This window comes from Flavobacterium sufflavum (assembly GCF_004016525.1).
In the GTDB taxonomy this organism is placed as follows: Bacteria; Bacteroidota; Bacteroidia; order Flavobacteriales; family Flavobacteriaceae; genus Flavobacterium; species Flavobacterium sufflavum.
The window spans coordinates 230,686-288,356 of record NZ_SACJ01000001.1 but is presented as its reverse complement, the minus strand read 5'-3'; the positions used below and the strand labels follow the sequence as shown (position 1 = coordinate 288,356).

53 protein-coding genes and 1 tRNA gene (2 of these 54 only partly in view) are annotated in these 57,671 nt (G+C 35.0%); 18 read left to right on the top strand and 36 right to left on the bottom strand.

What is annotated here, in order from left to right:
- Both EOD40_RS01040 and EOD40_RS01035 read left to right on the top strand, forming a co-directional pair.
- A protein-coding gene (locus tag EOD40_RS01040) for a sialate O-acetylesterase (protein WP_128193044.1) crosses the window boundary here: on the top strand, positions 1-583 show its end. The gene continues 1,367 nt to the left of window position 1, outside the view; the window shows 583 of its 1,950 coding nt (coding positions 1,368-1,950); the start codon falls outside the window, past its left edge; it ends in the stop codon at positions 581-583.
- A 114-nt stretch (positions 584-697) separates the two neighbouring features.
- The gene (locus EOD40_RS01035) at positions 698-2,200 is read left to right on the top strand and encodes a family 43 glycosylhydrolase (RefSeq protein ID WP_231129552.1); all 1,503 of its coding nucleotides are present in this window, start codon (positions 698-700) and stop codon (positions 2,198-2,200) included.
- A 74-nt stretch (positions 2,201-2,274) separates the two neighbouring features.
- Here EOD40_RS01035 and EOD40_RS01030 read toward each other — a convergent pair whose 3' ends face one another.
- The gene (locus EOD40_RS01030) at positions 2,275-3,144 is read right to left on the bottom strand and encodes an AraC family transcriptional regulator (protein WP_128193043.1); all 870 of its coding nucleotides are present in this window, start codon (positions 3,142-3,144) and stop codon (positions 2,275-2,277) included.
- Between the two features lie 187 nt (positions 3,145-3,331).
- Between EOD40_RS01030 and EOD40_RS01025 the strand changes: the two genes are divergently transcribed.
- Positions 3,332-3,703 (top strand): hypothetical protein, encoded by a 372-nt coding sequence (locus EOD40_RS01025; protein ID WP_128193042.1) that lies wholly within the window; start codon positions 3,332-3,334, stop codon positions 3,701-3,703.
- A gap of 169 nt (positions 3,704-3,872) precedes the next feature.
- Here the strand turns inward: EOD40_RS01025 and EOD40_RS01020 are convergent, their stop codons facing one another.
- From EOD40_RS01020 to aspS, 18 genes are all read right to left on the bottom strand, one after another.
- Positions 3,873-4,865, bottom strand: coding sequence for a Gfo/Idh/MocA family protein (locus tag EOD40_RS01020; RefSeq protein WP_128193041.1), 993 nt, complete (start codon positions 4,863-4,865; stop codon positions 3,873-3,875).
- Positions 4,866-4,876: 11 nt separating this feature from the next.
- Positions 4,877-5,593, bottom strand: coding sequence for a DsbA family oxidoreductase (locus tag EOD40_RS01015; protein WP_128193040.1), 717 nt, complete (start codon positions 5,591-5,593; stop codon positions 4,877-4,879).
- Positions 5,594-5,770: 177 nt separating this feature from the next.
- The gene (locus tag EOD40_RS01010) at positions 5,771-7,141 is read right to left on the bottom strand and encodes an NADH-quinone oxidoreductase subunit N (protein WP_128193039.1); all 1,371 of its coding nucleotides are present in this window, start codon (positions 7,139-7,141) and stop codon (positions 5,771-5,773) included.
- Positions 7,142-7,200: 59 nt separating this feature from the next.
- Positions 7,201-8,643 carry a complex I subunit 4 family protein gene (locus EOD40_RS01005; RefSeq protein WP_128193038.1) on the bottom strand — a complete coding sequence of 481 codons (1,443 nt, stop codon included), beginning with the start codon at positions 8,641-8,643 and terminating at the stop codon, positions 7,201-7,203.
- A gap of 9 nt (positions 8,644-8,652) precedes the next feature.
- Entirely contained in the window at positions 8,653-10,536 is a 1,884-nt protein-coding gene (nuoL, locus tag EOD40_RS01000) for an NADH-quinone oxidoreductase subunit L (protein ID WP_128193037.1), read from the bottom strand.
- Between the two features lie 6 nt (positions 10,537-10,542).
- The gene (gene nuoK, locus EOD40_RS00995) at positions 10,543-10,863 is read right to left on the bottom strand and encodes an NADH-quinone oxidoreductase subunit NuoK (protein WP_128193036.1); all 321 of its coding nucleotides are present in this window, start codon (positions 10,861-10,863) and stop codon (positions 10,543-10,545) included.
- A 1-nt stretch (position 10,864) separates the two neighbouring features.
- Positions 10,865-11,404 carry an NADH-quinone oxidoreductase subunit J family protein gene (locus EOD40_RS00990; RefSeq protein ID WP_128193035.1) on the bottom strand — a complete coding sequence of 180 codons (540 nt, stop codon included), beginning with the start codon at positions 11,402-11,404 and terminating at the stop codon, positions 10,865-10,867.
- The gene (locus tag EOD40_RS00985; RefSeq protein WP_164905430.1) at positions 11,405-11,950 is read right to left on the bottom strand and encodes a NuoI/complex I 23 kDa subunit family protein; all 546 of its coding nucleotides are present in this window, start codon (positions 11,948-11,950) and stop codon (positions 11,405-11,407) included. It lies immediately after the preceding gene.
- A gap of 119 nt (positions 11,951-12,069) precedes the next feature.
- Positions 12,070-13,122 (bottom strand): NADH-quinone oxidoreductase subunit NuoH, encoded by a 1,053-nt coding sequence (gene nuoH, locus EOD40_RS00980; RefSeq protein ID WP_128193033.1) that lies wholly within the window; start codon positions 13,120-13,122, stop codon positions 12,070-12,072.
- 3 nt (positions 13,123-13,125) lie between these two features.
- Positions 13,126-14,175: a 2Fe-2S iron-sulfur cluster-binding protein gene (locus EOD40_RS00975; protein ID WP_128193032.1), complete on the bottom strand. Its 1,050-nt coding sequence runs from the start codon at positions 14,173-14,175 to the stop codon at positions 13,126-13,128.
- A gap of 68 nt (positions 14,176-14,243) precedes the next feature.
- Complete coding sequence (gene nuoF, locus EOD40_RS00970) at positions 14,244-15,611, bottom strand: NADH-quinone oxidoreductase subunit NuoF (protein ID WP_128193031.1); 1,368 nt, start codon at positions 15,609-15,611, stop codon at positions 14,244-14,246.
- A 1-nt stretch (position 15,612) separates the two neighbouring features.
- Positions 15,613-16,143, bottom strand: a complete 531-nt coding sequence (locus EOD40_RS00965; RefSeq protein ID WP_128193030.1) for a complex I 24 kDa subunit family protein — start codon at positions 16,141-16,143, stop codon at positions 15,613-15,615.
- A 3-nt stretch (positions 16,144-16,146) separates the two neighbouring features.
- The gene (locus EOD40_RS00960; RefSeq protein WP_128193029.1) at positions 16,147-17,385 is read right to left on the bottom strand and encodes an NADH-quinone oxidoreductase subunit D; all 1,239 of its coding nucleotides are present in this window, start codon (positions 17,383-17,385) and stop codon (positions 16,147-16,149) included.
- A 32-nt stretch (positions 17,386-17,417) separates the two neighbouring features.
- Positions 17,418-17,939 carry an NADH-quinone oxidoreductase subunit C gene (locus EOD40_RS00955; RefSeq protein ID WP_128193028.1) on the bottom strand — a complete coding sequence of 174 codons (522 nt, stop codon included), beginning with the start codon at positions 17,937-17,939 and terminating at the stop codon, positions 17,418-17,420.
- Position 17,940: 1 nt separating this feature from the next.
- Positions 17,941-18,489 (bottom strand): NADH-quinone oxidoreductase subunit B, encoded by a 549-nt coding sequence (locus EOD40_RS00950; RefSeq protein WP_128193027.1) that lies wholly within the window; start codon positions 18,487-18,489, stop codon positions 17,941-17,943.
- 124 nt (positions 18,490-18,613) lie between these two features.
- Complete coding sequence (locus EOD40_RS00945) at positions 18,614-18,979, bottom strand: NADH-quinone oxidoreductase subunit A (RefSeq protein WP_128193026.1); 366 nt, start codon at positions 18,977-18,979, stop codon at positions 18,614-18,616.
- A gap of 238 nt (positions 18,980-19,217) precedes the next feature.
- Entirely contained in the window at positions 19,218-19,412 is a 195-nt protein-coding gene (locus EOD40_RS00940) for a cold-shock protein (protein ID WP_035634121.1), read from the bottom strand.
- A gap of 128 nt (positions 19,413-19,540) precedes the next feature.
- Positions 19,541-21,289 carry an aspartate--tRNA ligase gene (aspS, locus tag EOD40_RS00935; protein WP_128193025.1) on the bottom strand — a complete coding sequence of 583 codons (1,749 nt, stop codon included), beginning with the start codon at positions 21,287-21,289 and terminating at the stop codon, positions 19,541-19,543.
- Positions 21,290-21,586: 297 nt separating this feature from the next.
- On the opposite strand from aspS, the gene EOD40_RS00930 reads away from it, so the two are divergent.
- A complete protein-coding gene (locus EOD40_RS00930; RefSeq protein WP_128193024.1) occupies positions 21,587-21,955 on the top strand; it encodes a toxin-antitoxin system YwqK family antitoxin in 369 nt (122 codons plus the stop codon).
- 59 nt (positions 21,956-22,014) lie between these two features.
- Here the strand turns inward: EOD40_RS00930 and EOD40_RS00925 are convergent, their stop codons facing one another.
- The 10 genes from EOD40_RS00925 to EOD40_RS00880 all read right to left on the bottom strand — a co-directional run bounded on the left by EOD40_RS00925 (position 22,015) and on the right by EOD40_RS00880 (position 34,832).
- Positions 22,015-23,562, bottom strand: coding sequence for a PepSY-associated TM helix domain-containing protein (locus EOD40_RS00925; protein ID WP_128193023.1), 1,548 nt, complete (start codon positions 23,560-23,562; stop codon positions 22,015-22,017).
- A 3-nt stretch (positions 23,563-23,565) separates the two neighbouring features.
- Entirely contained in the window at positions 23,566-23,868 is a 303-nt protein-coding gene (locus EOD40_RS00920) for a hypothetical protein (protein WP_128193022.1), read from the bottom strand.
- A 7-nt stretch (positions 23,869-23,875) separates the two neighbouring features.
- Entirely contained in the window at positions 23,876-24,205 is a 330-nt protein-coding gene (locus EOD40_RS00915; protein ID WP_128193021.1) for a hypothetical protein, read from the bottom strand.
- Between the two features lie 59 nt (positions 24,206-24,264).
- Positions 24,265-26,700, bottom strand: a complete 2,436-nt coding sequence (locus tag EOD40_RS00910; RefSeq protein ID WP_128193020.1) for a TonB-dependent receptor — start codon at positions 26,698-26,700, stop codon at positions 24,265-24,267.
- A gap of 302 nt (positions 26,701-27,002) precedes the next feature.
- On the bottom strand, positions 27,003-27,812 hold the full coding sequence (locus EOD40_RS00905; protein WP_164905429.1) for a GIY-YIG nuclease family protein: 810 nt from the start codon (positions 27,810-27,812) through the stop codon (positions 27,003-27,005).
- Between the two features lie 187 nt (positions 27,813-27,999).
- Positions 28,000-31,176 (bottom strand): efflux RND transporter permease subunit, encoded by a 3,177-nt coding sequence (locus tag EOD40_RS00900; RefSeq protein ID WP_128193018.1) that lies wholly within the window; start codon positions 31,174-31,176, stop codon positions 28,000-28,002.
- Positions 31,177-31,275: 99 nt separating this feature from the next.
- Positions 31,276-32,343 carry an efflux RND transporter periplasmic adaptor subunit gene (locus EOD40_RS00895; protein WP_128193017.1) on the bottom strand — a complete coding sequence of 356 codons (1,068 nt, stop codon included), beginning with the start codon at positions 32,341-32,343 and terminating at the stop codon, positions 31,276-31,278.
- Position 32,344: 1 nt separating this feature from the next.
- Positions 32,345-33,685 carry a TolC family protein gene (locus EOD40_RS00890; RefSeq protein ID WP_128193016.1) on the bottom strand — a complete coding sequence of 447 codons (1,341 nt, stop codon included), beginning with the start codon at positions 33,683-33,685 and terminating at the stop codon, positions 32,345-32,347.
- Positions 33,685-34,281, bottom strand: a complete 597-nt coding sequence (locus tag EOD40_RS00885) for a TetR/AcrR family transcriptional regulator (RefSeq protein ID WP_128193015.1) — start codon at positions 34,279-34,281, stop codon at positions 33,685-33,687. Before EOD40_RS00885 ends, EOD40_RS00890 begins: the two co-directional genes overlap by 1 nt.
- A 29-nt stretch (positions 34,282-34,310) precedes the next feature.
- Positions 34,311-34,832 (bottom strand): YceI family protein, encoded by a 522-nt coding sequence (locus EOD40_RS00880; RefSeq protein ID WP_128193014.1) that lies wholly within the window; start codon positions 34,830-34,832, stop codon positions 34,311-34,313.
- 215 nt (positions 34,833-35,047) lie between these two features.
- Here EOD40_RS00880 and EOD40_RS00875 point away from each other — a divergent pair, with 215 nt between their 5' ends.
- Both EOD40_RS00875 and EOD40_RS00870 read left to right on the top strand, forming a co-directional pair.
- Positions 35,048-36,022 (top strand): polyprenyl synthetase family protein, encoded by a 975-nt coding sequence (locus EOD40_RS00875; RefSeq protein WP_128193013.1) that lies wholly within the window; start codon positions 35,048-35,050, stop codon positions 36,020-36,022.
- A gap of 148 nt (positions 36,023-36,170) precedes the next feature.
- The gene (locus EOD40_RS00870) at positions 36,171-36,524 is read left to right on the top strand and encodes a hypothetical protein (protein ID WP_128193397.1); all 354 of its coding nucleotides are present in this window, start codon (positions 36,171-36,173) and stop codon (positions 36,522-36,524) included.
- Positions 36,525-36,629: 105 nt separating this feature from the next.
- Here the strand turns inward: EOD40_RS00870 and EOD40_RS00865 are convergent, their stop codons facing one another.
- Both EOD40_RS00865 and EOD40_RS00860 read right to left on the bottom strand, forming a co-directional pair.
- The gene (locus EOD40_RS00865; protein WP_128193012.1) at positions 36,630-37,109 is read right to left on the bottom strand and encodes a hypothetical protein; all 480 of its coding nucleotides are present in this window, start codon (positions 37,107-37,109) and stop codon (positions 36,630-36,632) included.
- A 54-nt stretch (positions 37,110-37,163) separates the two neighbouring features.
- On the bottom strand, positions 37,164-37,709 hold the full coding sequence (locus EOD40_RS00860; RefSeq protein ID WP_128193011.1) for a hypothetical protein: 546 nt from the start codon (positions 37,707-37,709) through the stop codon (positions 37,164-37,166).
- A 116-nt stretch (positions 37,710-37,825) separates the two neighbouring features.
- Here EOD40_RS00860 and EOD40_RS00855 point away from each other — a divergent pair, with 116 nt between their 5' ends.
- The 4 genes from EOD40_RS00855 to EOD40_RS00840 all read left to right on the top strand — a co-directional run bounded on the left by EOD40_RS00855 (position 37,826) and on the right by EOD40_RS00840 (position 43,541).
- A complete protein-coding gene (locus EOD40_RS00855; protein ID WP_128193010.1) occupies positions 37,826-40,621 on the top strand; it encodes a 2-oxoglutarate dehydrogenase E1 component in 2,796 nt (931 codons plus the stop codon).
- Positions 40,622-40,774: 153 nt separating this feature from the next.
- Positions 40,775-42,004, top strand: a complete 1,230-nt coding sequence (odhB, locus tag EOD40_RS00850; protein WP_128193009.1) for a 2-oxoglutarate dehydrogenase complex dihydrolipoyllysine-residue succinyltransferase — start codon at positions 40,775-40,777, stop codon at positions 42,002-42,004.
- Positions 42,005-42,305: 301 nt separating this feature from the next.
- The gene (locus EOD40_RS00845; protein WP_128193008.1) at positions 42,306-42,722 is read left to right on the top strand and encodes a DUF559 domain-containing protein; all 417 of its coding nucleotides are present in this window, start codon (positions 42,306-42,308) and stop codon (positions 42,720-42,722) included.
- Between the two features lie 30 nt (positions 42,723-42,752).
- Complete coding sequence (locus tag EOD40_RS00840; protein WP_128193007.1) at positions 42,753-43,541, top strand: ThuA domain-containing protein; 789 nt, start codon at positions 42,753-42,755, stop codon at positions 43,539-43,541.
- A gap of 39 nt (positions 43,542-43,580) precedes the next feature.
- Here the strand turns inward: EOD40_RS00840 and EOD40_RS00835 are convergent, their stop codons facing one another.
- The 5 genes from EOD40_RS00835 to EOD40_RS00815 all read right to left on the bottom strand — a co-directional run bounded on the left by EOD40_RS00835 (position 43,581) and on the right by EOD40_RS00815 (position 50,633).
- The gene (locus tag EOD40_RS00835; RefSeq protein ID WP_231129551.1) at positions 43,581-44,339 is read right to left on the bottom strand and encodes a hypothetical protein; all 759 of its coding nucleotides are present in this window, start codon (positions 44,337-44,339) and stop codon (positions 43,581-43,583) included.
- 21 nt (positions 44,340-44,360) lie between these two features.
- A complete protein-coding gene (locus EOD40_RS00830; RefSeq protein WP_128193006.1) occupies positions 44,361-44,798 on the bottom strand; it encodes a retropepsin-like aspartic protease in 438 nt (145 codons plus the stop codon).
- Positions 44,795-47,422, bottom strand: a complete 2,628-nt coding sequence (locus EOD40_RS00825) for a CHAT domain-containing protein (protein ID WP_128193005.1) — start codon at positions 47,420-47,422, stop codon at positions 44,795-44,797. Before EOD40_RS00825 ends, EOD40_RS00830 begins: the two co-directional genes overlap by 4 nt.
- Before the next feature lie 94 nt (positions 47,423-47,516).
- Positions 47,517-49,472 (bottom strand): PKD domain-containing protein, encoded by a 1,956-nt coding sequence (locus tag EOD40_RS00820; RefSeq protein WP_128193004.1) that lies wholly within the window; start codon positions 49,470-49,472, stop codon positions 47,517-47,519.
- 189 nt (positions 49,473-49,661) lie between these two features.
- Positions 49,662-50,633 (bottom strand): hypothetical protein, encoded by a 972-nt coding sequence (locus EOD40_RS00815; RefSeq protein WP_128193003.1) that lies wholly within the window; start codon positions 50,631-50,633, stop codon positions 49,662-49,664.
- A gap of 366 nt (positions 50,634-50,999) precedes the next feature.
- Here EOD40_RS00815 and EOD40_RS00810 point away from each other — a divergent pair, with 366 nt between their 5' ends.
- The 8 genes from EOD40_RS00810 to EOD40_RS00775 form a co-directional block, all read left to right on the top strand.
- Positions 51,000-51,581: an RNA polymerase sigma factor gene (locus tag EOD40_RS00810; protein ID WP_128193002.1), complete on the top strand. Its 582-nt coding sequence runs from the start codon at positions 51,000-51,002 to the stop codon at positions 51,579-51,581.
- Between the two features lie 6 nt (positions 51,582-51,587).
- Positions 51,588-52,313: a tetratricopeptide repeat protein gene (locus tag EOD40_RS00805; protein ID WP_128193001.1), complete on the top strand. Its 726-nt coding sequence runs from the start codon at positions 51,588-51,590 to the stop codon at positions 52,311-52,313.
- 165 nt (positions 52,314-52,478) lie between these two features.
- On the top strand, positions 52,479-53,258 hold the full coding sequence (locus tag EOD40_RS00800) for a TatD family hydrolase (protein ID WP_128193000.1): 780 nt from the start codon (positions 52,479-52,481) through the stop codon (positions 53,256-53,258).
- Positions 53,259-53,318: 60 nt separating this feature from the next.
- Entirely contained in the window at positions 53,319-54,461 is a 1,143-nt protein-coding gene (locus EOD40_RS00795; RefSeq protein WP_128192999.1) for a 1-acyl-sn-glycerol-3-phosphate acyltransferase, read from the top strand.
- Positions 54,445-55,473 (top strand): asparaginase, encoded by a 1,029-nt coding sequence (locus tag EOD40_RS00790; RefSeq protein WP_128192998.1) that lies wholly within the window; start codon positions 54,445-54,447, stop codon positions 55,471-55,473. The genes EOD40_RS00795 and EOD40_RS00790 overlap by 17 nt, the downstream gene beginning before the upstream one ends.
- A 57-nt stretch (positions 55,474-55,530) precedes the next feature.
- A tRNA-Ser gene (locus EOD40_RS00785) sits at positions 55,531-55,617 on the top strand.
- 249 nt (positions 55,618-55,866) lie between these two features.
- Positions 55,867-57,108, top strand: coding sequence for a site-specific integrase (locus EOD40_RS00780; protein WP_128192997.1), 1,242 nt, complete (start codon positions 55,867-55,869; stop codon positions 57,106-57,108).
- Between the two features lie 105 nt (positions 57,109-57,213).
- Positions 57,214-57,671 carry the 5' portion of an RteC domain-containing protein gene (locus EOD40_RS00775; RefSeq protein ID WP_128192996.1) on the top strand. 382 nt of this gene lie beyond the right edge of the window, so 458 of the gene's 840 nt are visible here — the first part of the coding sequence; the start codon lies at positions 57,214-57,216; its stop codon lies beyond the right edge, outside the window.

Genomic DNA, 57,671 nt, shown 5'->3' with positions numbered 1-57,671 from the left:
TTTTTATTTTGTGCAATTGTCAACCTATGATGAGTTTGGCGGAAACAGTACAAAAGGAAGTCGTTGGGCCGAGCTTCGCGAAGCACAAACCCAAACGCTGAAATTGCCAAACACCGGAATGGCAGTAACTACAGATATTGGGAATGCCAAAGACATTCACCCAACCAACAAACAGGATGTTGGGCTTCGTTTGGCAGCGATTGCTTTAAATAATGTTTATGGTAAAAAAAGAGTGTACAGCGGACCAACTTTTAAATCTCAGGAAGTGAAAGGAAACCAAATCATCCTGACTTTCGATAACACAGGTTCTGGATTGACAACATCTGATAATACAGAAAACATAAAAGGATTTGAAATAGCAGGTGCTGACAAAGTTTTTCATTCCGCAAAAGCGATCATCAAAAACAATAAAGTAATCGTTTCCAGCGAAAATGTGCAAAATCCGGTTGCTATTCATTACGGTTGGGCAGATGATGATACAGAAATCAATTTGTACAACAAAGAAAAATTTCCGGCATCTCCTTTCAGGACTGATGATTGGGAAATGATTACGGCCAATGAGAAATATAAGGTCAGTAAATAATTTTTTATGCAATTTTAATTATGAAATCGCCATTAAAGCAAGTTTGCGCAATCAAACACCTATGATTAAAAAGGCGATAACATATGTTACCTCTGAAAAATATAATTTAAACATATGAAAAAAACAATTTTCTTATTCCTGTTTTTTCTGTCGTTTGTAATCAACGCACAGCAACAAAACAGCCAGCAAAATAATGAATCTTATAAGAACCCAATATTTGCAGGAGATTATCCGGATCCATCAATAATCAGAGATGGGGAGGATTACTATATTGTGCATTCCTCGTTCAATTATTATCCTGGATTATTGATTTGGACTTCCAAAGATTTGGTAAACTGGAAAGCTGTTACCCATGCACTAAAAAAAAGTGTAGGTTCGGTATGGGCTCCGGATTTAGTTAAATACAATAACAAATTTTATATTTATTTTCCCGCCAATGAAACCAATTATGTGGTGTGGGCTGATGCTATAAATGGTCCCTGGAGTGATCCTATAGATTTAAAAATTGGTAATATAGACCCTGGACATTTTGTTGATGAAAAGGGGAATCGATTCCTTTATTTTAGCAATGGAGGTTATGTGCCATTGTCTAAAGATGGTTTGTCTGTGGTTGGTGATATAAAGCATAGCTATGATGGTTGGAAAATACCAAGCGAATGGTCTATTGAGTGTTTTTGTATGGAAGGGCCGAAAGTTTTAAAGCGAGGGGATTATTATTATTTAACCGTTGCAGAAGGTGGAACCGCTGGTCCGGCTACAAGTCACATGGTAATATCTGCAAGATCAAAGTCTCCTTTGGGCCCATGGGAAAACTCACCTTATAATCCAATTATCAGAACAAATGATAGCTCCGAAAAATGGTGGTCGAAAGGTCATGCAACTTTGATTGATGATAGTAAAGGCAATTGGCGGATGGTTTTTCATGGTTATGAAAACGGTTATTACAATATGGGACGTCAGACACTCTTGCAGCCTATAGAATGGACTGCTGAAGGTTGGTTTAAAATGAAAGCAGCTACTAAGACGGAAGATGTACTAAAGAAACCTGTAGTCCAATCTGTGAAAAGTAATTTTACTCTTTCGGATACTTTTACAACTGCGGAACTTCAACCTCAATGGCAGTTTTATAATCAGTATGAGGCAGATAGAATTCAATTTTCTAAAAATGGATTAAAAATTAAAGCTAAAGGAAACAATGTTGGTGATAGTTCTCCATTATTGTGTACTCCTTCCGATCATTCTTATACGGCTGAAGTTGAAGTAGAAATGGAAGGGAATGCATCTGCAGGACTTATCCTGTTTTATGACAACAAAACGTATACTGGTATTATAGCCGATAAGGAAAATATTTCAGCCATACTTAGAGCGTGGCAGTTTCCAACTCAAAAAGGAGTTAATAAAAATCATTTATTTCTTCGTTTAGAAAAGAAAGAGCAGCTCGTTAATATGTTTTACAGTCTTAATGGGAAAGATTGGTTGAAAATTGAAAATTCGGCTGAGGTTTCATCATTTAACCATAATGCATTAAGCGGTTTTATGAGTTTAAAATTGGGTCTTTCTGCTGTTGGGAGTGGTCAGGTTATTTTTAGGAATTTCAGATATAATACTTTACCATAATCAGGAACTCTTTTTTAGAAATTTGAATCAAACAGAAAACTCACTTAAGGAAAGAAATAGAATTTAATGGGATGTTACTCCAAAAACGATTTTAATTCATGTCTATATTCTGAGGCATTTTTGCCGGTGAATTCCTTGAATGATTTATTAAAATGGCTGAAATTATTAAATCCGCTTTCAAATGCTATTGCCGATATGCTGATGGGTTTTTCGGCTAATAATTTACACGCATGAACCAGTCTGTAATCGTTTACAAATTTGGTGAATGTTTTATGGGTTATTTTTTTGAAATAACGACAAAATGAAGGCACGGTCATGCTTACCTTTTCGGCAATTTCTTCTAGTCGAATAGGCTCTTTAAAATTATCCTTTACATGGTTGAAAATGTAATTGATTCTCTCGTTATCCTGAACGTGCATTTCCATTCGAAAACCCTGGGCATTTAATACCGTGGCATCTTCGGTGGCTAATTCTAATTCGTTGAAGATTTCGATAATACTCAGCAAACGCTCAAACGGAGTTTGGTCTTCCATTTTTCCAATTTTCTTCCCAATTTTCCTTTTGGTTTTTCCACCAAAAGTAATTCCTGATTTGGCCTGTTGCAATAGGTTTTTAATATTGACCATTTCGGGAATGTTAAAGAAATGTTCTCCCAGGAAATCGGGTTTCATTTGGATTACAATTTCATTTTTATTTCCTGTTAGTTCGTCTGTAAAACCACAGTGCGGTAAATTACTGCCTATTAAAGTCAAATCGCCATTATTGTAGTAGGAAATATGACTTCCTACCTGGCGTTTTCCTGCTCCACCATTAACAAATATCAATTCAATTTCAGGATGATAATGCCAAAAATGAGAGTTGTAATTAATATCGTATTTGGTCAATGTGAATGAGCTTCCAAAAGAAGGCTCTATGATTTTAAGTGTTGGTAAGTTTGATTTCATTTTCTTTTCAATTTGGTTTGGCTATACTAAATTAACAAAAAAATATGTAATATTAACAATGTTTAATGATAACGTTTTAGTAAAAGGTAAAATAACATATTAATTGGAAAATCTACTATTCTTTTTAGATTAAGGCTTCCCATAACTTTGCACTATTAAATGATTATAAATCTAAAAAACATGTATTATGAAAAAGATTTTAAAAATTAGTTTAGTAGTAGGAGTAGTTTTATTAGCTATGAATGTGTATGCAGTGGCGGTTAATTTTTCATCACACAATAAATTTCGACAAGAAAAAATGATCTCATTCGATTTGGAAGATAAAGATCAAATGAAAATAAGTATTTATGATGCTGATGATAAGTTAATCCATAGCGAGAAGCTTGCGGTGAATGGTAAGGTTGTTAGAAGTTATGACTTGAATAACTTTAGTGATGGTTTGTATTATTTAGTTGAAGAGTCTAAAACTAAAATTATAAAATATGAAGTTTTAGTTTTGAATGATTCAGCAACAATAATGTCTGTTCCTCTTTCAGAAGTTGAAAAACCAGCTTTGTAGTATTGAAAGAGCTATTTTTTAATAATTATTTTGAAGAAAAAAGTTCGAATTTAATTTTTGGCACGAATTATGATAATAGATTAGTGGTTAGAAATTTGCTATTAGTTAGTAATTAATTAGTTTGTGTAGTGAAAAAAGAAAGTCCCGAAAATTCGGGACTTTTTTTATTTTATATATTTCCCATTATTTTATCCATAATCCAGCTGGTATGTGTAGCTGTTGCCCCGTTAGAAGGATGAATTCCCTGGTCAAATAGATGTTCTCTCATTTGCTGTACATGATGGAGTTGTACGTTTTCAGGATGTTCTATTTCAAGGGGGATAATTCCGTTTTCATTTGTTAGGATTATTGGGTTTTCATCGAATATTGAAAATTCGATTGTTCCCTGACTTCCATAAATAACCACTTTGTCTTCTCTTGTAGCACAACCAAAATTCCAGCTGCCTGTTCCTGTAACACCACTTTCATGTTGCCAGCAGGCAACTAAGGCATCTTTAGCAGAATATAAATCCTGCTGATTCAGGCTCATTCCCGAAACTTCTTTAATGTCTCCTAACAGATAATTGAATAAATCCAAACCATGACTGGCTAAATCATCAAAATAGCCTCCTTTGGCAACTTTAGCATCGGTGCGCCAATTGTACAATCCCGATAAATCTTGAGCAGAAGCTGGTTTACTCAAATGCCAGTTGATATGTCTTATTTGTCCAATGCTATTGGCTTCGAGCCATTTTTTTATTTGCTTAAAGCGGGGTAAAGAACGTCTGTAATAAGCGGTAAAAAGCGGAATGTTTTTAGTTTTGAAGGCATCATAAATGGCCTTGCTGTCTTCATAGCTTGGAGCCAATGGTTTTTCGATGCAGCATATTTTTCCGGCTTCGGCCACTTTTAATCCGTATAATTTATGTGAATCAGGAGGAGTTGCTATGTAAACAGCGTCAATTTCGGGGTCATTAATCAATGCATCAGCATCCGAATAGTATTTTTTTATACCATGTCTTTTAGCATAATCGGCTGCTTTTTCAGCATCTCTTCGCATTACGGCTACAATTTCGAAGCCTTCTGTTTTTTGATAAGCCGGACCACTTTTCTTTTCTGTTACATCTCCGCAACCTATAATTCCCCAACGAATAATTCTATTTTCTTTATTTATAGCACTCATTATTATTTCAATTAATTACAACCATCAATACCACAGCTATTTTCTGAAGTAGCGTTCAAGATAGTAATTTTTGATTCGAAATCTCCTTCTTCCCAAACTTTTTCCAGCGTTTTTACAAAGGTTTCCACATGCTGTGCTCCCGAAATAGCATATTTATTATCGAATATAAAAAACGGTACTCCCTGAACTCCTATCTTTTGTGCCGCAAGCATGTCCTGTTGCACTTCATCGGCGTAACTATTAGAATTAAGTACTTCGTCTATTTTGTTAGGATCAAGACCAGCCTGAATGCCTATTTGTTTTAGAGTTTCTTTATTATTTACATCTTCTCCATTTGTAAAATAAGCTTTAAAGAGCAATTCTTTTAGTTGAGAACCTAAGTTTTGTTTTTTTGCCAAATGCAATAAGCGATGTGCATGAAAAGAGTTTGCCATAACGGATTTCTCAAAATGAAATTCCAGTCCTGAATTAGCTGCATTTTGGGTCATGTTCTCTAAGGTTTCTATAGCCCAATCTTTATCTTTTCTATATTTTTCGGCAAGATGTTCCACTAAATTGTCGTCTTCTGAAGCTATGAAATTAGGATCTAGTTGGAAACTTTTCCACTCGATTTCAATGGTGTCTTGATGACCAAATTGGGTAATAGCATTTTCCAGCCTTCTTTTTCCTATATAACAAAACGGACACATGATATCCGACCAGATTTGTATTTTGAGTTTGTTTTCCATCTTTAATTTTTAAAGTGAATAAATTCATTTGTATATACAAATGTAATGAAATGCTTTTGGAAAAGATTGATTTTTATGTTTTTATTAGGAAAAGGAGATTGAAGAGAAATATTTGAAAATTAAAATAGCCATCAAAATGACTCTTGATGGCTATTGTATAATTTGTAATAAAGTTTTTTATCCTAACAAATCTAAAACAAAGGAAGGGAATAATCCTAAAGCGATATTTAAAACAATTGAAATAACTGCTACAGCATAGATAACTGCAGGAGTTGGAATTTTAGCTTCGTTTGGTTCTTTGGTATACATTGCCAAAATCAATTTAAAGTAGTAACCCACACTTATAATCGAATTGATTACAGCAACTATAACTAAGGCAATAAATCCAGCCTGAATAGTTTGATTGAATAAGAACAACTTAGCGAAGAAACCACTGAATATTGGAATACCGGCCATAGAAAGTAATGAAGCAGTTAAGATAGCCGCCATTAATGGATTGTTTTTCCCTAAACCTTGGAAATTAGTGATGTCTTCATTTTCTTTGGTTTTACATACATATAAAATTACGCTGAAAGCTGCGATTCCTGCTAAGGCATAAGCCGAAGTATAGTATAATAAAGTTCCTGAAGATTTGACTGTGCTTAATAAAGTCATCAACATGAATCCGGCATGTGAAATACCTGAAAATGCCAACATACGTTTTACATTTACCTGGCGTAAAGCCATGATATTTCCAACCGTCATCGAAGCAATTGATATAATTACAATTATTAATTGGAATGAAGGAGAAATATCAGCATTCATGGTTTTAACTAATTTGTATAAGGTAGCAATGGCTACTACTTTTGCCAACGTACTCATTAAAGCCGTAGTCAATGCAGGGGAACCTTCGTATACATCAGGTGCCCAGAAATGGAAAGGTACAGCTGCAATTTTGAAAAGCATTCCAATAAAAACCAAAACAATTCCAATTGGGAACCAAATTGGCAACTCGGCTGAACGTGATAATTCGCTAATTTCAGTAACGTCAAAACTTCCCATAGCACCGTAAATTAAACAGATACCAAAAAGGATAATTCCAGAAGCAAATGAACCCATCAGGAAATATTTCAATCCGGCTTCATTACTTTTAATGCTCAATCGGTTGCTTGACGCCAAAACATATAAGGCAATAGATAAGACTTCGATACCTAAAAAGAACATCGCTAAATTTCCAAAAGAAACCATGGCAACTGCTCCCGCCAACAAGAATATTTTTATGGCAACAAAATCGGAGATTTTAGTTTGATGATTTTCATAAAACTTATGACCTAAACTCACTAAGAAAATAGTTAGTATGATAAATAATGCTGAAAATGCAGACGAAAATTTACCTACAATAATCATGTTGTTGTAGTAGGCGTTAGGGCTATTAAATTCAGTAATATCTAATCCCAGTACAGCCAACAATCCAATAACGACAATTGGAATGATTGCCTTTCTGGCATCAAAAATTTCTAATATAAGGCATAAAATACCTAATCCTATTATTGCTATTAATGTGTTCATATTTTATTTAGTGATTCAGGATTTAAGATCAAAGCACTTAAATCTTTAGTGTGAATTTATTACTGAATTTTATTTATTGTTCTTAAAATCTGATCCAAACAAGGAGTGATTAGCTCATTAATTGGTCTTGGGTACAATCCAAAAAAGAATAAAACTGCAATTATAATAACCAAAACTAAAGTTTCATGGAAAGTTACATCTGCAAATACTTTTGCATTAGTTTCTCCAAGCATTACTTGTTGGTACATTTTCAACATATAATAAGCGCCTAAGATAATGGTTGTTCCTCCTAAAAGGGCAAACCATAGATTGATTTGTGAAAGACTGTATAAAACCGTGAATTCTCCAACAAAGTTAAAAGTAGTAGGCAAGGCTACAGATGCCAAAACCAAAATCATAAACATCGAAGCAAATTTTGGTGCTTGAGTTCGAATACCACCCATGTCGGCAATTACTCTGGTTTCGTATCTTCTATAAACAATTTCGGCAGCAAAGAATAATCCCACTACAACAAAACCGTGGGCAATCATTTGTAAAACCGCTCCGCGTAAACTGTCAATTGTTAGAGTGTAAGCTCCTGCAGCAATTAAGCCAACGTGTGCCAATGAAGAATAAGCCAATAATTTTTTCAAATCTTTTTGTCTTAAAGCCACAATCGAACCGTAGATTACTCCCGCAATTCCAAAACCAATCAATATAGGTAAATAAGTTCTTGCTGCAATAGGAGTTAATGGTAATTGCCAACGCAAAACGCTATACAATCCCATTTTTAGCATAATACCTGATAAAAGCATGGTTCCCACTGTTGGTGCTTTTTGGTACACTTTTGCCTGCCAGGTATGGAAAGGGATGATTGGAATTTTGATAGCATAAGCCAGGAAGAATGCCCAGAAAATCCAGAATTGTTCCATTCGGCTTAATTCCAATTTGTATAAATCCTGAATAAGGAAACTACCTGCTTTTTGGTATAAATAGACAAAAGCAATTAGCATGAATAAAGAACCTGCAAGAGTATAGATAAAGAATTTAACTACTGCTTTTTTACGTTCTTCGGTATCTCCATTCCCCCAAATCAAGGCAATGAAATAAATAGGAATTAATGATAATTCCCAGAAAATATAATATAAAAGACCATCAGATGCTAAGAATGTCCCAGACATAGCAAATGCCATAAACAGGATTAGTGCATAAAATGATTTAGCATTTTTATATTCGTTTCCAAAAGAAGAATAGATGATTAAAGGTGTCAATGCTGTAGTTAATAATAGCATGATTAGCGATAATCCATCGGCTGTTAACGAATAAGAAATTGAAGGATTGTTAATCCAAAATTTAAAACAACTGATGTTTTCACCTGCATTATAAATATTCAATAAAGCAATTGAAGTTCCTAAAGCGAATAAGCTGAATAATAGAGCCACTTTTGAAGCTAGTTTGTCACCGGCAAAATAAGTAGCAAATGAGCCAACAAGAAGTATAATTAATAGTACTGATACGTTCATGATATAAAATTATTGAGCTAAAAATAAATAAGTTACTATGCTGCAAAGTCCTAGAACAAATACAAACAAGTAAAAACCAATACTTCCGGTTTGTAATTTTTTCCCTTGGTAACTTAATTCGTTGGTTACTTTTCCTAATCCAAATACTGCAGCTGATAAGGCAGTTTCTACATAATCTCTAAAGAATCTGGACAAGCCGTTTACTGAATTTACGAAGATAGCATCATAGATTTCATCTACATAATATTTATTGTAAAGCACTTTGGCAAAGCCTGTAATTTCGGCATCTTCGGCAGGAACCTGATTTTGTTTGATGTATTTTATAAAAGCGATTGTAATTCCGATTAATCCGCCAATTACAGCAATGGCCATTAAAGTATATTCTGTTGTTCCAAAATGGTGTGCTTCGTGAACTTCTTTCGAAAATAAAGGTGCTAAATAGCCACTCAACCAGCTATTCGTTGGTAAACTAATTAAACCACCGATAGTTGCCAAAATTGCCAATACAATAAGTGGGAAAGTAATTAATGCCGGACTTTCGTGTAAATGGCTTTTTTGATGTTCTGTTCCTCTGAATTCTTTGAAGAAAGTCAGGTACAACAAACGGAACATATAGAAAGCAGTCATTAACGAAGCCAGAGAAGCAATAACCCACAGCACTATGTTGTGCTCAAAAGCAGTCATTAAAATTTCGTCTTTCGAGAAAAATCCTGAAAAAGGAGGGATTCCTGAAATAGCTAATGATGAAAGTAAGAAAGTAATAAAAGTGATTCCCATTACTTTTTTCAATCCACCCATTCTGCGCATATCCTGTTCTCCGTGTAAAGCGTGAATTACCGATCCTGAACCTAAGAACAAACAAGCTTTAAAGAAGGCATGAGTAATTACATGAAAAACAGCAATTTCATAAGCACCAAAACCTAAGGCCAAAAACATTAATCCCAATTGGGAAACCGTAGAATAAGCCAATACTTTTTTGATGTCGGTTTGAACCAAAGCAATTGTTGCAGCAACTAAAGACGTTACAGCTCCTACAATGGCAATGATGTTTTGTACTTCCAGTGCTAAATCAAATACAAAATTCAATCTTGTTACCATGAAAATACCGGCGGTAACCATCGTTGCAGCGTGAATTAATGCCGAAACCGGTGTAGGTCCAGCCATCGCATCAGGCAACCAGGTGTACAAAGGAATTTGTGCCGATTTACCACAAGCTCCAATAAACAATGCAAAAGCAGCAAGAGAAATCATCGTAATATCTAAATTACCAGATGTAGCAATAGCTGTTTTTAAAGTAGAATAATCTAAAGTTGAGAATAAAGAACCGATGATGAATATACCAATCAACAATCCTAAATCTCCAATTCTATTCATGATGAAAGCTTTTTTAGCAGCATCATTGTATTCCTGGTTTTTATGCCAGAATCCGATAAGCAGGTAAGAACAAAGTCCAACACCTTCCCATCCGATGAATAGTACCAATAAGTTGCTTCCGATAACTAATGCAACCATGAAGAAGATAAACAAATTCAGATAAGCAAAGAACTTGTGCATATTCTCATCATCATGCATGTAGCTGATAGAGTAGAGGTGAATTAAAGAACCAATTCCTGTTACAAAAAGCAACCACAAAATCGATAATTGGTCTAACAGGAAACCAAAATTCACACGGAAATTACTAATTTGAATCCAATTGAATAATTCAATTTGGATGGCTTCTTTGGTCTCGTTAATTTGAAGGAAAAAAACAACAGTAGCAACAAATGAAACTACAACTGTTAGTGTCCCAATAATTCCTGAAGCCGATTTTCCAATCTTTTTCCCAAAGAAAATATTAAATAAAAATCCTAAAAAAGGAGCTAATAATAAGAGTAAAGCTAAATTCGTATTCATTATCGTTTATCCTTTTAAGTTTTTTAAATTATTAATATCAATCGAACCTAAATTTCTATAAATCGATACCAAAATTGCTAAACCTACTGCAACTTCGGCAGCAGCCACAGCCATAGAGAAAAACACAAATACCTGCCCTTGTGCATCCTGATGATAGGTTGAAAATGCAACGAATAAAAGGTTTACCGCATTCAACATAATTTCTATCGACATAAATACGATGATGGCATTTCGTCTGTATAAAACTCCAAATACTCCAATACAAAAAAGTATTACAGAAAGGAAGATATAGTTCTCTATGCCTATTTCATTTAAAATATTTGTCATTTTATTTCTCCGTTTTTTCTTTTTTAGACAATAATACAACTCCAATCATCGCAGTTAAAAGCAAGATAGAAGCAAATTCAAAAGGAACCATGTATTCGTTTAGCAAAACACGTCCTAAAACTTTAATCGATTGGTAATCCTCACCAGTTGCAATGTATTCTCCCGCTATGGGTTTTGAATTGATAAATACCAAAATCAAAACAATACAGATTAAACAAAAGGAAACTATAGCTCCTAATCGGGTTATACGGGGTTTATGAACTTCATTTTGCTTATTCAAATTCATCAACATGATCGTGAAAAGGAACAAAATCATAATCGCACCTGAGTACACTATAACGTGAACAATAGCTAAAAACTGAGAGTTCAATAGCAGGTAATGACCGGCTATAGAGAAAAAGCTAATAACCAGGTAAAGCGCACTATGAATAGGATTTCTACTAAAGATGGCTAAGAAAGCGGTAATTACAGTGATAAACGCTAAGAAACAAAATATAATTTGTACAGTTGATGCGTGTGCAAAATCAGGAATATGTATCATTTAGTTAGCCTTTTTAAGTTCAGTATTCTTGATAGCCATTTCTAAAGGCATCACTAATTTATCTTTTCCAAAAATAAAATCTTCTCTTTCATAACTCGAAGGAACCAATAGTTTTGAAGTAGTCAAATAAATCGCATCTTTTGGACAGGCCTCTTCGCACAATCCGCAAAAAATACAACGCAACATATTAATCTCATATATTTCGGCATATTTCTCCTCGCGATACAAATGCTTTTCGTTAGGCTTACGCTCGGCAGCTTTCATCGTGATGGCTTCGGCAGGACAAGACAAAGCACATAAACCGCAAGCAGTACAGTTTTCTCTACCTTGTTCGTCACGCTTCAACATGTGTTGCCCGCGATAGACAGGACTCATGGTACGCACTTGCTCCGGATACTGGATGGTAACCTTTCTTGAAAACAGGTGTTTTAGTGTAATGATTAATCCTTTTACAATCGCAACAAGATACAAACGCTCTAAAAAAGTCATCTCTTTATTAGAGACTTGTTTTTTTCTTCCCGATAAGGATATGGTTTCTATTGACATCTTTATTTTATTTTTTATTTGAAGCTAATCCTGCTATTCGTTTCAATCTTTTAAGTTTTTAAAGAAAAAACTTAAAAGGATTTCCACTGCTATCAGGGCTAGGGCTAATCTTTGCTAATTTAAAATCCCAGAAAAATTGCTATTTCGTGTCTCAAAATTACAATTCCTGTAATCATGATATTTACAATTGATAATGGGATTAATATTCTCCATCCTAAATTCATCAATTGATCGTATCTGAATCTTGGAATCGTCCATCTTACCCACATATAGAAAAAGATGAAGAAACATATTTTTGCAAATAAAACTCCAATTCCTATTACGTTTGCCAAATTTACCCCCACGTTTTCTACCATCCAACTCATTCCCGGATAATTATAACCACCAAAGAATAAAACCGCAATAATGGTAGAAGAGATAAACATATTAGCATATTCAGCAAATAAGTAGAATCCCATTTTCATAGAAGAATATTCGGTATGATAGCCACCAATTAATTCACTTTCGCATTCCGCTAAGTCAAAAGGCGTTCTGTTAGTTTCTGCAAATGCACAAATCAAGAAAATCAAAAATGAAAGTGGTTGGTAAAACACATTCCAGTGCATTCCTGATTGTTGCAAACTAATTTCTCTTAAGCTTAAAGTTCCTGTCATCATCAACAAAGCAATCATTGACAATCCCATGGCTACTTCATAAGAAACCATTTGCGAAGCCGCACGAACCGCTCCCATCAAAGAGAACTTATTGTTTGAAGCCCATCCACCAATCATGATTCCGTAAACACCTACCGAAATAACTCCAAAAACATACAATAAAGCTACGTCAATATCGGCTGCTTGCAGGATGATATCTCTTCCAAAAAGATGAAAATGATCTCCCCACGGAATTACTGCACTCGTCATTAAAGCCGTACTCATCGCTACAGCCGGGCCTACAAAGAATAAAAATCTATTTGGTGTATCAGGCTCAAATTCTTCTTTCGAAAATAATTTTAAACCATCAGCAAGTGGTTGTAAAATACCGCCTTTTCCAGCTCTGTTAGGACCTATACGGTCTTGTAGCCAGGCTGCAATTTTTCTTTCTGCAAGTGTAGAATACATTGCCATAACCATCGTAATGGCAAAGACAACCAGAATGATAACACTTTTTTCTATAATAATTGTATTGTCCATTTTTTATAGATTACCATTTTTAAATTCTTCTTGCTCTTCTTTATCCAACGGGATAGCAGTCATACTGATTTTCTTACGGTCTTGCTCTCTTCCTTTTAGAATTCCTTCTTCAGTAGCAATATGAACCGTCTCTAATTTTTGAGTATAGTTATTTTGATTAATAACTGAATCTTTGTCAAATTTTCTTGGTCCTTCAATTACCCAGTCAGCAGGATCTTTATGGTCAAAACGACATTCGTTACAAATAAAATCTTCTACTTCATGGTATTGATCTTTACGTCCGGTAACTCTTTGGATTTCGTCTCCAAACATCCAAACAGTAGTTTTTCCACAACATCCCGGAGTAGTACATTCTCTGTGTGCATTGTACGGTTTGTTGAACCAAACTCTCGATTTGAAACGGAAAGTTTTATCAGTCAAAGCTCCTACAGGACATACATCAATCATATTTCCTGAGAATTCGTTGTCAATAGCTTTCGAAATACAAGTCGAAATATTAGCGTGATCGCCACGGTCTAAAACACCGTGAACTCTCTTATCCGTCAATTGATCAGCTACTTGTACACAACGTTGGCATAAAATACAACGATTCATGTGTAATTGAATATTTGGACCAATATCTTCCGGTTCAAATGTTCTTTTTTCTTCTATAAAACGTGTTTTAGATTTTCCGTGTTCAAAACTTAAATCCTGTAAATCACATTCTCCAGCTTGGTCGCAAATAGGGCAATCCAGCGGGTGATTAATTAATAAAAACTCAGTAACCGATTGACGCGCTTCACGCACTCTATCTGAATTTTTACTGTTGATTTCCATACCATCCATACATCCTGTTACACAAGATGCCATTAATTTTGGCATTGGTCTAGGATCGGCATCGCTACCTTTGGCAACCTCCACTAAACAACAACGGCATTTTCCACCGCTTCCTTTTAGTTTAGAATAATAGCACATCGCAGGCGGAACTGATTCTCCTCCTATCATACGAGCCGCTTGCAAGATGGTTGTTCCTGCTTCAACTTCAATTTCTTGACCGTCTATTGTTACTTTCATCGTAATTTTATTTGTATGTTTAAAGTGTAAGGCGGTATCCGACACAAAAACTCTAAACCTGAACTATTTTAAACTGTTTGTTTGCTTACCAAATGTCTTACTTTGTCAAAAGGCTCAGCAACAAAATGATTTCTGTTCTTGATTCTTTCCGGGAAACGAACGTGGTATTCAAATTCTTCTCTAAAATGACGAATTGCTGCTGCCACTGGCCATGATGCTGCATCTCCAAGCGGACAAATGGTGTTTCCTTCAATTTTACTTTGAATACTCCACAACAAATCAATATCTTCTTCACGACCCTGGCCGTTTTCAATACGCCACAATACTTTTTCTAGCCATCCTGTTCCTTCACGGCAAGGTGTACATTGTCCGCAAGATTCATGGTGGTAAAAACGAGCAAAATTCCAAGTGTTACGTACTATACAAGCGGTATCATCATAAACGATAAATCCACCGGAACCTAACATAGAACCCGTTGCAAATCCGCCATCACTTAAAGATTCATAAGTCATCAAACGGTCTTCGCCATTTGCTGTTTTGAAAATTAAATCGGCTGGTAAAATTGGCACTGATGAACCTCCCGGAACTAAGGCTTTCAATGGTCTGCTCGAACTCATTCCTCCCAAATATTCGTCTGAGTTCATGAATTCATCAACGCTTAATCCTAGTTCGATTTCGTAAACACCAGGATTTTTAACGTGACCAGAAGCCGAAATTAATTTAGTTCCTGTTGATCTTCCAATGCCTATTTTTGCATAATCATCACCTGAATTGTTTACAATCCATGGCACTGCAGCAATGGTTTCTACGTTGTTTACCACTGTTGGGTTTGCCCAAAGTCCTGAAACGGCTGGGAAAGGTGGTTTGATACGTGGATTTCCTCTTTTACCTTCTAATGATTCGATCAAAGCGGTTTCTTCTCCACAGATATATGCTCCTGCTCCACAATGAACGTGTAATTCTAAATCGTAACCTGATCCTAAAATATTTTTCCCTAACCATCCTGCAGCTTTCGCTTCGGCAATGGCTCTTTCTAATATTTTATAAACCCACATGTATTCTCCACGAATGTAGATATAAGAACGGTTTGCACCCAAAGCAAAACTGGAAGTAATCATTCCTTCAATCAATAAATGCGGAATAAATTCCATCAAATATCTGTCTTTGAATGTTCCCGGTTCTGATTCGTCGGCATTACAAACTAAATGTCTTGGTTTTCCTGATTTTTTGTCAATAAAACTCCATTTCATTCCAGCCGGGAAACCTGCTCCACCACGACCACGAAGCCCTGATTTTTTCACTTCCTCAACCACTTCATCCGGAGTCATTGATTTTATGGCTTTTTCTACAGAAGCATAACCTCCATGTTGGCGGTATACTTCATAGGTTTTAATCCCTGGAACGTTTATTTTGTCTAATAATATTTTTTTTGACATCTTATTTATCGTGTAATATTATTTTATTATCTCGGCAATCAGCAATTAACTGATCGATTTTTTCTTTAGTCAAATGCTCTTTGTAGAAATCGCCTAATTGCATCATTGGAGCGTATCCGCAAGCGCCTAAACATTCTACACCTCTTACTTCAAAAAGTCCGTCAGCTGTGGTTTCGCCAATGCCTACACCTAATTTTTCACAGGTATAATCCATTAAATCTTCAGTTCCTCTTAGGCAGCAGCATGAAGTCTGGCAAAATTCGAACATGTATTTCCCAATAGGTTTTAGGTTGTACATGGTATAGAAAGTGGCAACTTCGTAAACTTCGATAGGTAATATTTCAAGGATTTCGGCAACCTTATCCATTAATTCAATGCTCAGCCAGTTGTCGTGAGCATCCTGAACTTCGTGTAAAACAGGCAATAAAGCCGATTTTTTCTTGTCTTCAGGATAATGACTAAGTAATTCATTGATGCGATTCATCAATGCTTCAGTCATGTTTATTTCTTGTTTGTAATGTATACGTTCCATAATTTATGCGTCTAATTCTCCGGCAATTACATTTAAACTGGATAAGATTACAATGGCATCTGATAACAATGCACCTTTTATCATTTCTGGATAAGCCTGGTAGTAGATAAAACAAGGTCTTCTAAAGTGAAGTCTGTACGGTGTTCTACTTCCGTCAGTAACCAGATAAAATCCTAATTCTCCATTTCCTCCTTCTACCGGATGGTAGATTTCGGCAACCGGAACAGGAACTTCTCCCATTACAATTTTGAAATGATAAATTAAAGATTCCATATTGTGGTAAACATCTTCTTTTGGAGGTAAATAGTAATCCGGAACTTCAGCATGGTATTCATTTCCTGCCGGCATTTTTTCCAAAGCCTGACGAATAATGCTTAAACTTTCCCAAACTTCGGCATTACGCACACAAAAACGATCGTAAGTATCTCCTGATTTTCCTACCGGAATTTTGAAATCAAAATCCTCATAAGAACTGTATGGTTGTGCCACACGAACATCATAATCAATACCGGCAGCACGTAAATTAGGACCGGTAAATCCGTAAGCCATGGCTTTTTCAGCGCTAATAGGGCCTACATTAACCGTTCTGTCTATAAAAATTCTGTTCCTTTCGAATAAATTTTCGAATTCTTTCCAGGCTGGTGGAAATTCTTCAAGAAAAGTGTTTAATAATTCAAATGCTTTTGGAGTCCAGTCTCTTTCAAAACCACCAATTCTACCCATATTAGTTGTCAAACGGGCACCACATATTTCTTCGTAGATTTCGTATACTTTTTCTCTAAATTGGAAAACATAAAGGAAACCAGTATATGCACCGGTATCAACTCCTAAAATGGAATTACAAATCAGGTGATCGGTAATTCTTGCCAATTCCATTACAATAACTCTTAAATATTGAGCTCTTTTAGGAACTTCAACACCCAGTAATTTTTCTAGAGTCATCCACCATCCCATGTTGTTGATAGGAGAGGAGCAATAGTTCATACGGTCGGTAAGAGGAGTTATTTGGTAAAACGGACGGTTTTCGGCAATTTTCTCAAACGCACGATGGATATAACCAATAGTTGGTTCAGCATCTAAAATTCGTTCTCCATCCATCAACAGAATATTTTGAAAAATTCCGTGAGTAGCTGGGTGAGTAGGCCCTAAATTCAAGATAGAAAGCTCGTTTCCGTCTTCATTTAGTTGCTCTTTTATTATTTTAGCATAGCGATGCTCTGGTGGTAATAATAGTTCTGACATTTATAGAATGTGAAAAATTATATATTGTTTTTTTAGCAATTGTCTATTGTTCTTCCAAAGAAACGATCGTCTTTATCGGTTCTTCCTCCGTCTTCCATTGGGAATTCTTTACGCATAGGGAAAGAAATCATTTCGTCCATATTTAAAATACGTTTCAACTGTGGATGACCAACAAAGTTTACACCGAAGAAGTCATAGGTTTCTCTTTCCATCCAATTAGCGGTTAGGAAAATATTTGAAACCGTCTTTATTTCCGGGTTTTCTCCGTTAAGGAAAGCTTTGATTCTGATGCGTTTGTTTTCGTACCAATTATGCATATGGTAAACAATTGCAAATTGTTTTTCTGTCGGATTATCAGGGTAATGAATGCCACATAAATCCGTTAAGAAATAAAAACGTAATTCGGGATCGTTTTTCAAGAATAAAATGATAGCAGTATTGTTTTTTGCATTGATTTCAAATGAAAAAATATCTCTTTCCTGTTGGAAATTAAAAACATCTGCTGCGAAAGTTTCTACTAATTTTTCTTGGATAGCCGTATTTTCTAATGCCATTTTATTTGATATTATAAGAAGCTAATAATTCTTGATACTCAGGCGAACTTCTTCTTCTTACAGATTCCGATTTTACCAGTTCTTGTAATTTCATCACACCATCAACAATTTGTTCCGGTCTTGGCGGACAACCTGGAACATAAACGTCAACCGGAATTACTTTGTCAATTCCCTGAAGAACGGAGTAAGTATCGAAAATTCCACCTGAACAAGCACAGGCACCAACAGAGATTACCCATCTAGGTTCAGACATTTGTTCGTAAACCTGACGTAAAATAGGAGCCATTTTTTTAGAAATAGTTCCCATAACCATCAACATGTCAGCCTGGCGTGGAGAGAAACTCACACGTTCAGAACCAAAACGTGCCAAGTCATAATGAGATGCCATAGTGGCCATGAATTCAATACCGCAACAAGAAGTTGCAAAAGGTAATGGCCAAAGTGAATTGGCACGAGCCAAACCTACAACGTCATTTAGTTTTGTGGCAAAAAATCCTTCACCAGAAACACCTTCAGGAGGGGCAACCATTTTTATTTTTGAATCGCTCATTTTTATTTTAGATTGCTGATTTTAGATTTTAGATTCTTGTAAATCATAAAAACAAAATCAATTTTTTAAATCATTTTTAAATTTAAGAAGTTCGTTTTCAAATCTGAAATCTAAATTCTTTTTTTTATTCCCATTGTAAAGCTTTCTTTTTGATGATATAGAAAAAACCAACCAAAAGCAAAGCCATAAATACAACCATCTTTATCATTCCTTCCATTCCAAGTTCTTTAAAGTTGATAGCCCATGGATAAAGGAAGATTACTTCAATGTCAAACAGCACAAATAAAATAGCAACAAGGAAGTATTTTACTGAGAATGGAATACGTGCATTACCTACAGATTCGATTCCGCACTCAAAGTTTTTGTCTTTAATAGCAGATTTTCTTTTAGGTCCTAATTTTCCTGAAATAATGATTGTAGCCACCACAAAACCAATAGCAAGTAAGGCTTGCATTAGTATTGGAAGGTAATTGAATTGTCCAGATTGCATAATAATAAATTTTGTGCTAAAATAAGTCACAAAGATATGCTTCAATGTTATAAAACACAAGCAGACTATGAAAATTAGTGGTTGGTTTTAAGTAGTTTTTTTCTAGTTTTTAATGATTATAAATAAGCTTTTTTTAGTTTTCTTAAAAAAATCTAAAAATTTAACGTTTCATTATAAAAAAAGCGTCCCGAAAATATCGGGACGCTTTTTAAGCATTCGTAACAAAAAAATATTTTGTTTAGATAACTGCAACTTTAGCAGCAACTTTTCCTTTTCTTCCTTCTTCTTCTTCGTAGCTAACTCTGTCACCTTCGCGTAATTCTTCCGCGCTGATTCCTGAAGCATGAACAAAAATGTCTTTTCCTGTTTCTTCGTCTGTAATGAATCCGTAACCTTTTGATTCATTGAAAAATTTAACTGTACCTGTACGCATTGTAATAGTAATAATAATTTATAATAAGGCAAATGTAATGTTTAATATCATACGAAAATGATTAATATCAAAATTTTTCATAAAATAATTGATATTCAGTGTTTTCAGGCCTTTTCGAAAGATATTTATTATAAATCTAATTGTATGTGTAATTCGTTTAATTGCGCACTGTCAATGGCCGATGGAGCGTCAATCATCACGTCTCTTCCGGAGTTGTTTTTAGGGAAAGCAATGAAGTCACGGATGGTTTCCTGACCACCAAGAATTGCAACCAAACGGTCCAATCCAAAAGCTAATCCACCGTGTGGCGGTGCTCCAAATTGGAAAGCGTCCATTAAGAATCCGAATTGCGCTTTAGCTTCTTCTTCGGAGAATCCTAAATATTTAAACATCAATTGTTGGGTTGCTTTATCGTGAATACGGATAGAACCTCCTCCAATTTCATTCCCGTTCAAAACCATATCGTAAGCATTAGCGCGAACCTGACCTGGATTAGTCTCTAATAAGGCAATATCTTCCGGTTTCGGAGATGTAAACGGATGGTGCATGGCATGGTAACGACCGCTTTCTTCATCAAATTCTAATAATGGGAAATCTACAACCCAAAGTGGAGCAAATATTTCCGGATTTCTCAATCCCAAACGGGTTGCTAATTCCATACGCAAAGCACTCAATTGCGCTCTGGTTTTGTTAGCTGGTCCCGAAAGTACAAAAATCATATCGCCCGCTTTTGCGCCAGTAGTTTTTGCCCAATTGGTTAAATCTTCCTGATCGTAGAATTTATCTACCGATGATTTAAAAGTCCCGTCTTCGTTACATTTTACATACACCATTCCTGACGCTCCTACTTGCGGACGTTTTACCCAGTCAATTAAAGCATCGATTTCTTTACGAGTATAATTTCCAGCTCCCGGAACAGCAATACCCACTACTAATTCGGCAGCATTGAAAACCGGGAATTCTTTGTGTTGTGCAAATTCGTTCAATTCGCCAAATTCCATTCCAAAACGGATGTCCGGTTTGTCATTTCCGTAGGTTTTCATCGCGTGCTCGTAAGTCATGCGAGGGAATTTCTCTACTTCAATTCCTTTTAATTCTTTTAATAGATGACGTGTCAATCCTTCGAAAATATTTAAAATATCTTCTTGTTCCACAAATGCCATTTCGCAGTCAATTTGTGTAAATTCAGGTTGACGGTCAGCACGTAAATCTTCGTCACGGAAACATTTCACGATTTGGAAATATTTGTCCATTCCACCTACCATCAATAATTGTTTGAAAGTTTGTGGTGATTGTGGCAATGCATAAAATTGTCCTTCGTTCATACGTGAAGGAACAACAAAATCTCTTGCTCCTTCTGGAGTAGATTTGATTAAATAAGGAGTTTCTACTTCGCAGAAATCCAAATCAGATAAATATTTACGCACTTCCATTGCCACTTTGTGACGGAAAAGCAAACTATTTTTTACCGGATTTCTTCTAATGTCAAGGTAACGGTATTTCATTCTGATATCTTCACCACCATCAGTTTCATCTTCAATAGTGAATGGAGGAGTAAGAGCTGAATTTAAAATGTTTAGTTCTGTAACTAAAATTTCGATTTCACCTGTTGGGATGTTTTTGTTTTTAGCTTCTCTTTCGATAACAGTTCCCTTAACCTGAATTACAAATTCTCTTCCAAGGGTTTTTGCTAATTCGAATACGGTTTTATCTGTACGACTTTCGTCGAAAATTAATTGTGTTATTCCATAACGGTCTCTTAAATCTACCCAATTCATGAATCCTTTATCACGAGATTTTTGAACCCAACCCGCAAGTGTTACTTCGGTGTTTATATGTGAGGCGTTTAACTCGCCACAGTTATGACTTCTGTACATGGTATAAATTTTAGTTTTTTGCTCTTTTTTAGCGCGAGTGCAAATTTAGGACTAATTATGAATTTTAGATTGTGAAAGGCAATTTTTTACATTTTCCCCTTTTTTAATTTTTAATAAAAGTGATTTTTTAATTGAAATTGGTTCTAAACAGCTCTTTTTGGAAAGTTTTTTCTTTCTTTTTTGTTTCCAATGTTAAGCTTTCATCTGTGTTACGAAATTGTTACCTAAATGTTTTTTTAATGTAAATTTTGTTTCTAATTTTGGTGAAAAGGATGTAAACAATTAAAAATTAACGATATGAAAAAGCTTGTAATTTTAGTAGCAGTATTATTCTCAGGGGTTATTTTTGCTCAAGATGTGAAACCGGTTTTAGAACCATTTGGAAAAAAAGTAAAAGCCACTTATTTTCATGAAAATGGTCAAGTGCTACAAGAAGGTTTCTTTGTTAAAGGAAAATTAGAAGGCCAATGGGTGACTTATGATGAGAATGGAAACAAAACAGCATTGGGCGAATATAAAAACGGGAAAAAAGTCGGAAAATGGTTTTTTTGGTCAGAAATTAGTGAAAAAGGATTTACTGATTTAACCGAAGTTGATTACTCAGATAATAGAATTGCATCTGTCAAAAATTGGAAAAAAGATGCAATTGTTAATAATATGGATTAGATTTACAATAGTTAATTATGAAAAAGGCTTCGCTGAAAATTTTAGCGAAGCCTTTTTGATTAATTTTTTACTGTAGTCCTCAATTTAAAACTCGCATATAATGTGATTGCGGAGAGGAAAACCCAAAAAACATCTACAAAAAATAGCTGAAATTGATGGCTGCTGAATGCAGTCCAAAACCAGTTTCCTGTTTTTATTCCGTTGGCAATTGGAATCATAAAACCTAAAGTACTTCCAGAAAGCAAACAGAATCTATTGGTAAAAGCATTGTTTTTCTTTAAGATAAAAAAGATGCTTAATAACAGCCAGCTTACAAAGTAAACCCTATACATATTGTCCTGACCTAAAGGATAAAAAACTTTAGCAATAATAAAAGTCAAGGCTGTAACCGGGAACATACTCAGGCAAATGGCCAAGTAATAACGAACCACTCCTTCGTTGAAACGTCTTTTTTTCTCAGGCATGTTTTTCTTGTCCCGGGTAACAAGCCAAATCATAACTCCCGAGATGATTACAAAACAACTCAGAATTCCTAATGCAAAACTGACAATTTTTAACGCATAACCGCCGTAATCGCCAAAGTGTATGCGGTACAATACATTCTTCACAATATCTAAATAGCTGTTTTGAGAAAGAGGATTTTTTTTGATTGTGACTTCGCCATTAGCTACTTTATAGTCGATTTTGCCAATACCGGTGAATTTTTTACCATATTCGATTTGGCCTTCAACAAAAACATGCATGTTAGCATGGCCATAGTTTTGAATTTCTACACGGCTAATATCAAAATCATTCCAATTTTCTTTGGTAGCAGCAACCATTTCATTAATGCTGAAAGTTTTGGTTAAAGCTTTATTTTTGAATGGATAATCGGTGCCGGTATATCCCAGTTCCTTGTATAATTTGTCTTGGTCACCCTGGTATAAAAATTGAACAACGGGTGCTACAATAAGTAATTTAATCATGAAAAAGGTACCTGTTACGGCATATACAAATTGAAAGGGTAAGCCTAGCATTCCCAACGAAGTATGCGCATCAGTCCACCAGGTTTTTAGTTTTTCTTTGGGACGGAATATATAAAAATTAGAGACAATTTTTTTCCAATGCAGCAAAACTCCTGTTACAATGGTAAACAGAAAAAACAAGGCAATAAATCCGGATAAATAATAACCAACAGGGTAGGGAACTTGTGCTAAAAAGTGCAGGCGATATATGAATTCGCCTAAATTATAAGCTTCATCATAAGTTGAAGTTTTATAAGTCGAATTGTCAAGATACAAAAACTGTCCTTCTCTTGCTTTTTTTGATGCTAGACTGTCTTTGGTAGCCTCCAGAGAAACGGCTACTTTTTTTTCATTATGTGGTTGTGAAATAGTGATTTTTCGACCTTGTAAATCGTAAGCTGTATCCAATGCTTTTAAAGCCTTGTCGAAATTTAGTTGGATTTCATTCGAAAGTGAAGCTGATTCTCCTTTTTCCCAGCTGGCAATATCATCTCTGAAAAAGGCAAATGAACCTGCAAAAAAGATAATGTATAAAACCACGCTTATTACAATGCCACTAACGGTGTGGGTATGAAAAAAGATGTTGTAATTCCGGTTATTCATAATTTATTTCGCTATCGGATTATAAGTTTGCCCTAAATAGATTAGTATCGAAAAAAGCAGGCTCAATCCCAAATAAATGAACCAGATTTTCCAGCCGTTTTTGGCTAAAAATGCAACAATCATAAGGGCTACCCAAAGGATAAAGCCACTAAAAACCATTGTAATGACTACATTGGTTTTGTTGAACCAGCTTGCCAGGGCCAGGTGGAAACTAACAGAAACGAGATAACCGCCTAAAATGGCGGCTGTTATTTTGGCAAAACGTTGCCATTTGGATTGGGTTAAATATTTTGGATTCGCAGGCATAGTTTGTTTAGGAGTATATTTCGAAAAAAATAGCCAGGAAAAGCATTCCCAGAATCAATTTATAATTAATGATTTTTAATGGAGCCAGTATCACAACAAGACTTCCGATGGTCATAATCAGAATTATGAAAATAAGTGTAGCCGATCCGATAGCTTTTAAAGCAATTAAAAAACTATAGGCTATTGCTAATATTCCTATTCCTATAAAACGGGAAGCCTTAGAATAATGTTGAATCCATCTTTCAATTTGAAAGTTGCTGGATAAAGTAGCTTTTTTAGAAGTATTGTATAAAACATAAAAAGCTAAAAAAACAGTTAGACTAATTATTGAAATCATATTTTTTGAATTAAGAAACAGCTTTCTTAGTTGGATTAAGAAAGCTGTTTTTTGTTTTATTAGAATCTGTAAGAGAAACTGGCTGCTATGGTTCTTGGATCTTTTGGATGTACTGTTGACCATCCGTCATAAAGGTCTTTATTAGCAATGTTGTTTAATTTAAGCGTGATGTTAAATTTTTCAGCATTGTAAAATAGCGAAGAATTTAAAACTGTGTATTCAGGAATAGTAAATTCTCCCGCAGTCCATCTGTTCATGATTTTGTTTTCGCTGCCATAATTTCCACCAAAACCCAGACCAAATCCTCTTAAGACACCTTGAGTAAATTTATAACTTGCCCAAAGGTTAGCCAGATGTTGTGGACCGGCACTTTCAGGTCTGCGTGCTAAAAAGTCTAAATCTCCTTGGGTTAAAATAGATTCGTTGTAACTGTATCCGGCAATAATGTTTAAACCGCTAATTGGATTGGCAACAATTTCGGCTTCTATCCCTTTGTTTTCCTGTGCTCCGTCCTGATAATAAGTTACATCGGTTGCATTGGGTCTGATTCCATAAACCTGATTGCTTACCCTGATATCATAATAGCTAACAGTCGCATACAATTTGTCATTAAAAAGATTCAATTTTGTTCCTGCTTCAAATTGATTTGCATGTTCCGGACCAAATGTTCTTAGTGTTGTAACTGTACCGTTAACATCAGCCGAAGGAGCTACATTAGAAAACCCATTCATGTAATTGGCAAAAACAGAAACTTTATCAATAATTGGTTGGAATACCAATCCAAATTTTGGTGAAAAAGCAGTTTGGTTATAACCATCATTTTTAGCATTCATGAATCTATCGGCACGTAAACTTACCATAGCCGATAAATTAGGCAGAATGTTGATTACATCCGAAAAATAAGCACTGTAAACTTCCTGTTTTGTTTTGCTGTTATTTCTTGGACTGTTTCCTATTATTGCATCCGATCCGGCTTTAGTCAAATCGCCAGTGTCACCGTTTGAAGGGCCAAAAACGGCATTGAAAGAAGCTAAATCATCTCCGATATAAATGGCTCCGTTACCGAAATAGTTCGAACTATAATCAGCAGAAGTTCTTTTGAAATAGTCTAAACCAACTACAAGTCTGTTTCTTAAATTTCCAATTTTAAAATCACCAATAAAATTTTGCTGAACATCAGTCGTGACATTTTTATTATCCTGATAGTTAAAATAACGTCCTAGAACAATACCCTCGGTAATAGTTGGGTAATATTGTGTTCCTTCGTACAGATAAGAATAGTATCCTTTAGATTTGGCTGCACTGTTTGAAAAAACTGTTTGCGACGTCCATTGATCAGAAAGCTTGTAATTCATCTGAGCCTGGATGTTGTGAGAAGGCGTTTTAATAGTCAATTCATCACTGGTGTACGAACGTTTGTTGTCATATTTCAATTCGTCAATATTATGAACTCTTAACGGATATCCTCGGTCAAAAAACAACATGGTCGGATTAGTCGCTTCATTGCTCATGAACTCAGTAAGTACTAGAAATGATAATCTGTCGTTTACTTCGTAAGATAAAGATGGGGCGATGAAGAATGATTTTCTAAATCCGGCATCCTGGAAACTATTCTGGTTGTTGTAAGTCGAATTAACTCTGAAATTTAATGTTTTTTTTTCGTTTAGAGGAGTGTTAAGATCCACTGTTACGCGGTTCAAAGCATAGCTTCCTACGGTGTAATTTACTTCTCCGCCAAAAGCTTTATAAGGTTTTTTAGTAGTGGTGTTGATTAATCCTCCATAAGAGATTAAGCTGCTTCCAAATAATGTTCCTGATGGACCTCTGATAACTTCGATTTTGTCAATATTAGTAGGGTCTAAACTTCCGTTAGTTAAACCGGGTAATCCATTAACCATTGTGGGCTGCACAGAAAATCCTCGAAGTGAATAATAACCGGCTCCATCGCCACCGCGACCGGTTGATGCCCAGAGCTGTGTAACTCCAGGGGCATTTTTTAGGGCATCATCAAAGTTAGTTACTACTTGCTCTTTTAAGACTTCACCAGTGATAGTGGTGTAAACCTGTGGGTTTTCAAGGTTTTTAAGCGGTAATCTTGAAACTTGGATGTTTTCTTTACGTGCAAAATGATTTTTTTTACCACCATTGATAACTACTTCGGTTAGTTCTTCTGAATCAGCATTAATGTTTGCATTTTGTGTCAGTTGTTGACCACTGGACAAGCTAATTTTTAGCTCTTTTGTGATGTATCCAATTCCTGAGATTTTTAAGGTATAACTTCCGGCTTTGACATTCTTTATTTTATAATTCCCTTTGGCATCGGTTATTGTTCCTAGCCGGGTTCCTTTTAGGATTACTGAGATGTTTTCGGGAGATTGATTGTCACTTAAAGTGATTTGTCCTTTTATGGTTCCTTTTTCTTGCGACCAGCCTGTGCCGGAAAAAAGTAGAACAAAGAATAGACATAAAACAGATAGGGTAGATTTTGTTTTCATCTTATTTAGAATAATTTTTAATAGCACAAAAGTAAATGCTAAAAACTTGCAAAACAAATTATTTTAATTTATTCTAAATAAAAAGAAGTGTTTGAGGGAAAAATAAAGCCTGTACGTGGATAGTACAGGCTTTATTATGTTGCCGTTTTGTTTAATTTGGGGATTCAATTCCAAAAATATTATGTTTTATGTTTTTGCCAATGGATTAATAAACAGTTTCCAATTAGATTGGAATTGTGCGAAGTCAGGAGGCATATTATTTAATGTTATTTTGTTTTTAGGGAGACTTCGAAGATTAGGAGCTAGAGATGTGTGTTAACTGTAGTTGTTTTTGTTGTCATAAATTCTTCGATATATTTTAAATCTCGAAGTTTTAAATCAAACCATTCACCTCGAATGCGTTTTTCTTTAAACTTTTCATGAAGTTCTTTTTCAATTTTTTTGTCACAACACCATAGAGCAATAACAAAAATTGTAGGTTCTTGAGAGTGTAAAGTTCTCTCTCTATGTCGTGGATTTTTACTTGTGCCAATTTTAATATATCCTGTACCATTATTTACCATTAAATAAACGTATTCACACTTATCGATTATCTCTATTGAATAAATGTTATTGAAAAAATTTCTGTAAAAGTCTGTTGGGTCGATTAGAATGACATTTTTAATTCCACGTTCAGATGGGCTAAACATTACAGCATTTTTTCCTTCGAAAGGTTTTAATTCCAGTGAAGTTGTAGTGAAGAATCCTAATTTTTCCAGAAGTCCACGAAGTTTTACCTGAAAAGTATTAAATGCTATAATTTCATTAACTTCTTTATATTTATCTGCGAGCAATGCTGTAAAGCGCATTAAAAGATGAAAATAATTTTTTTCATCTAATTGTAATTGAATTATATTGCCCTCTAAATTTTTATCATTACTAACATAGAACATTTCTACAATTATACCTTTTTTATCATCAAATAATCTAACACCATAACAATACTTATTTATTCGGGTAATTACATTATGTAAAGGGCCATTGTCATCTTTATCTAATTCTAGAATATCTTCTTTAGATAAAGAATATGTTATTTCATCAAAACGAATTATTAATTCTTCCAGTTTATCCATACAATTGCAGTTTAATTTGTATATAGTATCCATATAATGGCTCCAATCCGCCCAAATCGGGTTTGTTTTATACCATAAAATGTTTTCTATGTTTTGCTAATATAATAAATCCATTCCTACAAAAAAATAAGAACCCATCTAAAAACAAATTTCAGATGGGTTCTTTTAATCCATTAAATTCAGTGAATTACATCGTGTGTTTCGGGTTAAAACCGTCTTCGCTTAATTCTTTGTGAACATAATCGGCAACCATTTCGGCTTCGTAATCGATTTTTTCTTCTTTAGAGAATTTAGCAATGATTTTTTCCATGATTTCATAAATCACCGGAACGATAATCAGGGTTAAGAATAATGAGGAAATTAATCCGCCAATAATTACCCATGCCAAACCGTTTTTCCATTCGGCTCCGGCTCCTGATGCCAATGCAATTGGGAACATACCAAAAACCATCGCGATAGTCGTCATCAAAATAGGACGTAAACGGGCGTGATTGGCCTGGATTAAAGCTGTCCTGATGTTTTCTCCAGCGGCTCTTCGCTGGTTAGTGTAATCCACAAGCATAATTGCATTTTTACAAACCAATCCAATCAACATGATGATTCCTAAAATGGTGAAGATGTTTAATGAATTATTGGTTAAAGCTAATGCTAACATGGCTCCAATGAACGAAAGCGGAATAGCAAACAATACTACAAACGGGTGAACAAAACTATCATACAATCCTACCATTACCAGATAAACTAAGATAATCGCGGCTAATAATGCAATTCCAAGAGTACCAAAACCTTCACTCTGGTTTTCCTGATCACCACCCCAAATGTAGCTTACACCTGTAGGTTTTTCTAATTTATCCAGTCTTTCCTGCCATTGTTGCACAATTGTTCCGGCAGGAACCCCAATGTTCTGACCTTGTACAGTAACGGAAGCAGTTTTGTCTCTTCGCTCTAATTTACTTGGTCCGGAACCTTCGGTGATGTTGGCAAATTGCGAAAGTTTGATTTGTTGACCTTGGTCGTTAATGAAGATAAGGTTGCTTACGTCGGTAATATTTTTTCTGTCAAAAGCATTGTATTTAATGTTAATGTCATATTCATATTCTCCGGCTCTAAACTTACCATCGGTGTTTCCGCTATAAGCCGTTTGCATGGTCATACCTACAGTTTGTAAAGTCAATCCAAGTGCCGCCATTTTATCACGATCTACCTGAACGTTAATTTCCGGATTTCCATCTTCAACCGTTAATTTAATCTCGGTGGTTCCAGGGATTTGTCTTAATTCAGCTTCGGCTAATTTGGCAAATTTCATCGCGCTTTCTACATTAGGACCAGTTACAATCAATCCTAATTTAGCATCTTCGGCAGATCCCATAATACCTACAGGCACCGTTTTAACTTTGGCGCCCACCAATACTTTTTCCAATTGGCGTTTCATTTTTGCCGCATAAACCGAAGCATCGTCTGTTCGGTCTTTTTGTTCGATCATTTTTACGTCAATCTCGGCTTTATAAGCTGTTGCCTGTGTAGCTCCCATCCCTTCTGAAGTTTGACCTATAGTGGTAATCTGGCTGTGTACATATTTTTGTGCTTTCAAATAGGCTTCGGCTTTTTGAGTCATGAAGTTAGTTTGCTCTAATGAAGCGTCTTTTGGCAATTCTATTTGAACTAAAAACTCTCCACTATCTGATGCAGCAAAGAATTCTCCACCAATGAATCCACCACCCATTAATCCGATAGTTGATGAAAAGAACAATACTACTACAACCAGGATGGTTTTAATGTAGTGGTCTAAACACCATTCTAAGATCTCAGTAACCCAGTTGGTGAAACGGCTTAATAATTTTTCGAAACCAAGAATGATTCTTCCAAAAAGATTTTTTCCTTCAATATGTTCCAGTTTTCCAAAACGGGAAGACAACCAAGGAATGATAGTAAATGAGGCTAAAAGAGATAGTAAAGTAGAGATTACCACCGTCATACAAAATTGTGTGATAATATTAGACACTAATCCCGTACTCATGGCAATTGGTAAAAACACCACCACAATTACTAAGGTAATCGAAGTTACTGTTCCGCCAATTTCGGCAGTTCCGTCAAAAGAGGCACGAATACGGCTTTTACCCATTTCCATGTGCCTGTAAATATTTTCCAATACCACAATGGCATCATCCACTAGAATACCTACTACCAGTGATAATCCTAATAAACTCATTAAATTTAAGGTATATCCTAAAAGATAGATTCCAATAAAAGTTGCGATTAAAGAAGCAGGAATAGAAATCATTACAATCAATGAGTTTCTGATACTGTGCAAGAAGAACAACATTACCAATGCCACTAAGATTACCGCAATCAATAAATCGTGAATAACCGAATCGGCTGCTTCAAGCGTGAAAATGGTACTGTCTTTAGCTGTTTCTAATTTTAGACCATTGACTTTGTAGTCACTTTCTAATTTAGTGATTGTTTTGGCAACTAATTCACTTACTGCTACCGCATTAGCGTCTGATTGTTTTATAATTTGCAATACAATCGCACTTTTTTGATCCACACGGGCTATTTTTTCAGCAATTTTTTGCGTGTCCTGAACATCGGCAATATCCTGTAAACGTATTTGAATTCCGTTTTTAGAAGAAACTACCAGGTTTCTTAATTCGTCAACGCTTTTGTATTTACCCGCTAAACGGATTAATATTTTTTGCTCACGGGTTTGGATATTTCCTGTTGGGAAATCCAGATTTGAGCTTAAAATAATTTGTTGCACCTGTGGTACAGATAAGCCATACCCCTGCATTTTAGTGGCATCAAGATTTACCTGAATTTCACGTTCCTGACCACCAATGATATTTACTTGCGCTACACCTTGAACACGGGATAAAACAGGGGCGATTTTTTTATCAATTAAGTCATAAAAAGCCGCCTCATCCATTTTTCCATTGGCACCAATGGTAATAATTGGCATATCACTCAAAGAGAATTTATTCAATGAAGGTGTTTTTGCATCTTCAGGCAAGTCGCTCAAAATGGCATTGATTTTTCGCTGTGCGTCGTTCATCGAGACGTCAACATTGGCGTTTGATGTCAGTGTGATAGAAACAACCGAAAGACTCTCATAGGATTTAGAATCAATTTTTTTGATATTTTCCAATGATGCAATCGCATCTTCCATTTTCTTGGTCACCGTGTTTTCCACTTCACTTGGAGAAGCTCCCGGATAAACCGTGGAAACAGTGATTACATTCATTTCAAATTTTGGAATCAATTCATAGCCCAGCTGGCTGTAACTGAATAGTCCTCCAAGAGTTAGTATCGTAAATAATACGATAACTAACGAGGGACGTTTTATGGATATTTCTGCTAATTTCATATATTTCTTTTGAATTTCATTAAGTCCTTAGTTTTTAGTCCTTAGTGGTTATTTAGTTTGACTAAATTCTAAGGACTAAGTACTCCGTACTAATCACTTTTACTTAATAATCTCTATTTTACTTCCTTCCTGTAAGTTGATTTGTCCCGTTGTAATAACAGTTTCACCATCAGATAAGCCGTTTAAAATCTCCACTTTATCACCTAAAATTCTTCCTGCTGTAACTGTTTTTAGCTTTGCAATTCCATTTTCGGCCACAAAAACCTGATTGCTGCTTACACTACCTACAAAGGCAGTTCTAGGTACCACAGTCATGGTTTGTTTTTGCTGTGCCGATTTAAATACAGCTGTTCCATACATACCTGCTTTAAGGTCGTTGTTAGCATTGTTTGTAATTTCAATTTCAATTGGGAAATTCAAACTGCTATCCGCTTTGGCAGCGATAAACGTAATTCTACCTGAGAATTCTTTGTCCGGGTAAACACTGCTTGTAACGGTGATGTTGTTGCCTGTTTTTAAGTTGGCTACCTGTGCTTCGTTTACAGTTACCTTCAATTTTAAGGTATTTACGTTCACAATTTCGAACATTTTTGTAGGAGGCATAGCAGCTAACATTGAACCTGGTTCGATGAATTTTTCATTAATGATTCCGTTTATAGGAGCTTTGATTCTAGTGTCGCCAATGTTAATCCTTGCTTGCTTGTAATTTGCTTCAGCATTAGTCAAAGCTACTTTTGCCTGATCCAGTTGTTGTTTAGTAACACCACCTGTTTTGTATGCGTTGTCAAAACGGCTGTAGTCTGATTTTGCGTTTTGGTAAGCCGCTTCTGCAGCCTGTGCATTAATGTTAATGGCATCACCTCTCATGATGGCTAAGGTTTGTCCTATAGTTACACGGTCTCCTTCTTTAACAAGTACCTTAGTTACTTTTCCAGATTTCTCTGCTTCCATACTAAGTTCTTGTTTAGGCTCGAAGTTTCCATTAGCAACAAAATCTAATGAAACTTCTTCTGTTTTTACGGCAGCCACTTTTACTGAAACAGCGGCGTTTTTTTCGGCAACAATGGCAATTTTCTCTTCGTTAGCTTTTTTATTGTTTGCTAAAATAAATCCGATTAGTGCTAAGGCAGCAATAATGATAATTCCGGTAGTTATATTTTTCTTCATGTTAGTTATTTATAAGAGTTTTTAGTTCGCCTTTTGATTTGATAAGTTTGATTTCTGCCAGCTTGTAATCTAAAATGGCTGCAGTATAATTGTTCTGAGCTTCGGTTGAAGCGTTTTCAGCATCCAGTAAATCTGTTAAAGATGCCAAGCCTTGTAAATAATTGTTGTTGATGTTTTTCAGGATTTCATCAGCCAATCTCATATTTTCTTTCTGATTTTGAAGTGTGATGATGCTGTTTTCAATTTGGGTTTTGGCATTTTTATAATCTAAATCCAATGCTAACTGAGTGTCTTTAATGTCTTCCTGAACTGATCTTAATTCAACATCAGCCTGTCTTACTTTGGCTTTGGTTCCAAAACCTGTGAAAAGCGGCACTTTTAAATTCAATCCTATGGAAGAGAAATCAGACCAATAAACGCCATTAGAAGGTTTGTTAAACCAAGGCATTTCAGGTCCCTGACCAATGTAGTTGTAGCTTGCGGCAAGAGAAAGCGTTGGATAATAAGCTGCCATTACTGATTTTTTTTGCAAAACCAATAATTCCTCCTGTTTTTTAAGTAACAAATATTCGCTGCGATTAGCTGTGTTTGGAGCTTCTGAAATTGCGGCTGGTGTTACCTGAAATTCCGATTGTGGAATGTCGATTTGATTATCCATTGGCATTCCGATGTAGAATTTCAAAGCGTTTTCCTGTAATTGTAAGGAATTGATAATTTGTTGTTTTTGGGTATTGATGTTAGACAGGTTTACCGTCATTCTGTCCAGATCAATTTTTTTAGCTAATCCATTGTCAAATTGGCCTTTAACAATGTCACGAACTTTTGCCGTTGTTTTTAAATTGCTGTCAACCAATGCTAATTTTTGGCGCAATACATAAACCTGGTAGTAATTGTTTGCAACTCTTTCAATTACTTGTTCTTCGGTTAACTGATTGTTAATTTGGTAAAATTCACGAGTTGATTTTGCAGCTCTTAAGCCTGTAAAAACAGCCTGGTCAAATAAGGCCTGTGATAAAGAAACTCCGGCAGTAGAATTCCATTTTTGACCAAAAGCCGCCTGGATTGTTGTTCCCGGAGCATTAAAAGCGGCTCCATCAATAACTGTTGTTTGAAGTATCGGGTTGTAATTCAAACTTCCATTTGCCGAGATTTGTGGCAAAGCTCTGGAACGAATTTCCTGAATTTGGTATTCGCCTTTTTCAATTTCCAATTTTGCTTTTTTAGCTTCGGCCTTGTTTTCAAGAGCATAGTTAATGGCTGCTTTGAGTGTTAGCGAAGTTTTTTTCTGTGCATTTGTAATGGATACAAATGATAGAATGGTTAGTATAAGTAATTGTTTCATTATTGAGATATGTTAAGTAAATTTTTTTCGAGTTCGATAATTCCTTTTTCTGTCGCAATTGCTCTTGTGTGGTATTCTAATGCTTTACCTTCCAGTTCGTAGGCATCACGTTCTAAAAGAGTATTTTCATTTATTGAAAAAATCAAGGTGTGGTAAAATCGCGTTGCGGCTTCAATATCCACATTTGGTCTGTAAAGTTCCTGTTCAATTCCTTTAATCACGTTTTGACGAAACATTTTACGGCAGTCTTCCATTTCATTAGTCATCAATTTTTCATAAATTAGAGGATAATGCTTTTTTAATTGATAGGCCGGGGAATGATCAAAGGATTGGAACATCTCTTTAAACATTTTACGCATTTCAAAATTTTCTTCGATGGCGTTATAGTTTTTAGAAACTACTTCATCCATCAGCTTATGGATGTTTTGGTGAATTGCCTCGGTTCCTTCTTCAATAAGTTTTTCCTTGTTGCAGAAATATTTGTAAATGGTTTTTTTTGAAATACACATTTCTCCGGCAATATCATCCATAGTTACGCTTTTGAAACCAAGTTTCAAGAACATATCTGTTGCTTTTGATATAATTTTATCTTTCATTTTGTTTTAAAAATTGTAAATGACATCAGTTAAATGCTGAATTCTACGTTAGCTACCAGTTTGATGTCCTGTCCTGTTGTTAGTCCGTTATTGGAATGGAATGAATTTGAAGCCAGTCCGAAATCTTTTCTGTTAATGTCGGCTGTAAGTTCAAATGCTACTTTTTTATTTCCGTCTAAAGCTTCTGTTTCTATCAGTTCTACATCAAGTTCAACCGTTTTAGTGATGTCTTTGATTGTTAAATCTCCTTTAAGAAAATTGATGTTTTTGTTTACTTTTTGAAAAGAAGTCGATTTGAAACTAATTGTTGGATATTTATTTACGTCAAAAAAATCATTTAGTTTTAAGTAGTTGCTAAACTGCTCCAATTTAGATTCCCTGTTTTTTACGTCTAATGAAAATGCTATGGTAGCATCTTCGATTTCGTTATTGTTAAAGTCAGCATGACCTTGAAATGTATTGATTGTTCCTCCTAAATAGGCAATGATTGAATGTCTCATTCTTATTAAAACATCCGATTGTTTTGAATTGACTTTCCATTTTGTTTTCATAATCTTTCCTTCTTTAAAGCATTCAATGGTTTCTGTCTTAGTTTTTTTGATTCTAAGCGCTACGGAATTTAATTGTTAAATTCTATGCAAATATAGAGCGGAAACTTTAAACACCAAAATAGTTTCCAATGTATTTATGATAATTTAACATTTGATTTATAAACGAAGTTTGTAATCCAGCGTGAATACTGTAATTTAGCCCGAAAATTAAGTTTATGCATACCGTTAGTCAATATCAAGAATTTGTAATAGAATATCTTCAGTCGCAATTAGAAGTTAAAGAGCCTAAAAATTTATATGAGCCTATACATTATATATTAGGATTAGGGGGGAAAAGAATTCGTCCTGTTTTAACGGTTATGAGTGCTGAGATTTTTGATGTTTCCTACAAGAAAGCCTTGCCTGCGGCTTTAGCGGTAGAGATTTTTCATAATTTTTCTTTGGTGCATGATGATATCATGGACGATGCGCCTTTGAGAAGAGGGAATACTACGGTACATGAAAAATGGAATACCAATACGGCTATTTTGTCCGGAGATGCTATGTTGATTTTGGCGTACCAATATTTCGAATTCTATGAACCAAAGATTTTTAGAAAACTAGCGAAGTTGTTTAGTAAAACGGCATTGCGAGTTTGTGAAGGTCAGCAAATGGATGTTGATTTTGAAACACGTCAGGATGTGACGATTCCGGAATACATGAAGATGATCGAATATAAGACCGCGGTTCTTGTGGCGGCAGCTATAAAAATGGGTGCTATTATTGCAGAAGCAGCTACAGAAAATGCTGATTTGATTTATGATTTCGGATTGAATTTAGGTTTAGCGTTCCAATTGCAGGATGATTATCTGGATGCTTTTGGAAATCCGGAAACTTTTGGAAAACAATTAGGTGGCGATATTATTGAGAATAAAAAAACCTATTTGTATTTGAAAGCAATGGAATTTGCCAGTGAAGCAGATAAACAAAAATTAGCTGATTTATTTTCGACTCAAATTGAAGATAATGCAGTTAAAATCATTCAGGCAAAAGAGATATTTGTGAATTCGGGTGCCGCAACAGCAACGCAAAAAGCAATCGAAGAATATACCTTTAAGGCTTTTGATTTATTGGATCAAATGAAAATTAAAGACGATAAGAGACAAATTTTACGGGCTTTTGGAGAAAATTTAATGGGAAGAAAAGTCTAAAAAAATAGCAATGTCAATTTCAATATACAATATCAATAATGGAATTGAGTTTTGAAATTGACATTGCTATTGATTTTTTGTCATTGCAATTGCCATTGTCATTGAGTTTTGAAGTTAATATTGAATTCTGTCATTGAAATTAGAAACTATGTATGTTACTCCGCTAAATACCGATTTGTTGTTCGAAGAAGCTCAAAAGGAATCTTTGTATCTGAAATTGATTGAGCAATTAAATAAAGATTTTAATTTGGCCAATGAAGGAGTTGATTTTCCTATGAGTATTTCGCCTGAGGAATTAAAGATTCAATTGCACGAGAAAATCTACCGATTGATTCAGTACAAGTTTGCCGAATATCTGAACCTGCTTTATGTTATCGATGTTTCAGAAGATGAGGTTAAAAAACTTGATGGTTCTGATTTAGTTGTTTTAGCTGAGGATGTTGCCTTTTTAATACTGAAAAGAGAATGGCAAAAAGTATGGTTTAGAAATAATTTTAAGTAGGTTGCTGAGCTGCTAAGGTTTTGAGTTTTTAATTAGAATGAACAATGTTTTTTAATTTGTCTAATTCTTCCCAAAGCCCAAATCCGTTCACGTCAATTTTACTTCCTATAATCTGGAAGCGACCGCATTTAAAACAGATTTAGCTATTCCAATTATTTTTTCTTTCTTTTTAAAAACAAAAATATCCCGGTATTCTGCGGCGCAAGCGTAACCGTAATTCATTAATGAGTCTTTTTCGCTAAAAACATCTTGAATTTCATTCTGCTGTTTGATTGATAGATTTGACTTCTTGTAGTTGTGGTTTAATAGAGTTTTTTCAAAATCTTCTTTTGGAATAGTGTTTGGAAGATACCCCGTAAATAAATTCGAGAATTCTGCTTCTTTTTTAGTTCTATTGTCTTTTCTAATGAACTTTGTGAATTCGTCCTCAGAAAAATTCAAATAATAATGCGCAATTTTATCTGAATCAAAAAAAGGTCTTAATTCTTTTTTTGTAGCCTTTGAAGTATTTTTGATTTCTGCTTTCTGGGTATGATTGCAGCTGGAAATTACAATGACAGTAAGTATAAAAATATATTTCTTCATCATCAGAACTTTAAAATCTTAGAATCTTGGCCACTCAGTAACCCAGTAATTTTCTTAAAAATAAAACCTCACAAAAGGCATAAAAGCATCGCTGTAAGCGCCTTGGTCTTCCTTGTATAAAACATTGTAACGGGCTCCTATTGTCACATTTCCGTTTCGGTAACCGGCTCCTAAAAACAAACCTGTGTTCCAGAAGTTACGGCTAAAGTCGTTAGTGCCAACTCCTTTTAGGTTTACTCTTAGTTGTTCAAGTTCAGCCGAAAGTTGGACTTCAGGAATGGGGTTGAATAAGGTAATTAAACTGCCTCCATATAGATTAGAATTGTAAAAATCTTTTTGTTTTACATAAGTATATTGTGCGCCAAGACCTACTGCAAAATATTCGTTGACATTGTAAATGGCACTTGGAGAGACTGAAATATCAGTGTATCTGTTGCCAAAACTTAGTCCTAATCCTCCTCCAAATTGTACGTTTTGCCAAAAATCACTCTTTGATTCGAAATTTTGATTTTGGTATTGAGCTGATAATTGAATGGAAAAAAATGCGAATAAGGTAGATAAAATTAAATTTGAAACGACTGAGTTATGTTTTTTTGCCATAAGTACTAAGGTATTTAACATTTTAATAGTTAAAAGTGTTTTAATTTAAAGGTAAATTTAGTTGATTATTGTACTTTTGCCAAACTATTTTAACAAAAAGTATATTCACTAACATTATGGATAGGTTTTCATTTTTAAATGCAGCGCATACCGAATTTTTCGCTCAATTATACGATCAGTATTTAGTAAACCCAGATAGCGTAGAGCCTAGCTGGAGAAGTTTTTTTCAAGGTTTTGACTTTGGAATGGAAACGTATAATGAGGAAAATCCAGTTCAATACAGCAGAGAAGTAGCTTCAGCTCCAGTATCTTCAGTTTCTTCGGCTTCTGTAGATAACAGCAAAATTTCAGAGCATCTTCAAAAAGAATTTAAAGTTGTAAAACTTATTGATGGATATCGCTCAAGAGGACATTTGTTTACTAAAACAAACCCGGTTAGAGAGCGTAGAACTTTTTCTCCAACTTTAGATATTGAGAACTTTGGTCTTACTTCAGCTGATTTGAATACTACTTTCGATGCAGCTAAAATATTAGGTTTACAATCTTCTACTTTATCTCAGATAATTAATCATTTAACTACGGTTTATTGTCAGCATATTGGTATCGAATACATGTATATTCGTAGACCGGAAGTTGTAGATTGGATTCAGGACAGATTGAATGTTAATGAAAATCGTCCTACTTTTAATGCCGAGGAGAAAAAAGGAATTTTAAATAAATTAAATCAAGCAGTTTCTTTCGAGAACTTTTTGCATACTAAATATGTAGGTCAAAAACGTTTCTCTCTTGAAGGAGGGGAAACAATCATTCCTGCTTTAGACGCTTTAATTGAAAGAGCTGCCGAAAAAGGAGTAGAACAATTCGTAATGGGAATGGCTCACCGTGGTCGTTTGAACGTTTTGGCTAATATTTTTGGTAAATCTACTCAGGATATTTTCTCTGAATTTGACGGAAAAGATTACGATCAGGAATATTTTGACGGTGACGTAAAATACCACTTAGGTCTTACGGCTGACAAAATCACAAAATCGGGAAAGAAAATCAACATCAATTTAGCTCCAAACCCTTCTCACTTAGAAACGGTAGGTGCCGTTATTGAAGGAATTACCAGAGCAAAACAAGATAAATATTTTGCAGATGATTTTTCTAAAGTTTTACCTATCGCCGTTCACGGAGATGCTGCTATTGCAGGACAAGGTATCCTTTATGAAATCATCCAAATGGCGCAGTTAGATGGTTACAAAACAGGTGGTACTATCCATATTGTAATCAATAACCAGGTAGGTTTTACAACTAACTACTTAGACGCCCGTTCTTCTACTTATTGTACTGACGTTGCTAAGGTTACTTTGTCACCAGTATTACACGTAAATGCTGATGATGCAGAATCAGTAGTACACGCGATGCAATTTGCATTGGATTTCAGAATGCAATTTGGACGTGACGTATTTATTGACTTATTAGGATATAGAAAATATGGTCATAACGAAGGTGATGAACCTCGTTTCACTCAACCATTATTATATAAATTGATTGCTAAGCACCAAAATCCAAGAGATTTGTATGCTGAAAAATTATTGTCTGAAGGTGTTATCGATGCTAATTTGGTAAAAACTTTAGAAAAAGAATACAAAGACGATTTAGATCATAATTTAGAAGCTTCCCGTAAAAAAGATTTGACTATCATTACTCCATTTATGCAAAATGAATGGAAAGGATTTGAGCAGGTTTCTGATGATGTGATGTTGAAAAAATTTGCTACTGCTGTTGATAAATCAACTTTAGATTCTATCATTAAAACAGTATCTAGTTTACCGTCTGATAAAAAATTCATTAACAAAATCACTAAGATTGTTACTGATAGAAAAACAGGATACGACAACAATACTATCGATTGGGGTACGGCTGAAACATTGGCTTACGGTTCATTATTAACTGAAGGCTTTGATGTGCGTATTTCAGGACAGGACGTTGAGCGTGGAACTTTCTCACACCGTCACGCTGTAGTAAAAGTAGAAGATTCTGAAGAAGAAGTAGTTTTACTTAACAACATCGAAAACAAAAAAGGAAACTTCCGCATCTTTAACTCTTTCTTATCTGAATACGGAGTATTAGGATTTGATTATGGTTATGCTTTGGCTAATCCAAACTCTTTAACTATTTGGGAAGCACAATTTGGGGATTTCTCTAATGGTGCCCAAATTATGATTGACCAATACATCTCTTGTGGAGAAGACAAATGGAACAATCAAAACGGATTAGTAATGTTGTTGCCACACGGATACGAAGGACAAGGTGCTGAGCACTCTTCAGCACGTATGGAGCGTTACTTGCAATTATGTGCACGTCACAATATGTATGTTGCCGATTGTACAACGCCGGCTAACTTCTTCCACTTGTTGAGAAGACAAATGAAAACGACTTTCCGTAAACCATTAGTTGTGTTCTCTCCAAAAAGTTTATTGCGTGATCCAAGATGCGTTTCAACAGTTGAAGAATTGTCAAATGGAGAATTCCAGGAAACTATTGATGATACTACAGTAAACAAGAAAGACGTGAAAACATTAGTTTTCTGTACAGGTAAATTCTATTATGATATTACTGCCGAAAGAGAAAATAACGGTCGTAAAGATGTAGCTGTAGTTCGTATCGAGCAATTGTTCCCATTACCGGTAGAACAATTAAAAGCGATTATTGCACAATATCCAAATGCTGATGATTATGTATGGGCACAGGAAGAGCCTAAAAACATGGGAGCTTATACATATATGTTAGCTAACTTTGATTTGGTTAAATGGAGATTAGCTTCATTAAAAGCATACTCAGCACCTGCAGCAGGAAGTTACACCAGAGCAAAACGCCGTCATGCTGATGCAATCAGAATGGTATTTGATAAAAATTTATTTAGATAAAAATTTGAAGCTATTTCCTGCTGTCCGCTGTATCTTTTTCTTTTTTAAAGAAAAAAGAAAAAGGATGCCGCTACCATCAGGGCTAGATTTAAAAACAAGAATAACGATTCATACATTAAAAAATAAAATTCATAAATTTAAAATATTTACGACATGATTTTAGAAATGAAAGTTCCATCACCAGGGGAATCTATTAAAGAAGTTGAAATCGCCACTTGGTTAGTAAAAGATGGGGATTATGTTGAAAAAGATCAAGCAATTGCTGAAGTAGATTCAGACAAAGCTACATTAGAATTACCAGCTGAGGCTAGTGGTATCATTACCCTAAAAGCTGAAGAAGGTGATGCAGTAGCAGTAGGAGCAGTAGTTTGTCATATTGACACTGCAGCTGCTAAACCATCAGGATCAGCTCCGGCAGCGGCAGCGCCTGCAGCAGCTCCGGTTGCTGAAGCGCCAAAAGCAGCACCTGCGCCAGCGGCTCCTGCAGCACCAGCAGCTACTTATGCAACTGGAACTCCATCTCCAGCAGCTAAAAAAATATTAGATGAAAAAAACATCGCTCCAGCTACTGTATCAGGAACTGGTAAAGGAGGAAGAATAACTAAAGATGACGCAGTAAATGCTGTTCCATCAATGGGAACTCCTACAGGTGGAAGCCGTGGTGTAGAGCGTACTAAATTGTCTATGTTGCGTCGTAAAGTAGCTGAGCGTTTAGTTTCTGCTAAAAACGAAACTGCAATGTTGACTACTTTCAACGAAGTAAACATGACGCCTATCAACATTTTGCGTAATGAATACAAAGATGCATTCAAAGCAAAACACGGTGGTATTGGTTTAGGATACATGTCATTCTTTACAAAAGCGGTAACAAGAGCTTTAGAATTGTTCCCTGATGTAAACTCTATGATGGACGGAGATCACAAAATCGCTTTTGATTTTGCTGATATTTCTATCGCAGTTTCTGGGCCAAAAGGATTAATGGTTCCTGTAGTTCGTAATGCTGAAAATTTAACTTTTCGTGGAATTGAAGCTGAAATCAAAAGATTAGCTTTAAGAGCTCGTGATGGTCAAATTACAGTGGATGATATGACAGGTGGTACTTTTACAATCACTAATGGTGGTGTATTTGGTTCTATGTTGTCTACGCCAATTATTAACCCTCCACAGTCTGGAATCCTTGGAATGCACAACATTATCGAGCGTCCTATCGCTGTAAACGGTAAGGTTGAAATCCACCCAATGATGTACATCGCTTTATCTTATGACCACAGAATTATCGATGGTCGTGAGTCAGTAGGTTTCTTAGTTGCTGTTAAAGAGGCTTTAGAAAACCCTGTTGAATTGCTTTGCGGAGGAAACCCTAAAAAAGCATTTGAATTGTAATTCAAAATGTCATTCTGAGCGAGAGCGAAGAATCTAATCCTGTAAGGTTTTCATAACCTTGTAGGTATAATATAAAAATCCCAAATTCCAAATTTCATGGAGTTTGGGATTTTCTTTTTATATTCGGAAATGTTATGATGCGTAAAGAACACCCCGCCCTACGGGCACCCCTCTTAAAAAGAGGGGAAGTGTAACGTTTATTCGGAATGCGTTTTTTTAAGAAAGATGAATTTCCCCTCCTTTGGAGGGGTGCCTGAAAGGCGGGGTGGTAACTATACATAAACAAGAGACAAATTAGATTATGAAACTTGAAATCGTTACTTATATTCATGAGAAGCCTATTTATAGGAGAAGTATCGGATCATTGCCGTACAATAAAGCATTATCTGCCAGATCCAGAGCTTTGCGAAAAGCGGGAGTTTTTTCGGAAGTTATTTTTTGGAGACAAGTACGAAATGATACTTTTTGGTCTATTGATTTTGACAGGCAGAGAATTATAGGTAGTTTTATTGTTGATTTTTATGTAAAATCTCTTGGTTTGATTATAGAAATTGATGGTTCGAGTCATAATGGTAAAGAGGGATATGACACTATGAGAGAGGAGTTTTTTATTAATTTAGGATTACATGTTTACCGGATTTCTGACTTTAGAGTGAAACATGATTTAGATAATGTGATGAAAGAATTAGAGAATTATATTATTCAAGAATTCGGTTAATTATTATAAAAATGAAATAAATAAAAGAAGATGAAAATAAAATTAATGTTGCTTACAGTTGTTTTTGGTTTAGGTTCTGTATTTGCCAATCCAATAGCTAAAAAACGGATTTTAGTTTACACTAAAAACGGCAAAGGCTATGTGCATAAAAATATTGCTGTCAGTGTTGAAGCTTGGAAAAAAATTGGCGAAGCAAACAACCTAATTGTTGATGTTTCAGATGATCCTGCAGTTATGACTACCGAAAATCTGGCCAAGTATAGCTGTCTTGTTTTCTCAAATACCTGTAATGATATCTTTGATACCGAACAGCAAAAGCAGGCGCTTGTAGATTATATCCATGCTGGTGGCGCCTTTGTAGGGATTCATAGTGCGTCTGATTCTGAGAAATCCTGGCCTTGGTTTGCAACAATGGTAGGTGGGAAATTTAAAAGACATCCTGCTTTTCAATCTTTCGAAATAAAAGTGATTAACAAAAACCATCCTTCGACTTCGATGTTAGGGGAAACATGGAAAAAAGAAGATGAGTGTTACTATATGAATGAATTCAATCCTAATATTCAGGTACTTTTAGCTGCCGATATGCGAACGGTGAAAGACAGCGAAAAAGAAGTCTATCCAGGACGTACTTTTGGAGATTACTTACCATTGGCCTGGTGTCATGAATTTGAAGGTGCCAGAGTTTTTTATACCGCTTTAGGGCATGATAGTAAAGATTATGTGGATCCTGTCTATATCCAGCATCTTACAGGCGGTCTTTTGTGGGCATTGGGCGAAAATCCCAAAGAGTCCCATTCGAAGAAAAAATCAAGAAAATAAGTCAATAAAAAAGCCTTCTGATATGAAGGCTTTTGTGTTTTATTTGAATTCTACCCAATCAAATAAGGCATAATTTTGTGTATAAGGAATGTGGTCACCAATAAAACTTAGGTTTTCTACACTACAGAAAATTTTAAATTTAGTGCTTGAGCCATAAGTAAGCGTTGTAGAAGTCAAAATTGAATTATCAATTTTCCAGGTGGCAATGTATTTTTTCTGGCTATTTAAAGCTAATGTTATCGAAAGGGTGTACCATTGCCCTCTTTTTATTTTGCTTTGAAAAGAATGAGAGGGATTGGCCTGAGAGGTAGCATAAACGATAAGGTCGTCGGATACGGCATTCAGTCCCTGACGAACAGTTTCTTTGCCGTAGCCAATTTCAAAATCAAGTTCGTGGGTATCATCACTGTATAAAAACGCACCAATACTGGCACAATCGCCAACTCCCATTGTAGGAACATAAACTCTCCAGGAATAAGTTCCGGTAGTGTAGGTAGCAATCGATTTTATTTTGGTTCTATCCCAAGTATTAGCATTGGTAAAAATATGTAGAATTCCATCTTTAAACCAGTAATTAGGTATGCCTACTTGGGTAGCATCTTCCCATTCATTCAAATCGTCGAAGTTCCAAATTCTTGAAGTTGTAGCTCTTGAAGTTGTAGTTTTTGACATTTCGGGAGTACTTGAGTTGGATTCTGTTGTAGTGATTGGATCGTCTTCAATTATATCCTGAGTGGAACAAGAAAACAAAAGCATCGCCAGAGCAAAACCGGCTGCTTTATAGTAATTCTTTTTCATGTTTTTTTAGGTTAAGGTTGGTTACAATAAATACAAATAGAAATTGGCATAGTCAATTATAGCTTTTCCTTTCAATAGTACATCAGCACCAATGATTCCGTCTACAGCTTTTGATTTGTATGTCTGTAAGGCTTCGTTGACATGGGACATATCAAAAATTATCAAATCAAAATCAGAATTTTTCCAAGAACCAAGTTGTAATTTATTTGCTCTGGCCGTTTGGGTGAGCATTCCTGTTGCTCCGGCACCCGAAGCCATGGTCTTAGAATCTTCGGCGTTTAAATTAAATAATGCAATGTGTTCAAAGCTTACACAGCTATTAGAAGCCCCTGTATCTAAAATAAAATTGCCCCGAACCCCATTGATTTTGGCTTTTATCAACAGATGTTGTGTTTTAGTAATCTTGAATTTTACTTTTTTATAATGGTGTTTTTTTAGGATTTCGTGTAGGTTTTTCATTTTCGATAGGGATTGAAAACCAAAAATAAACCAATTAAAATCAATATACCAAATATATAAAAAATATAACTAATTGGTTCTTTAGTGGTTTGTAAATCACCATAATAAATAAAAGCACTCCAATAGTAAGGTGATTTTTTAGCATTGGAAATATTTGGATTTTTTAAGAAATCACGTTTGGCATTAGCATTCGCTTCTAAATACGATTGACCGTTTTTGATGTTTTGGTAAAAAGAATCCATAAAAACCGAGGTCGTATAATCATTAACTTTCCATAGTGAAAATAATAAATTTTGCGCTCCGGCAAATTGAAATCCGCGGGCAATACTCATGGCACCTTCGGATTTATATAGTTTACCAATGCCCGTTTCGCAAGCACTCAAAACTACCAAATCAGGGTTGATATTTAAGTGATACAATTCGGAATACAGGATTTCCTGATCGTAAAATTTTATACTTGCCGGGGTTTCGATGTCTCCTGATGAGGCGTGAGTGGAAAGGTGCAAAATAGAATAATTGGCCGCATTATTGCTGAAGTTTTTAAAATTGGCTGATTGATTCGTTAAATATTTTCCTTTAAAATTCTGCTGTATCGATTGCATTTCATTTTTAGAATAAGACAAAGCAAAAGGAGTATTTTCGAAAACCGGAAAAATCCCCAAAACGGTTTTTTCTTGTGTTTTTTTATTTTTGTTTGGAGCTAAATAAAACTGAGCCGAATTTTGATAACCAATGTTATAATCATTTAGCAAATAATGCATTTGAGCAAAATTAGTTGTGTTAGATTCTTTTGTGATTAAGGCTTCAAAAGGAAGGAAGTTTAATGTGCCGTCAGGGATGATAATGAGGTTTTGGTAGGTTGACTTTGTTGGTAATTTCAACATTTTATAAAGTGAATTACCATAATGATTATAGTTTGAAATATTATCATTGATTTTATTCGTATCACTAAAATAATTTAAAAACGAAATTATTCTTGGTGTAGCAGTATGGTTGTCCCAATAAAAATCCAGTTTTATTCTTTTGTTTTCCAAAGTGAAATAATACATCTTTTCAAATCCGGAAAAATACTCAATCATAATGCTTTTGTCTTTTTCTAATTTTGAGTACAAGACTTTTAAATCGATAGTTTCTTTTTCGGAAGCAGTGTTTTTAGAGTGTATTTTTTTCAGCGAAAGCATCAATTCATTTTGCTTTTTTATTGCCTCGTTAATTTTATGAATATCGGCTAAATCTCCTTTTTGCTGTTCTTTCAAAATGGTATTACTCCAGTTTTGTAGTTGTTCAATGTGGAGTTTTTCTTTTCGGGAAAGGCTTTTATTTTGTAATAAATGATTTTTTAAAACACCCGATTTGCTTTGTTCTGCCAATTGAAAAGCCGCTTCGATATAAGTTTGTTTTTGCTCTTTTTGATATAATGCTTCATAGATAGCAATACATTTTTCAGTACGGTTGCGAACACGATTTTGATTGATGATTTTAGAGTTTTCATAAATTATCAAGTTGGAAAACAACTCTTCAATATGGAAAGCCAAACGATAGGCTTCTAATGCTTTTTTAGCTTTGTTTTGTTTCGAATAAATTTCGGCTCGTAAATCTAATGCGTCCAGTAAACTAGTTTCGGTATAAAGCGAATTTTGTTCCGGTAAGCTATTTTTCTTGTTTGAATAATTAGGGATTAAAAGTTTGAAAATGGATTCAATAACTACATTAGCTTCTTTCAGTTTTTGCTGTTTAAAAAAAAGCGAGGCTTCTTCATATTTGAATTGAGCTATTTTTCGAGGTGAAAGATTTGGGGTTGCGTAGAAATAAGCTTTAGCTTTTTCAAAATAAGAATTAGCAAGATCAAACTTTTGCCATTGGGAATTAAGAGAAGATAAATTGCGGTAACAATTTGCCAGTGTTTCGGTTTGAGATTTGTCTGATTGTAATAATTTGATAGCGGTTAGATAGGAATCTTCTAATTTTTCAAAGATATTTGGTATAAATTTTATAATTAAATCGGGTTTCCTATAACTCAAGACATAGCTATTCCCTAAATTATTTAATAAAATCCCTTTTTGGATATTTGATAGTTTTTCGGTTCGAATGGTTTTTTCTAGTAAATCAATGGCTAAATCAATCTTCCCTGAATTTTGATACACATTCGATAAATTGAGAATCGCGGCTATTTTTTTTTCTTGGTTTTTTTCTTGGTTGGCAATGTAATAATACTGTTTGATGGTGTTTTCGGCATTATCGTAATCGCCCAGAATGGTGTATAAGTTTCCCAGAGGTTTTAGACAAAATTCGACAATGTCGTAATTGTTGAGATGGTATTTTTGATAGGTTTTCCAGGCTTTTTCATAACTGTTAACTGCTTCCTGGACTTTGTTGAGTTGGTTTTCGTAATAGGCTTTGTTGCAATTTAAAATGACAATTGCCAGCAGTTCGTTTTTAGTTTTAGGTGTTGGGTTTTTCCAGAATGCGTGTTCGGTATTATTGAGGTTGTTTAAATTTTCTGTTGTTGGATTGGCAACAAAAGCATCTACTGCATTGTAGATTTTGTTTTCTTGGGTAAGTGGCTTTTGCCCGAAAATAATCAGGGAAGAAAAGAGAAGAAGATAGCAAAAATGTCTTTTCATAAAGAGTTATTTCACAAAGATACACAAAGCATTACACGGAGATTCACGAAGGGATTATTGAAAAATTTTTGTGACTTATGTGGTTTAAAAAAAGTTAAAACTTCCATATTCCATACACTTGAAAATAATTAAAATTCTCCTTGAAATTCATCACATAACGTGCTCCTAAACTCGGGCCGATGCGGGCAAAACCCAGCGTTAAATCAAACAATAATCCCGATTTGAAATTGCTGAAAGTATTGTTGCTGGAGCTGCTGCTTTCTTCGGTTTTGATAATTGGAGAATCTGGTTTTTCTGATTCGAAATAATCAATTCTAGTTTGTTGTTCCTGTTTTTCAGAAGCATTAATGTTGGCTTGAACACCTGCTCCAATACCGATAAAGTTGTTGATGTTGTAACGAAGAAGCAATGGAACTTCATTATTAAAATTAGAATAACTCGTAGTTTTGCTAGTACGTGTAGCTTGTCGGACTCCGTTAGCGGTGGTGGTGAAACCATTGGTAATTGAGGTGGCTGAATTGAAATCGTGGACACTATTGATTAATTCGGCTTGCCAATACAAACGATAGGATTTATACGGAGAAATGGTCGCGCCCACAAAATAACTTCTGGATTTATCTAAATTGGGGTAATAATTATAACCGGCTTTGGCGCCAATGGAAATTCCGGGAAGGAATCGGGTGGTGGCGTAATTGGTTATAATGGGTTCGTTTTTATCGAAAATAATAGCCGTTCGGCTTCGGGTATTTACTTTGTGAAAGTCCTTGTTGAATTTCAAAGAGTATTTTACAAAACCTTTGGTACTGTCTTTTTCTTTCACATTTTTCTGTTCGCTTCCCGGCAGATAGATGTTTTTGAAGGTAAAGAAGATTTGGTTTTGCTTAATTATGGTATCCAGACAGCTGGTGGTTGGAATTTTGCCTTTTGGGCAAATAGGACATTTAGGATACATGTCTTCGATTTGAAATGTTTTCTTATCGAACATATCCGGAATGTCGGTTTCCAGACGAATCATTCTTGCTTGACCTTCGCCGTTATTTTGAAAACGGGTTTTGAAATTCACTCTTTTAAAACGAACGAATCTGTAATTCATAAAACTTCCGTTAGATCCCATTTTGTTAGGGTCATGGGAAGTCACGATTTCCATTTCCAGATTTTTTACTTTGTGGTTTTTATAGCTACGATTTGGGACATAAATACCGCGCATGGTAATAGTGGCGCTGGTGTCTTTGAGCATTTCGGGAGTGGTCTTGAAAGTATAAAAAACATTGCGTGTTTCCTGTGGATTAGCATCGTAAAATTCTAAGATGGAAACGTTTTTGAATGTTTTATGTGCTTCGGCTAAAGTGGCATCTAAATCTTCTTCGGTGGAGGTGTTCTCGTATTTTTTTATTGGTAAATAAATATTGTCGGATGCCAAATAAGAGTTGGATTGGTCAATATCGTTGATGGCAGCAAAAGTGTTTTCGGTGACTGTTCTTTCTCCTGCATAGGTTCTGAAATCGGATAAGGTAAAGTTGTTGTCTTTAAATTGCGTTTCGTTGTAAAAAAGATAGATTTTTCCGTTGGCAACATAGTTTTCTAAGTTTTGATAACTAAGAATCACTTCCATTTCCTGATCGGGAATAGGGTCGCAATTTTTTTGCAAAGCAAAACCATTTTGGTCAGCAACGGATGCGATTTCGTCAAAATTTTTATCTGATATGTCGTTAACAACCACTTTTTTCGGTCGTGTAGCGGGCGGTTTTCCGTTGTCGTAATTATTGGTAACAGTTAATCGGGTGGTGTAGGTTCCTTTGTTTTTATAAGTATGTTTGGGTTCAGCAGTTTTGCTGTAGCTTCCATCTCCAAATTCCCATAGATAGGAAAAACTGGGTTTTGGTGCACCTGCAATCGGAATCAACGGAGGTGTTTCTGGTTTGTATGAAACCGTATTTGCATTTTGACTGTAGTTTATTGTGGCTCTTCGGGTAACGGTATCTTTGACTTTTTTTTGTGAAAACAAGAACAAAGAACAAAGAAGAAAGAGAAAAGATAATAGTGGTTTCATAATCAAATTTGGTTTTAGCCCTGATGGTAGCGGCATCCTTTTATGTCTTTCTTTAAGACATAAAAGATACAGCGGACAGCAGGAATAAGCTACTAATATTTGGTAAGGATAGCGGTTTAAAATCTTTTAAAAATAGAAAAAAGTGATGAGTAAATCACCACTTTTTTCAGAATTTAAATTTGGGAATCTTTATTGGATCGCATTGATTGCGGCAATTAATTGGGCTTCGGTTCCTACAGTGGTTTCAGCTATTGTGAAAGTGTAAACATCGTTGGCCTGAACGGTTACTCCTTTGATGGCGTATCTCCAGTTTCCGTTTTCTTCGGTTACAAAAATCACGTGGCAGGCAAGACCAACAGGGATTTGACCGTAGTGTTCGCTGAATAATCCCTGGGCAGTGTAGGTGTCCAGTTTAGCAAGTGCATTGTTTCCTTCGCCGTCATAAGATAAATAAATGGCACTGTTTGTATTGTCATAACCATCAGGAGCATCGGCTAGAATGGTTGTTTTAGGTCTTGGATCGCTATAGAAACGGTCTACGTTTGTCCAGCCAAAGTTTCCAAAACTTACATAGTAGCTGTTTTGTCCTGCTTCTACACCGCCTTTTCCGCCATTAGTTCCATCGGCTTTTCGGGCATCCTGCCAAGCTAAGTTACCTTCGTCGTCGATGATTCCTTTCCATAAGGTCATGACAGTGTCAACGCCATCAGTAAGGCTGGTAGGAACTTGCAAGGTAATGTTGCAAGTGGTTGCTAATTCTTTACCGTTTTGGGTTGCTTTGATGAAGAATTCTCCTCCGGAGATTAGTAAGTTTCTATTTCCATCAGGCATGATTCCCATAGTTGGTTTGTTAGTTACTAGCATGTTTCCTTTGTCAAAAAGCTCTGCATATTCGATTTTTACTTCGCCAGTTACAGGATTTCCGTCTTTAGTTAGGCAATTTCCGTTGATGGTAATTTTTACGCCTTTTTCAGAAGTAAATGTTTTTACTCCGTTTTCGGCAGTAAAGGTAAATTTCTGAGTTATTTTGTCTAAGGCAGCTTGTCTAACATTTGCAAATTCTGCTGCTGTTGCGGGTGTTTTGTCGTTTTCGTCGTTGTTACAGCTTACTAATGAAATTGCCGCTAAAAATAAAAGTCCGATGGTTTTAATTGTTCTCATGATTTCTTGATTTTAATTATGGTTAAAATGATTTTACTTGTTTTATACTGTTATATCAATTCGGGTTTTAAATTGTTACCCCAGTATTTTAATTTTTTTAATTGTTTCTGATTCTGTTGTTATATCAATTCTTGTTTTAATTTGTTACCCCTGTTTTTCAAAATATTTTTTGTTCTTGTTTTTATATGAGTATATCAACATGGGTTTTGAATTGTTACCCTTTAATCTGAATTTATTTCAGATTCTTTTCTGATTTTTTTCAAACAAGGTTGTTTTTCCAAATGTTAAAGAACGTTTACAGTCATATATCAATATGGTTTTAAAAATGTTACCCCATTTTTTATTATTTTCGATAAAAGTTTTTTTATGGCAAATAATAAGGTGCATCCTGATCAATATTTGATAGAAGGATTGGCAAATAATGATTCGGCGATTATCAGGTCTATTTATAAGAAGTTTGTTCCCAAAGTAGTTTCTTATATCAGGAACAATTCGGGCGATGAAGATCAGGCTCAGGATGTGGTTCAGGAAATCATGATTTTGTTGTTCAATCAGGCTAAAGCCAAGCAATTGGAATTGAGCTGTCCTTTTGATGCCTACTTTTTTTTGTTGTGCAAAAGAAAATGGCTCAACGAATTAAAAAAAGCATCGAATAAAGGGGTAACAATTCAGGATGATTTGACATCTACTAATGAACCCACGGAAGAGATGGTGGCACAAACAGAAATATTTGAAGAGAAACAACAGCTTTTTGATATGATGTTTCAAAGATTAGGCGAAAAATGCCAGGAAGTTTTAAAGTTGAGTTTTACTTTGAAATCAATGGAAGAAGTAGCCGAGAAACTCAATGTAACCTATGGTTATGTTCGGAAGAAAAAGTCCTTGTGTACGGGTCAGCTTACCCAATGGATTCATGAACACAGTAGTTTTAAATTATTAAAAATTTAAGGAGTCATGAAAGAAGAGAAATACATATTATTCGATCAATACCTTCAAGGCGAATTGACAGACGAAGCCCGATTGGATTTTGAAAAAAAGCTTTCAGAAAACCACGAACTGGCATCAGAATTTGAAACTTTCAAAGAAGTACAAATACAGTTAGAAACGAAATTTGATTTTGCAGCTGACAGAGATGCTTTTGAAGAAAATCTAAAAGCGATTTCGAAAGAACATTTTAAAATTGATAAATCTAAGGTGATTTCTTTTAAACCATGGGCTTATCTAGTTGCTGCCTCGGTGGCACTTTTGTTTGGATTGTTTCTGTTAAATCCTAGTCCGAAACCTGTTTTTGAGCAATACAATCAATATGAAAACGCTTATCTGACCGAAAGGAGTGAGGGTGTTGCCAATTTGAAACAAGCCGAAGCCACTTTTAATGCCAAGAATTACAAAGAAGCGATTCCACTTTTTGAAGCGATTTTGAAAGAAAATAAAACAGCAGAGATTCAGTATTTTTATGGAGTTTCTTTATTGGAAAACAACCAAATTAAACAAGCTGAAACAGTTTTTAACGAAATAAAATCAGGAAATTCTATTTATAAAAACAAAGCCATTTGGAGTTTGGCTTTAGCCAAATTAAAACAAAAAGACTATAAAGGCTGTAAAGAAATCCTGTTGACGATTCCTTCCGATTATGAGAATTACGATAAGGTTCAGGAATTGATGGATAAGTTGGATTAGGTTTTTTGACACAAAAGACACAAAGAAAAAGTACAAAAGACATAAAGGGTAAAATAGATTACTCTTTGTGTCTTTTGCTTTTAAATATAATTGAGGCGAAACTTTTGTGCCTTTTGTGTTTAAATTTTAAAAAACTTTAGAACTTTGCGTTTTTAAAAATTACAATTGGAAACAAAACCCATAATTACCGATACCCACGCGCATTTATACAGCGAAGAATTTAATCAGGATAGAGACGAAATGATGCAACGCGCCTTGGCGGCCGGAGTCAGCCGTTTTTTTATTCCGGCAATCGATTCGGCTTATACTGCCGCTATGTATGATTTGGAACAAAAATATCCCGATAATGTTTTTCTAATGACGGGTGTGCACCCTACGCATGTGAAGGATAATTATCTGGACGAATTGCAATTTGTTGAGTACGAATTGAAGAAGAGAAAATTCTATGCTATTGGAGAAATTGGAGTCGATTTATATTGGGATAAGACCCATTTGAAAGAGCAACAATTGGCTTTCAAAAAACAAATCCAATTGGCAAAAGAATACCAATTGCCTATTGTTATCCATTGTCGTGATGCCTTTGATGAAGTTTTTGAAGTTTTAGAAGAAGAAAAATCAGCCGATTTATTTGGGATTTTTCATTGTTTTTCGGGGACTTACGAGCAGGCTTTGCAGGCTTTGTCTTATAATATGAAATTGGGAATTGGTGGCGTTGTGACTTTTAAAAACGGTAAGATTGATCAGTTTTTGGATAAAATAGATATAAAACACATCGTTTTAGAAACCGATGCACCTTATCTGGCTCCGGTTCCTTTTAGAGGAAAAAGAAACGAAAGTAGCTATCTTGTAAATGTAATCGATAAGTTATCAAATATTTACGGTATTTCAGTAGATGAAGTAGCGAGAATAACTACTGAAAATTCGAAAGCAATTTTTGGGATTTAAAGTAGAATTCGCTAAAATTTAATATTTTTTTTGTTCATTTGTTTTTCTAATAGTACCAAAATGCAAAAGTTTGACGAGATTCGGCCTTATTATGATTCCGAAATAAATAAAGCAATAAAAAAAGTGATTAATCATCCGATGTTGAAGTCGTTGATGAACTTTTCTTTTCCTGATGTTGCTGATGAAGTTTGGAAAGAACAATTGCTAAAAACGCATTCTATTCGTGATTTCCAATGTAATTTTATTTACCAATCGGTTCAAAAAGTATTAGAAAAAAGTTCAGAAGGCTTGATGACTGCGGGCTTTGAACATTTAGAACCCAATACCCCTTATTTGTTTATCTCTAATCATCGTGATATCCTTTTGGATACTACTTTGCTGAATGCTACTTTGTTTGAGCATGATTTGGTGATGACAGCTTCGGCTATTGGAGACAATTTGGTGAAACAACCTTTTTTGAATGTTTTGGCTAAGTTGAATCGCAATTTCTTAGTTCAGCGTGGTTTGTCGCCAAGAGAGATGTTGCAAAGTTCTAAAACCTTATCAGAATATATCAGTCAGTTGTTGCAACATGAAAATCGTTCGGTTTGGATTGCACAACGTGAAGGAAGAACTAAAGATGGTAATGATGCGACTAATCCGGGAGTATTGAAAATGCTCGGAATGGCTTCGGATGAAGCTAATTTGATGGATTATTTCAAAAAAATCAAGATTGTTCCTGTTTCCATTTCTTATGAATATGATCCTACCGACGCTTTAAAAATGCCTCAATTATTGGCGGAAGCTAATAATGAAGTGTATGTAAAAGAGGAAAATGAGGATTTTATGACCATTTTGAGTGGCGCTTTAGGACCTAAAAAACGTATTTTTATACACATCGGGAAAGTTTTAGATACTGAAATTGATGCTATTGTAGCTGAAAATGATAATTTAAACAAGCAAATCCAAGGATTAGCACAAGCCATAGATGATTCGATTTTGAAAAGCTATAAATTATGGCCAACAAATTATATTGCTTACGATATTTTAAATAACACCAATACCTATTCAGATTTGTATACTGAAAATGAAAAGGCGGTTTTTGTGCGAAGATTAGAAAAACGAATTGACGCAGAAAATCCTATTGCCTTGCAAGGAATATTGGCTATGTATGCAAATCCGGTAGTCAATAAATTGAAATACACCCATGAACTCAAGGACTAAAATTCTTTTAATTTATACTGGAGGAACTATTGGAATGCGAAAGGACTTTAGTACCGGAGTATTAAAAGTGTTTAATTTCAGTAAGTTGTTACAAAGAATTCCTGAGTTGAAACAATTGGATTGTGAGATAGAAACTATTTCGTTTCAGAATCCAATTGATTCTTCTAATATGAGCCCTTCTAAATGGGTAGAAATTGCCTCTATAATTGAATCTCATTATGCTCAATTTGATGGTTTTGTGGTGCTTCATGGTTCGGATACCATGTCGTACACGGCTTCAGCTTTGAGTTTTATGTTCGAGAATTTATCCAAACCAGTTGTTTTAACGGGTTCACAATTGCCTATTGGTGATTTGCGTACTGATGCTAAAGAAAATCTCATTACGGCCATTCAGATTGCATCTTTACAGGAAAATAACACCCCTGTTATTGCTGAAGTTTGCCTTTATTTTGAACACAAATTGTATCGGGGAAATAGAACAACTAAGATAAATGCAGAGCATTTTAATGCTTTTGCTTCGCCAAATTATCCTGCATTAGTTGAATCGGGAGTGTATTTGGATTGTAGAACAGAATTGTTTTTAGCTCGCGATGAGAATAAGGCATTTATGGTTCATCAATCATTAGATAATAATGTTGTTATTATAAAGTTGTTTCCCGGAATGTGTGAAACAGTTTTTTCGGCAATGCTTGAAATTCCAAATCTTAAAGGGATTGTATTAGAAACCTATGGCTCAGGAAATGCCCCTACCGAGGATTGGTTTATTAACGCATTGACTAAAGCAATTCATAGTGGTTTGCAGGTTGTTAATGTTACTCAATGCTCAGGCGGAAGTGTCAATATGGGACAGTATGAAACTAGTAGTGATTTGAAAAATTTGGGTGTGATATCAGGGAAAGACATCACTACCGAAGCAGCTATTACAAAATTAATGTATTTATTAGGACGTAAAATCCCTGCTGCTGAGTTCAAGGCCGTTTTTGAAACTTCTTTACGAGGAGAAATGATATAATAATTGCAATTTGGCTTTTCTAACTCAATTTTTTTCTTGTTATTTGCAAACCAAAATAGAGAGGTGTCCGAGTGGTTGAAGGAGCTAGCCTGGAAAGCTAGTATGTGGGTAACTGCATCGAGGGTTCGAATCCCTTTCTCTCTGCAAATAGAAATATCAAAATGAATCAAAACCCTTTAAACTCAATGTTTAAAGGGTTTTTTGTTTTTATCGAATATCAAATTATTTATTGTTTCTCAAAAAAAAGGTGCACAATCGGTGCACTTTAAAAATTGAAAAAACGGTGCACCTAATTTGGATTAACCCCTTGTAGAATAAGGTGTTCACGAGATGAACATCTTGCCTTGTGTTGACGATTATAGTAAATTAATTATCATCTTAAAGGTTACCAAAATGAAAGCAAAAATCACAGTTCTTTTCTATTTAAGAAAATCAAAAGTCAATGCTCATAAGCAAGTGCCGATTTATCAACGTATAACTATTGATGGACGACGTTTTGATGTTAGTACAGGTCAGTATGTAGAAGAGAGTAAATGGTCTTCTGAAGGTTATAAAATAAAAGGAAATTCTGAGGAAGCCCGTATAATAAATGGTCGACTTGATATGTTAAGAGCGGCTGTTTATGAAACAGAAAAGAAACTTTTTATGAGTCAGGTTGAAATTACATTTGAAAGTTTCAAAAACGAATATCAAGGTAAAAAGGCTCGTGAGCGTATGCTTATTCCAATCTTTGAAGAACACAACCGCAAAATGAAAGAGTTGATAGGTTTGGAATATGCCCCTGGAACCTATGAGCGTTACGTTACGTCGTTAAAGCATACTAAAGATTTTCTTCTTTGGAAATACAATGCAAGTGATATTGCAATTGATAAGATAGATCATGCTTTTATTACCGATTATGACTTTTATTTGAGAACCGAACGTAAATGTGCTAATAATACTGTGGTAAAATATGTTAAAAACTTCCATAAAATAATTAATCAATGTTTGGCCAATGGATGGATAAGCAAGGATCCTTTTGTTAATTATAAAGTGAAGCTTAGAGAGGTTATTCGCGAATTTCTTACCGAAAGTGAAATTGAGACAATTATTAATAAGGATTTACATTTTGAACGCCTGGAAGTAGTACGCGATATTTTTATTTTTAGTTGCTTTACCGGCTTGGCTTACATAGATGTGAAGCAATTAAGCCGGGATAATATTTCTATAGGAATTGATGGGGAAAAATGGATATTTAAGAACCGTCAAAAAACAGAAACGATTTCTAAAATCCCACTTTTGCATATGGCTATGGAAATTCTTAAAAAGTACGAAAACCATCCTTTATGTCTCAATCGAAATTGCTTGTTACCCAGTATGAGTAACCAACGTATGAACTCTTATCTTAAAGAAATTGCAACACTTTGTAAGATAAACAAAGATTTGACATTCCACATCGCCCGTCACACTTTTGCTACTACTGTGACTTTAACTAATGGGGTGCCTCTTGAAACAGTAAGTAAAATGCTGGGTCATACCAGTATAAAGACAACGCAGCATTACGCTAAAATAGTTGATAAGAAAATCAGTGATGATATGATGTTGTTGAGAACTAAATTAGATAATCAAAATTTAGAAAAAAGAAAATGTAAATAGATATATTATATTACAATATTGTTTTGGTTTGTTATGATTTAGTAAGAAATGGATTAGTAATATTATTTATTTTTGCCGTCACTAACAATCCAAATAAACTTACAAATGCTTTCATTTCAATATACCTTTAGAGATGAATTCTTAGAAAAGAGTATTCAATTAGAGAAACTAAAAAAGGATAAAATAAAGGGTACTAAAGAATTCATCTTATGGGCAGAAACTAAAATTGAAGAATTACATCATTGGTTAAAATCACATGATTTTGAAAAAATTCAGGATGAAATTGAGTTTTTCAAAGAAATAAAACCTTTGATTATCTCAAAATTAATTTTTCAAAAAGAAGTATTGCGCATTGAAACAAATGTTACTGGAGGGAAAATTCAAATCCGTAAATTTTATGAAATTGAGTTGAGAAAAATTTGTGGATATTCTCAAAATAACAATAAGTTCTATCAATACTATCGTTCCGGTTCAGAAGTATTTGATGAATTGTATTTCACAAGGGTAAGCAAAAAAGACATATTAGAAACGGAATGCATTCAGATTAATTTTGATCCTAAACT

Coding starts and splice junctions, on each gene's coding strand:
- EOD40_RS00890 (WP_128193016.1), bottom strand. CDS start 33,685: ATGAAACAATTACTTATACTAACCATTCTATCATTTGTATCCATTACA.
- EOD40_RS00855 (WP_128193010.1), top strand. CDS start 37,826: ATGGATAGGTTTTCATTTTTAAATGCAGCGCATACCGAATTTTTCGCT.
- nuoL (WP_128193037.1), bottom strand. CDS start 10,536: ATGAATACGAATTTAGCTTTACTCTTATTATTAGCTCCTTTTTTAGGA.
- EOD40_RS00940 (WP_035634121.1), bottom strand. CDS start 19,412: ATGCGTACAGGTACAGTTAAATTTTTCAATGAATCAAAAGGTTACGGA.
- EOD40_RS00840 (WP_128193007.1), top strand. CDS start 42,753: ATGAAAATAAAATTAATGTTGCTTACAGTTGTTTTTGGTTTAGGTTCT.
- EOD40_RS00845 (WP_128193008.1), top strand. CDS start 42,306: ATGAAACTTGAAATCGTTACTTATATTCATGAGAAGCCTATTTATAGG.
- EOD40_RS00780 (WP_128192997.1), top strand. CDS start 55,867: ATGAAAGCAAAAATCACAGTTCTTTTCTATTTAAGAAAATCAAAAGTC.
- EOD40_RS01035 (WP_231129552.1), top strand. CDS start 698: ATGAAAAAAACAATTTTCTTATTCCTGTTTTTTCTGTCGTTTGTAATC.
- nuoK (WP_128193036.1), bottom strand. CDS start 10,863: ATGACAAATATTTTAAATGAAATAGGCATAGAGAACTATATCTTCCTT.
- EOD40_RS00870 (WP_128193397.1), top strand. CDS start 36,171: ATGTATGTTACTCCGCTAAATACCGATTTGTTGTTCGAAGAAGCTCAA.
- EOD40_RS00920 (WP_128193022.1), bottom strand. CDS start 23,868: ATGCCTGCGAATCCAAAATATTTAACCCAATCCAAATGGCAACGTTTT.
- EOD40_RS01025 (WP_128193042.1), top strand. CDS start 3,332: ATGAAAAAGATTTTAAAAATTAGTTTAGTAGTAGGAGTAGTTTTATTA.
- EOD40_RS00955 (WP_128193028.1), bottom strand. CDS start 17,939: ATGGCATTAGAAAATACGGCTATCCAAGAAAAATTAGTAGAAACTTTC.
- EOD40_RS00905 (WP_164905429.1), bottom strand. CDS start 27,812: ATGGATAAACTGGAAGAATTAATAATTCGTTTTGATGAAATAACATAT.
- EOD40_RS01020 (WP_128193041.1), bottom strand. CDS start 4,865: ATGAGTGCTATAAATAAAGAAAATAGAATTATTCGTTGGGGAATTATA.
- EOD40_RS01010 (WP_128193039.1), bottom strand. CDS start 7,141: ATGAACACATTAATAGCAATAATAGGATTAGGTATTTTATGCCTTATA.
- aspS (WP_128193025.1), bottom strand. CDS start 21,289: ATGTACAGAAGTCATAACTGTGGCGAGTTAAACGCCTCACATATAAAC.
- EOD40_RS00810 (WP_128193002.1), top strand. CDS start 51,000: ATGGCAAATAATAAGGTGCATCCTGATCAATATTTGATAGAAGGATTG.
- EOD40_RS00885 (WP_128193015.1), bottom strand. CDS start 34,281: ATGAAAGATAAAATTATATCAAAAGCAACAGATATGTTCTTGAAACTT.
- EOD40_RS00990 (WP_128193035.1), bottom strand. CDS start 11,404: ATGATACATATTCCTGATTTTGCACACGCATCAACTGTACAAATTATA.
- EOD40_RS00930 (WP_128193024.1), top strand. CDS start 21,587: ATGAAAAAGCTTGTAATTTTAGTAGCAGTATTATTCTCAGGGGTTATT.
- EOD40_RS00865 (WP_128193012.1), bottom strand. CDS start 37,109: ATGAAGAAATATATTTTTATACTTACTGTCATTGTAATTTCCAGCTGC.
- EOD40_RS00895 (WP_128193017.1), bottom strand. CDS start 32,343: ATGAAGAAAAATATAACTACCGGAATTATCATTATTGCTGCCTTAGCA.
- EOD40_RS01005 (WP_128193038.1), bottom strand. CDS start 8,643: ATGAACGTATCAGTACTATTAATTATACTTCTTGTTGGCTCATTTGCT.
- odhB (WP_128193009.1), top strand. CDS start 40,775: ATGATTTTAGAAATGAAAGTTCCATCACCAGGGGAATCTATTAAAGAA.
- EOD40_RS00825 (WP_128193005.1), bottom strand. CDS start 47,422: ATGAAAAGACATTTTTGCTATCTTCTTCTCTTTTCTTCCCTGATTATT.
- EOD40_RS00820 (WP_128193004.1), bottom strand. CDS start 49,472: ATGAAACCACTATTATCTTTTCTCTTTCTTCTTTGTTCTTTGTTCTTG.
- nuoH (WP_128193033.1), bottom strand. CDS start 13,122: ATGGACAATACAATTATTATAGAAAAAAGTGTTATCATTCTGGTTGTC.
- EOD40_RS00900 (WP_128193018.1), bottom strand. CDS start 31,176: ATGAAATTAGCAGAAATATCCATAAAACGTCCCTCGTTAGTTATCGTA.
- EOD40_RS00910 (WP_128193020.1), bottom strand. CDS start 26,700: ATGAAAACAAAATCTACCCTATCTGTTTTATGTCTATTCTTTGTTCTA.
- EOD40_RS01030 (WP_128193043.1), bottom strand. CDS start 3,144: ATGAAATCAAACTTACCAACACTTAAAATCATAGAGCCTTCTTTTGGA.
- EOD40_RS00915 (WP_128193021.1), bottom strand. CDS start 24,205: ATGATTTCAATAATTAGTCTAACTGTTTTTTTAGCTTTTTATGTTTTA.
- EOD40_RS00805 (WP_128193001.1), top strand. CDS start 51,588: ATGAAAGAAGAGAAATACATATTATTCGATCAATACCTTCAAGGCGAA.
- EOD40_RS00795 (WP_128192999.1), top strand. CDS start 53,319: ATGCAAAAGTTTGACGAGATTCGGCCTTATTATGATTCCGAAATAAAT.
- EOD40_RS00975 (WP_128193032.1), bottom strand. CDS start 14,175: ATGAAAGTAACAATAGACGGTCAAGAAATTGAAGTTGAAGCAGGAACA.
- EOD40_RS00790 (WP_128192998.1), top strand. CDS start 54,445: ATGAACTCAAGGACTAAAATTCTTTTAATTTATACTGGAGGAACTATT.
- EOD40_RS00985 (WP_164905430.1), bottom strand. CDS start 11,950: ATGTCAATAGAAACCATATCCTTATCGGGAAGAAAAAAACAAGTCTCT.
- EOD40_RS00875 (WP_128193013.1), top strand. CDS start 35,048: ATGCATACCGTTAGTCAATATCAAGAATTTGTAATAGAATATCTTCAG.
- EOD40_RS00860 (WP_128193011.1), bottom strand. CDS start 37,709: ATGGCAAAAAAACATAACTCAGTCGTTTCAAATTTAATTTTATCTACC.
- EOD40_RS00965 (WP_128193030.1), bottom strand. CDS start 16,143: ATGGAACGTATACATTACAAACAAGAAATAAACATGACTGAAGCATTG.
- EOD40_RS00925 (WP_128193023.1), bottom strand. CDS start 23,562: ATGAATAACCGGAATTACAACATCTTTTTTCATACCCACACCGTTAGT.
- EOD40_RS00815 (WP_128193003.1), bottom strand. CDS start 50,633: ATGAGAACAATTAAAACCATCGGACTTTTATTTTTAGCGGCAATTTCA.
- EOD40_RS00835 (WP_231129551.1), bottom strand. CDS start 44,339: ATGAAAAAGAATTACTATAAAGCAGCCGGTTTTGCTCTGGCGATGCTT.
- nuoF (WP_128193031.1), bottom strand. CDS start 15,611: ATGTCAAAAAAAATATTATTAGACAAAATAAACGTTCCAGGGATTAAA.
- EOD40_RS00830 (WP_128193006.1), bottom strand. CDS start 44,798: ATGAAAAACCTACACGAAATCCTAAAAAAACACCATTATAAAAAAGTA.
- EOD40_RS00880 (WP_128193014.1), bottom strand. CDS start 34,832: ATGAAAACAAAATGGAAAGTCAATTCAAAACAATCGGATGTTTTAATA.
- EOD40_RS00945 (WP_128193026.1), bottom strand. CDS start 18,979: ATGCAATCTGGACAATTCAATTACCTTCCAATACTAATGCAAGCCTTA.
- EOD40_RS00950 (WP_128193027.1), bottom strand. CDS start 18,489: ATGAGCGATTCAAAAATAAAAATGGTTGCCCCTCCTGAAGGTGTTTCT.
- EOD40_RS00960 (WP_128193029.1), bottom strand. CDS start 17,385: ATGTCAGAACTATTATTACCACCAGAGCATCGCTATGCTAAAATAATA.
- EOD40_RS01015 (WP_128193040.1), bottom strand. CDS start 5,593: ATGGAAAACAAACTCAAAATACAAATCTGGTCGGATATCATGTGTCCG.